The following is a 57,671-nucleotide window of genomic DNA, read 5'->3' on the forward strand; positions in this document are numbered from 1 at the left end:
ATCACTCTGAATTAATAAACCGATAATAAAAAAGGAACGCCGATGCGTTCCTTTTTTTGTAACTGAAATTGGTTGACTGATTTATTCACCCAACCAAATTGTTTTATTAAATCACTTGCGAGATAAGCAGGAAGCAACCAAACAACAATGAGAAAAGCATCATCGGCTTGCCACCTTCCGCGCTGTATCTATCTTCTGCTACTTTCATAAAGCGTTGCTTGTGAACCATCACCAGAGGAACGAACACAGCTAAGAACACTAAGATGATACCTGCGTAGTTCAACACTTGTAGGAACTTGTCTGCAGCAAGCAATGAACCTGCCAACGGTAAGATAAAGCTAATACAGTACGTTACTGCCGTATTTTGGTTGAACATGTCTTTGTTCTGGTTGAACAACGCCATCGCCACACCAAAGAAAGAGGTCAACAACGCCAACCCAGTGAAGGTAGACAGAACGTTACCCACCCAAGAAGATTGAGCCTCAAACGCCGCCATCAAATCGGATACGTTCTTAAAGCTTCTGAATTGCTCTTCACTCAAGTTACCCACTACCGCAAACAACCAGCACAAGTAACACACTAATGGGATCAGAGAACCGACGATCACCATGTTACGCAGCTGTTTGTCTGTCGCTTCGTGGTTGTAAGAAACTAAAGTTGGAATCACAACCATAAAGCCAAAGCTTGTAAACAGGATTGCACTGGTTTTGATTAAATCAACGTGGTCATGGCTGGTTACCTGCATCAAGTTTTCTTGAGTCATGCTCGGTGCCAAGAACGCCATGGTTGCAAATAAACTTGCAAGCATCACGAAGAACAATGCGCGGTTGAGTTTATCAATCACACCAGTACCACTTGCGACTACAGCGCCAGCAAGCAAGGTAAACACGATTTGGCTGGTAGTAGCGGTAATTTCGACGCCAAAGTTAGACAGTAACTTACTCAGCAAGTCACCTGCGCCCAGAATGTAAGCCATTAATAGACAAATCAATAACGCGTATAGCAAACCGTTGGTAAGCAACTGACCTTGTTTACCCAAGGTTTTTCGGGCAATAGAGTTTAATCCTAGACCACCACCCGCTTTGATGGTCGCTTCTAGAAGTAATAATGCTGCGTAAGTAGTACCGAAGCAGATCAGTACCATCAGCAGTGTGCCATAAAGCAATCCAAATTGAGCTAATACCATTGGGATCGCGAGCATACCGGCACCGAGAGCGGTACCAGCGATAATTAGGGAGCTACCCATCATTTTAATATTCATTATTTTTAACTTATTTGTTTAGTTTTTATAGGTGTGAGTCTTCGTGCATCAAGTGGATGACAAAGGAATTCAGATAGAAATAAAGTTATAAAACGAATAACAATAGGAGCGATAAGCGGTAAAGAAGCGTGCAGAGACGTTGTCGAACAGGGCGTTCAAAGGGGAGCTTGTCTTAAGAGAGGTAAAACGAGAAGCGTGAGTAAGCGTTAACTGATGTGGTGAACCTTCCGTAGGTTCAATAATCGGCGATGTAATCTTGAATTTCATGTATGTGTCCAATAATTGATTCACATTCCATAGTATTTGAAGCAGCGTATCCGTTGCTGCCCTACCTCTAGCATTAGAGATCTTCTCATCTTATCGAATGAGACTCGAAACACAACGCTATAACCACACTTTTTGCTATTAAATTGAACAAAATAGCCATCTGGATATAAGTTGACCACCAAACCTTCTAATACAATAACTTTCATTGATAAAAGACAAGCTGATAAATACATCTAGCCCATGGAACCCGAGACTCTCTCCTCTAACTAGAATCAAATTCACAACTCAACGTTATATTTTGACATAAGACATAACACAAACTTGCTACATCACAGAAACATAACCACAACCGGAGTATGGTCACACAATTCGCCATACCCCATAGGTGGTAGTGACTCTTACACGTACAGTATGCGCGTCATTAAAAAATAAAAAATTAATACCTTATGCGCTCAACTATAACCTTCAAAATTCTAGTGGCCCTCGCTATTGTGTTCACTTTTTTGCTAGCAATATCGACCTACTTTCAATATTCGCAACAAAAACAACTTGTTAACTCTGTATTGAGTGAACAGCTTCATGATAAGGCAAGTAACTATTTCGATAGCCTTAATATGATGATGCTGACTGGCACAATGACGCAAAAAGAGACCCTGCGTCAAAAAGCGTTAGCACAAGAAGGCATTGAAGACGTTCGTGTTTTGCGCGCTGACGCTGTAAGCAAGTTATACGGTCCCGGTAATGACAATCAAATACCTGTTGATGATATCGACAAGCGAGCGCTAGCAGGTGAAACGGTTATCGAACCCTTTTCTGCCGATTGGGGTAAAGGCTTGGTTATTGCTCTACCCATGAAGTCGAGTGAAGATTACCGGGGTACCAATTGCGTCGCCTGTCATATGGCACCAGAAGGCGAAGTATTGGGGGCAATTCGCCTTGAATACAACCTTAGTCATGTCAACTCGCTGATCAACACTCAAACCATGACCGCTATTGGCATTATGACGGTGATCTCGTTTGCCGGATTTGTTCTTACGATGGGATTAATTCGCAAGATTATCGTGCGCCCTCTTCAACAGACTTCTCGCTTCATGACCCAAGTCAGCAGCGATAAAAACCTGTCCACTCGCCTGCCTGAACAAAGTAAGGATGAGATTGGCACGCTGGCTAACTCCATCAACTCGTTCATGGGCACCGTATCTGACAGCTTAGAAAAGGTACAGAATACTTCGCATAAACTGAATGCGTCTGCCAACCAACTGACTAGCGTCGCGCAAATTACCGAGCAAGCCGCCAGCGACCAGCAAAGCGAAACCGCAGAAGTGCAACACAATGTCGAAGGGATACAGGCGCAACAAGTCAATGTAGAACAAGCCACTTTAACCGCTTCAGAACTCATCAATCACACCGCCGATGTAGCGTGTAAGAGTGCCAACCAAGCACACGACGCAAGCAGTGAGATAAAGAACCTAGTCAGCAGTATAGAAGAAGTGAAGCACAAGATACTGACACTCAATGAGCAAACCGGTGAGGTCTCTTCAATCTTGAGTGTTATTCGTGGCATTGCCGACCAAACCAACCTTCTTGCATTAAATGCAGCGATTGAAGCGGCTCGCGCCGGAGAACAAGGTCGAGGATTTGCAGTAGTTGCTGATGAAGTTCGTCACCTAGCATCAAGAACCGCCGAAGCAACAGGCAGCATTGAGTCAATCATTCATCAATTCCAGCAAGGCAGTGAAGAGTCTCTGACTTCGACCGATCGCGTTTGCGAACAAGCCCATCAAAGCTCCACCGATATCGACGCACTTTCAATAGAAATGAATGGGGTGGTTGAAGAGATGAAACAGGTGCTAGCTCACGCACAGAATATTCAGCAGCAAACGCAATCCACCACACAAGCGACTCAAGATGTTCAACAAAAGGTTGAAACCATCACCTCTCACGCCGACAACACATCGCAATCTGCTGCTGAAACTCGCGACATCAGCAATGACTTAGAAGAGCTGTCTGATCACCTTGAGTCACTGATTAATCAGTTTACTTTGTCGAGTACAAAGAAGAACCCATAGGTCTTCTACAACAAAAAAGCGCTCAACAATGAGCGCTTTATCTTCCTAACAATGTCTAGTTCAGGCTTTCAAACAACCTTAGACAATGATTAATGCGTAATGGAAACCGCGGTTAAGTCTTTATGCTTGTGGTACATCGCGTGTTTGAATATCAGATTCGCACTCACGCTATCCATTCCAGAAACCTCCACATAAGCCCCCTTTTTGCGGAACTTGAACACAACCTTATCAAGCGCCTCAACCGAAGTATTATCTAGGAACGAAGCATCCGATATATCGATCGTCACTAAAGAGGTCGCGTTGTCATAATCAAATAGATCGACAAACGCATCAGACGAAGCAAAGAAGACATGCCCTTTTACTCGGTGAATGGTGTGCATTTCGTTGGTCACCACTTCATCAGATATAAACACCATCGACTTGCTAGCATGTGCATAAAACAGAGCCGATAACACCACGCCAACCGCCACCCCAATCGCTAAGTTATGAGTAAACACCACCGCCACCACGGTCGCTAACATGGTTACATTAGTTGGAAGTGTGTGGTCTTTAAGCTCAACAATAGAACGCCACGAGAATGTGCCGATAGAAACCATGATCATCACAGACACTAAAGCTGCCATCGGTATCAGCTTCAACCAATCAGAAACAAACACCACCATTAATAACAAAACAACCCCGGCAATCATGCTGGATAATCGGGTTAAGCCACCTGATTTGATGTTAATGATCGACTGACCGATCATCGCACAACCCGCCATGCCACCAAAAAGGGAAGCCACGATGTTCGCAACGCCCTGCCCTTTACACTCATTGTTTTTATTGCTTTCAGTATCGGTCAGGTCATCCACTATTGTCGCTGTCATCAAGGATTCCAACAAGCCAACCAGAGATAGAGCAATCGAATATGGCAGGATGGTTGCAAGCGTCTCAAACGTTAATGGAATATTGGGAATTAAAAAGACAGGCAGTGAATCAGGAAGCTTACCCATATCGCCAATCGTTCTCACATCTAATCCGAACAACAAACTAATGACTGTCAGGGCAACAATCGCGACTAATGGAGAAGGTATTGCACGACCAAACTTGGGGAAATAAGGAAGCAGATAAATGATCGCCAAACCCAAAGCGACGAATACATAAACGCTCGAAGGGACGCTGACCAATTCAGGGAGCTGGGCCATGAAGATTAGGATGGCGAGCGCGTTAACAAATCCAGTAATCACCGATTTGGAAACAAAGTTCATCAGGTTACCGAGCTTGAGATATCCCGCCGCGATTTGAATAACGCCTGCAAGAAATGAAGCAGCAAGCAAGTACTCCAATCCGTGCTCTCTCACTAAGGTGACCATTAACAACGCCATTGCGCCTGTTGCTCCGGAAATCATTCCTGGGCGACTGCCAACCAAAGCGGTTACGACACAAATACAGAACGAAGCATATAGCCCTACTTTAGGGTCAACGCCTGCAATAATTGAAAATGCGATGGCTTCAGGGATCAATGCGAGTGCAACCACAACCCCAGATAATGAATCTCCTTTAACGTTTGATAACCAGTGTTTTTTTAAATAATTAAGCATGTAATTCTCTTTTACTTGTACAGCCAGTCCTGCCTTGTTGAGACATAATCTGATCGACTGTTTTTCTTGAATGAGCGAGCGCTCGAAAAGTGCGGGTGTAGAGAGAATGCAGGGGTTAAGGCGGCGTAATTAACACGTAGATATTAAACTCCTCTTGTTACTTTAGTGGGAAATTAAGAAGGTGATCAAGTCCAATATGACTGAATCCGCGCCAATATAGAGCGAGTTTCAACACAATCACACTCCAATTATTGAAAACAAAGGTTTCGATTACGCCTTGCTCGTTCAACAGCTCACATAGGGTGACAGGTAAGGCTGACGCTAAGATCGAACAAAAAACACACCCTCAAACCTATTTATCGTCAGTAGACACAATATTTCTTTCACCAAGCAAGAATAAAGGTTGAAGCTGTCGGTATGACAGGTAATATGTTCAATCGATTTAAAAAGTTTATACAACTTAATGTTTCGGCTAATTATTGTGCAAATGTATGTTTATTTGCAGCAATGCCAGAGACTTTGAGTTGAATTTGTCCCTCAATGGAGAATGAAATCAACATGACTTACGCGCCTGTAACAGACGTACTTGGCGGCAAGCTAGCGGTAGACAGTGAAGTAACTGTTCGCGGCTGGATCCGTTCACGTCGTGATTCCAAAGCTGGAATCTCTTTCCTTGCCATTTATGACGGCTCTTGTTTCGACCCGATTCAGGCCGTGGTTCCTAATAATCTTAATAATTACGAAAACGAAGTATTAAAGCTAACAACTGGCTGCTCTGTTGAAGTAACAGGTAAGATTGTTGAGTCTCCTGCGAAAGGTCAAGACTTCGAACTAGCAGCAACTGACGTTAAAGTTGTGGGTTGGGTTGAAGATGCTGACACTTACCCAATGGCTAAGACACGTCACTCTATCGAATACCTTCGTGAAGTTGCTCACCTACGTCCACGTACAAACGTGATTGGCGCAGTAGCACGTGTACGTAACTGTCTATCTCAAGCGATTCACCGTTTCTACCACGAGCAAGGCTTCTTCTGGACTTCTGCTCCGCTTATCACTGCATCTGATGCAGAAGGCGCTGGTGAAATGTTCCGCGTTTCTACGCTTGACATGGAAAACCTACCACGCACTGAAAAAGGCGACGTAGACTTCAACGAAGATTTCTTCGGTAAAGAGACGTTCCTAACAGTATCTGGCCAACTTAATGCTGAAGCTTATGCTTGTGCACTAAGCAAGGTTTACACGTTCGGTCCTACGTTCCGTGCTGAAAACTCAAACACAAGCCGCCACCTAGCTGAGTTCTGGATGGTTGAGCCTGAAGTTGCGTTTGCAGACCTTAACGATGTAGCGAAACTGGCTGAAGACATGCTTAAGTACGTTTTCGCTGCTGTTCTTGAAGAGCGCCGCGACGACCTTGAGTTCTTCGCTTCTCGCATCGACAAGCAAGCAATTACTCGTCTAGAGCAATTCGTTGACGCTGACTTCGCACAAGTTGACTACACTGACGCAATCCAAATCCTACTAGATTCTGGTAAGAAATTTGAATTCGACGTTGAGTGGGGCATCGACATGTCTTCTGAGCATGAGCGTTACCTAGCTGAAGAGCACTTCAAAGCGCCTGTTATCGTTAAGAACTACCCGAAAGACATCAAAGCTTTCTACATGCGCTTAAACGACGACGGCAAAACAGTTGCAGCAATGGACGTACTTGCACCAGGCATCGGTGAAATCATCGGTGGTGCACAACGTGAAGAGCGTCTAGACATTCTAGACGAGCGTATGATTGCTATGGGTATCGACCCTGAGCACATGAGCTGGTACCGCGACCTACGTAAATACGGTACAGTGCCGCACGCTGGCTTTGGTCTTGGTTTCGAGCGTCTAGTATCTTACGTAACAGGTATGGGCAACGTTCGTGACGTGATTCCATTCCCACGTACGCCACGCTCTGCAAACTTCTAATTCGAAAATCTATTCGATTTATAAGTTAAGAACAAATAAAACCTCCGCAATTGCGGAGGTTTTTTTATGTTCTGAATAAAACAAGGCGACGGCTGCTTCTGCTTCTGCTTCTGCTTCTGCTTATCACCATCAGAGACTAGTTATTCAAAAACTAATCAACATCTTGGTCTATAGCGTATTTTATTGCGAGACCGCAGATTGCCATCATAACGAACGGGATAGCCGCAGTGGTGTATTCCGCCCATGCCATATCAGCGAACGCTTTTGCTAGCAGTACGTGGCCGAGAATAAGCAGAAGCGCACACACAATCGCGACGATAATCAACTTAACTTCATTTCCCATAGTCATTTTCAACATAACGGTATCTCCAATATTTGGTCTACCGTTATTGAACCATAACTCTCTGGTCAATTAGGCGTACAGTTACGCCACAAACAACCCGTACAGTTGGAATGATTGTCTTTTTTATGAGGGACTTAAGGTTTTACGAGTTCGTGAGTTGATGTGCAAGTTTACCAAGCAAGATAAGCGCTTGTTCTTTCTCTTCTGTCAATTCATAAGAGAAGTTCAATCGTATCGCGTTATCCACTCTGCCCTGCTCACTGAACAGATCGCCAGATGCGACGCTAATACCTTGCTCAATAGCCAGTTGATGAAATTGTTGGCTGTCGAATTTTTCAGAGAAACGAATCCATATAAAGTAGCCACCAGCTGGTTCTTCAATCTCGATTGAATGCGGGAAGTACTGCTTAATGACGTCTATAAATCGCTCTTTCCTGACTAACAGGTTTTTACGTAGTTTACGAAGGTGATTGTCGTAGCTTTCATGCGTTAAGAAATGGGCGACACCAAGTTGAACGGGAGCGCTACTCGATAACGTAGAAAGAAGCTGCAATTTTTGAATCGCATCGTTAAAACGCGTGTTCACAACCCAACCTACTCGATAGCCCGGACATAAGCTTTTTGAATACGACCCACACAGCAAAACAGAATCTGTCTTATCGAAAGCCTTTAGTGGTTTCGGTTTATGACCTTCGTAATAAAGGTCGCCATACACGTCATCTTCAATAACGTAGGTTTCGTGTTGTTCTGCAATCTCTACCACACGGCGCTTCGCCTGTTCCGACAAACTGGTTCCCGTCGGGTTCTGAAAAGTCGTCATCAGCCAACACGCTTTGACATTGTGGTTTTGTAGTGCGTTTTCAAACTGCTCTATATTCAACCCATTAATTGGGCAAACATCCACTTCGATAGGGTTAAGCCCTAGCCTTTCGACGGCCTGCAGAGCACCATAGAATGCGGGAGATTCTATCACTACGTTATCACCCGGCTTAGTGACCGTTTGCAGGCTCAAGTTGAGCGCTTCCATTGCACCTGACGTAATCACGATGTCTTGATGATTAACTGTAATGCCTTGCTGCAGATAACGCTGTGCGATTTGCCTTCTTAAAGACTCACTTCCAGGAGGCAGATTGTTAATCACACTGGCACCCGTCATCTTCCTGCCGGCACTGGCTAGATTTCGAGTCAAGGTAGGTAATGGGAAAAGGTCAGGATCGGGGAATGCTGAGCCAAAAGGAATCACACCCTCTGCTGAACTCGATTTCAAAAAGTCGAATAAGCGATCATTAATGGCTTTCTTTTTGTGTACTAACGGCAGTTCATAATCAACGCCGTCCACACGTGGTGCAACAAAATAGCCCGACTGAGGCTTAGCGATGATCCACCCTTCGCTTTCTAACAATTGGTAGGCTTGTAAGACAGTACTATTGCTGACGTTGTAATTTCGACAACTCATGCGTACCGAAGGGATCTTCTCTCCGGATCGCCAAGTGTTATTAGCGATCTGAGTTCGAATATCCTTTGCAAGCTCTTCATAACGCGCCATCTAATTGTACTACCTAGATAAATTCTAATAAGCCAGGGATTTTATCACTAACGTTAACAACTATTGCTGCTATCCATATGATTGGACCTAATTTCTATAATAGTGTGAATTGGTTCACAGATAACTTTGTATGCTTTGCTAAGTTTGTAACCAAGGCGGGAGCCAAGTTCGTTCTACGCCTCTATAATTTGATGTAACCCAAAAAACATGCGAGATAACAATGAAAAAAATAGAAGCAGACCAGTTAAGTTATAAAGGAGAGTCAAACGGTGTTCATAGTTGGACAACACCGAGTGGCCAGCCATATTACTGGCACCCAGATTGGCTACATATCGCTTTGGATGCAACAGGCTCACATCCAAAGCAGAAGATCGACGTCGATCAAGACCAAGCACCAACAGAGAAACACGCGGTGTCTGCTATTCTGAAACACCTTAACCAATGGGCATCAGACAAACTAGCGTCTCACCCTGAGATTGAAACAGGTTCTATCGAAGCTGAAATCAACCTGAAAAAGTAATTGTTTTGAAGTAGATAGCGAACTCAATCACTCGCGATTCCACTCAAGTATACCGACTGAATAGCCTCTAATCTCAACGAGGCTATTCAATTATCTTCATAGTAATGCTGCAATAACCCCCACCTAGCTAACAAATCACTAACACAAACCAGTTTCTTGTATCATTCAACGAAAGCTATCGATAGAATTTCCGGTCTTATTCACGTCAGCTATGCTAACCATGCAAATCTCCAACGTCGTGAATTAATGTGAAAATCGTAAATCAATGTGAAAATCGCGTATTCGTAAACTTAGGATCAGTTACGAAACCCTAAGATGAAAATCAATAAAGGCTTATCGATGGATACTTCAAATTACAATCAATCGCTAACGACTAAATTATATGTCATCGCTGGCGTGCTGTTTGGCACCTACGGCAGTCGGGTGTGCCCAATGCTCGAAAGCTTAACGACGTTAGAGATTTTCACACAAGTCAGTATTGTGTTTGTCTTATTATGGCTCGCGCGTCGTTACTTATTAGCGCAACACACCTTAGTCAAACAAGGTCGCTTCGCGCAGCTCGATACCCTGCTATTTTTTGCTGCAAGTGTGCCTTTCGCGTTCTACTACAACTTAAGCTATGAATTCACCATAGATAGCAATTTGAAGGTGTTGTTTGGCATGAGCCTATTCGGCTTCTTTACCGGTACCATTCTTCAATTGAGCGCCCAACTCAGCCAAATGGATAAAATAGAGGCGACTGGGCAATTTGACTTCCAACTGATTGGCGAAAGGAGTTCGCTGGTTAAGCAAATGATTGGTTTGGTTATCGTGCTTCTGGTAACACTAACCACCATGCTAACTATGATCGCCGTCAAAGACATCTTTTGGCTAGAACATAACCCTGACCGCTTATTAGATGGCACCGGCAAGATCAGCGTGATCAAAGAGTTTATTTATCTGGCTGTGGTACTGGGTGGCTACGCGATTACCATTATGACGCTTTGGAGCAAGCTAATTAAGCGCATTCTCCTAAGCCAAGAGCACGCATTAAACAAAGTCACCAATGGCGAGCAAGGCGTTCGCTTACCTATTTTCGGCTACAACGAGCTTGGCTCAATGGCATCTATGACCAATACCATGCTTGATAGTCTCGAAACGGCACAAAACGAAGTCAAAACCACACGTGACGTTGCGATTGTAAGCTTGTCTGCGTTGGCAGAATCTCGAGACAATGAAACCGGTGCTCACATTCTGAGAACCCAAGAATACGTAAAGGTACTCGCACAAGAGCTCAGTAAGTCGGAAATCCACGCAAACTTGTTAACACCAAACTACATAGAGCTGCTTTACAAATCTGCCCCACTTCATGACGTAGGCAAAGTAGGCGTTCCTGATAACGTGTTATTAAAGCCGGGCAAATTAACTGACGAAGAGTTTGAGATAATGAAAGGTCACCCCGCAATTGGTGCTGAAGCGTTATCTATTGCAGAAAAGCAGTTGGGAAGTAGCTCTTTCTTAAGAGTTGCAAAGGAGATATCTCTGACTCACCACGAGAAATGGAATGGCAGTGGTTATCCCAATCAGTTGTCTGGTGAAGATATCCCGTTATCTGGCCGTTTAATGGCATTGGCCGATGTTTATGATGCTCTCATTTCGAAGCGAGTCTATAAACCAGCCTTTACTCATGAGCAAGCTAAACAGATCATTTTAGAAGGCAATGGGACGCATTTTGATCCGCAAGTTGTCGACGCATTTCTAGCGGTTGAACAAGCGTTTATTTCGATCGCAGCAACCTACAAAGATGGCAAAAATATCGCTAGTGAACTCGAATGCGAAAGCCTTGTAGCTCAGCCCGCATAATCTATTCAAAAACCACTAACTTCTTGCACCCTATAGGTTAATCCGTAGGGTGTTTTGTTATCAAATACCCTCTTTAGTCAATAAATCTGATTGAAATGGATTTTTTTTAGCCTTTCTGTTCACTTCGTATTGTCTTAAAAATTCCATACAGGTATAACTACCCATAGATACTATCCCCTCTCAATTGACATGGATGAAGATTATGTTTGAAAAAGTGTTAGCTGCTCCCGCCGATCCTATCCTCGGCCTTACTGAAGAGTTTAAAAAAGACTCTCGTGCAGAGAAAATCAACCTTGGTGTTGGCATCTACAAAAATGAAGATGGTCAAACGCCTGTACTTAAAACAGTAAAGAAAGCAGAAGCTGCACTTCTTGAAAACGAAAAAACCAAATCTTACCTAACGATTGAAGGTACCGCTGAATACGGTCTAGCGGTTCAAAAACTGCTTTTCGGTTCAGACGCAGAGATCGTAACGTCTCAACGTGCTAAAACAGCACAAGCGCCAGGTGGTACAGGTGCACTTCGCGTAGCGGGTGAATTCATCAAGCGCCAACTGGGTGACGTAAAAATCTGGATAAGTAACCCAACTTGGGCTAACCACAACGGCGTTTTCGCTGCTGCGGGTATCGAGACGGCTCAATACAGCTACTACAACGCTGAAACAAAAGATAAAGACTTCGCAGGCATGTTTGCTGACCTAGAGAAAGCTTCTGCAGGCGACATCGTACTTCTTCACGGCTGCTGTCATAACCCAACAGGTATCGACCCAACGGCTGAAGAGTGGGAAGTACTGGCTAAGCTGGTTGCTGAAAAGAAACTACTTCCTCTATTCGACTTTGCTTACCAAGGTTTTGCGAAAGGCGTTGAAGAAGATGCTGCTGGCCTACGTGTTTTTGCTAAATACAACAAAGAAATCCTTGTTGCTAGCTCATTCTCTAAGAACTTCGGCTTGTACAACGAGCGTGTTGGTGCATTCACACTGGTTGCGGAATCTGCAGACGTAGCAACAACAGCGTTCTCTCAAGTTAAGAGCATTATCCGCTCTATCTACTCTAACCCACCAGCGCACGGTAGCGCTGTCGTTACTCACATCCTTGGTGATGCTGATCTACGTGCTGAATGGGAAGCAGAAGTAGCAGAAATGCGTGACCGTATCCAAGAGATGCGCGAGCTATTCGTAACAACACTAAAATCAGAAGGTGTTGATGCAGACTTCACATTCATCGAACGTCAAAACGGCATGTTCTCTTTCTCTGGTCTAAGCAAAGAGCAAGTAACTCGCCTAAAAGACGAATTCGCAATCTACATTGTTGGTTCTGGCCGTATCAGTGTTGCTGGTATGACTAAGTCAAACATGGGTCCTCTATGTAAAGGTATCGCTGCGGTTCTTTAATCGTAAAGTGAAACCTGTATTTGCAGACCAGAAACCTGCACTTACAGACCGATAGATATGCAAAAGCCAGCGATTAAGCTGGCTTTTTTGTATCTCGACTTTCAGTTTTAGATACTTTGTAAGTTAATACTCTAAGAAAAACTCCACGCCCAGCTCATTGGTTCGTTCGCTACGAATCTTACCTTCACCATCTCGATGTTGGTATGAGCCACCAATCGCAAACTTGTTGGTCACGAGATAACGTAAACCTAAGTGATAAATCTCTTCATCAAACAGATCACTTCGATTCACTTGCACACTACCGTTGGCAATCCAACGTTTCGCAAAACCATAGTTAAGCTCAGCTTTTACCCCTTGGATGACCTCAGTATCTGAAGATTCAGTTCGGTTGGTGTCATTATCTTCAACCTTACCTTTAGTGATACCAAGCAGGTAGTAAGCCACTATATCTAAATCTTTCTTGATGCTGTAACGGTAACCAACACCCGGCATAAGTGTATCAATTCGAGTCGTGGTGTCGTCAGGGTGAATGAAGCGTGCACTGTAGTCGCCCAGCAACAACCAATCATCCGTCATCGCGTAACTGACGCCTAATCCATACGACGAGGCATTGTTATTACTGCCTGCATCTTCATTTAAACTGCCCGAATGCGCTGTGGCATAAACGTGGTCATAATCAAGAATATCCACCGCGTTAGTGTCCGCCCACAAACTTGGAGAAAACGCTAAAACCGCAGAGACAAAACTAAGCTTCCACTTCGACATTCCTATCATCCTTAAACTGTCACTCCATTAATTGAAAGGTTAGTCTATCCATAAGACTTTAAAAAGGTTTTAGCTCACAGATTGATTTGTGACGGCAAAATATTATCAAATGTTGTACCATGAAATCATACAAACCAATGGATGATCATTATGGATGCTGAGTTATTAGAGATTCAAAACTTTCTGGCACAATACCCCCCTTTCACAGAACTCCCTGAAGAGATGTTGGCGAAAGTGACCAGTAGCGTGGAAATTTCTTATTACCGCCAAGATACCCCTATCATTCACTTTGGTGACCAAATTCATGATCTTTATATGGTTCGAAGCGGCGAAGTCGAAGTCTATCGTCGTAAAGGTGAACTGTATAACCGCCTTGATGAAGGCCATCTTTTTGGTCAAATGGGCCTACTGACCAACAACAAGGTGCGTTTCCCAGTCAAAGCGACTGAAGACACCCTGCTCTACTGCATTCCTGAACCTATCTTCCAAGAGCTTTACGACAACTACGATTCATTCGCCGACTTTGTCGAAGTAGAAGATAATGCGCGACTGCGCCAAGCCAATTCAGACAGCAACGACGCTAACGACCTGACCACATCAAAGGTAAAAACGCTGCTCACCAGCGAAGCGCCAATGATCGAAAAAACGCGCACCATTCAACAAGCCGCGACCATGATGGCAGAAGACAACGTCTCGTCCCTACTGATTATCGATCCAGATATCGTTGAAGATGATGAAGATGACTCAACACCCGTGATCGGCATCATCACCGACCGAGATTTATGTACGCGTGTTCTCGCCGAAGGTCTCGATCCATCGGATGAAGTGTCCAGCGTGATGACACCCGAGGTTATCTCACTCGATCACAACGCCTATGTATATGAAGCCATGATGACCATGCTTCGCTACAACGTGCACCACTTACCTGTGCTTAAAGATAAGAAGCCTATCGGTATTATCGAAGCGACTGATATTGTCCGTTACGAATCTCAAAACTCGCTGTTGCTTGTAAGTAGTATCTTCCAGCAACAAAGCATTGAAGATCTAAAGGTGCTTTCTGAGCAAGTAAAAGACAGCTTTGTACGCTTAGTTAACGAAGACGCCAACGCCCACATGGTGGGTACTGCAATGTCGGTAATTGGCCGTAGCTTTAAGCAACGTATTATCGAACTGGGTGAAGAGAAATTGGGTAAGGCGCCTATTCCTTACTGTTTCCTCGCACTTGGCTCGATGGGGCGTGATGAGCAGCTGCTCGTTACTGACCAAGATAACGCCATTATTCTTGATGATACTTACGACGAGAAAAAACACGGTAAATACTTTGAAGAGCTATCGACCTTCATTTGTGATGGCTTAGACCAATGTGGCTATGTGTACTGTACTGGCGACATCATGGCGACTAACCCAACGTGGCGTATGACTCGTCGCCAGTGGGAAGAGTGCTTTGCCGATTGGATTGATGATCCAAACCCGAAAGCACTGTTGAATGCTTCAATCTTCTTCGACTTAGATGGCGTTTATGGTCGTCTGAAATGGGCTGAGCAATTGAACAGCTTTATTGTTCGACGCGCACGCAAGAACAACCGCTTCTTGGCGTGTCTTGCACGTAACGCACTCAACCGCACACCGCCGCTCGGTTTCTTCAAAGATTTCGTGATGGAGAAAGATGGCCGTCACAACAACTCAATCAACCTTAAGCGTCGTGGTACTGCGCCTCTGGCCGATTTGATTCGTGTTCACTCGTTGGCGGTTGGCTCTCGCTCTAAGAACTCATTCGAACGTTTGGATGACATTATCGACGCAGGTATTCTGCCAAAAGGCCGAGCTCAAGATTTGAAAGATGCGATGGAGTTTATCTCTCTAGTTCGTATTCGCCACCAAGCACACGATGTCGACAACAACATCGAGCCTGATAACAACATCGAGCCTGAGAACCTGTCTGACTTCGAGCGACGTAACCTAAAGGATGCATTCCAAATATTAAGTAATGCGCAAAACTTCCTTAAGTTCCGTTATCAAGCCAGCAACAAGTTTAAGTAGGGCCTATGAACAAACTATTCAGATCACCTGCGGTCGATTGGCCATTTAAGTTTGCTCAGAAGCTAGAACGAGCGAAAGACGAGCGCTTAAAGCACTTTTATACCCAGCCTCTTCCAGCGCCTGATACGCCACTTTCAGAAGTGATGTTCTTGGCTGTCGACTTTGAGACAACGGGATTAAACCCAAACAAAGACGGCATTATTACTATTGGTTTAGTGCCATTTACGCTCAATCGCATCTACTTGCGACAAGCCAAACACTGGACTCTAAGACCAAAACAGAAGCTCGAAGAAGAGTCTGTCGTGATTCATGGTATCACTCACAATGACATCATTGATGCGCCAGACCTTAGCGAAGTGTTGGGTGAGATCTTAGAATCAATGGCAGGGCATATCCCAGTGGTTCACTATCGTCGAATCGAGCGTGACTTCTTGGACAATGCATTGAAGGTGCGACTCGGAGAAGGCATTGAGTTCCCAGTTCTCGATACGCTCGAGATTGAATCCCAGATCCAGAACAAACTGGCCGGTGGCCTATGGAATAAGCTAAAAGGCAAAAAACCAGCATCAGTGAGGCTTGGTCAGAGCCGTCGTCGATACCACCTACCCGACTACACGCCGCATCATGCATTAACTGACGCGATTGCGACCGCTGAGCTTCTCCAAGCGCAGATTGCTCATCACTTTGACGCAGAGATGCCTTTGAAGAATTTCTGGCTCTAATTGAGTTTCGTAAGCTAAACATAAACACAAAGCCCACTAACTTCCATTAGTGGGCTTTGCTATTTTTTATCATCTAAGCTTATGCTGCTGTTGGCCCAACCAATCTCATTTCCCAATCTTCAACTTCACCCGTTTCTAGGCGTCGTTCAACCAACTTGCCCCAAGACTCTACGAGTGGCAGTTCAGCCATCTGACTCAGTTCTTCTCGATCCAGGCTTCCCGTAAAAACGGCACTCATAATACGAGCGAGCGACCAATCTGGGTATGGTCTTTCACAAAGAACAATCTCGTCACCTTCACCAATGTCGCCTTCCTCTAATACACGGAAGTACCAACCCGTTCGAAGCGTGTCTTGCAACCTTCTCGCCATGTCATTTTGGTCGAATCGTACGTTAAGCTTCCAACAAGGCATGCGCCCTTGTGAGACTTCCAACAATGTTGAGCCGATACGAATCTTATCTTTCAAGCAAATCGATTCTTCGGTTATGCCCATTGAGCTAATGTTCTCACCAAAGGCGCCTGCAGATTGGAAGATCGCTTTGTCGCCCAGTTCTTGTTTCCAAATTGGGTAGTGCTCACTTGGATAGATATGAAGCGCTTTTTGAATGCCACCATGAAAGCGAGGGTCGCCTTGTTCATCATTTGTGAAACCTAGCTCTGTGGCGTGCTGACGCTCTGAGAAAACCTGCTTATCAATGGCACTTTTTGCTCCATGTGCAAAAGCTACGGTCTTACCTGCCAAGACACTGTTTACTACGCCTAACTTCTTCATATCCCTTCCTTCTTACCTGAAACTTATTTGGTGTGTTATACAAGCTAAAGCCAACTTATTGCTCGCCTAGTGATTCAAATACCGGAATCGCCGCCAGTACTTCCATGGTGTGTTCTGTGCTTTTTAAGTAACGTGTTTCGCTGTCGGAAACCAATACATGACGCTGATAACCTTCAGTTTTCGGAAACTTAGTTAACACGGTTTCGAGCGATGTTTCGCACTTGCTTTGGTTAATGCCTTCAATATCAACTTTGAATAGTAGTTGGTTTTCTTTTGATATTTCAACTTGATATCGCATACGTGCCCCCTAATTACTTCATTCACTCTGCTGGGCATGATAGCCTAGTCCCGAAACGTCAGAATAGGGGCATAAAGACACTTAACCATGCTAACCCGCCAAATAGATTCTCACTCCGGAATCATCACCTCAAATGAGATGATGGTCGCTAATCCTAATTCACCAGCGTTAGTGAAGACCATCGATATGCCCAAGGGCTACGTCGATACAATGCACAAACATACGTGGCATCAAGTGATCTTCCCACTCAAAGGCCTATTGCAAACGAAAACCGAGCACTACCAGCATCTTGTGCCCCATACTTCTGCTTTGTTTGTGCCTGCAGGGATTCAACATGAATCTATCGCATTGAGCCATACGACGTTTGTCGGTATTTACCTTAATCCAGCCTTTGGTATTAAGTATGAGCCTCATGTGCGAACCATTACCCTGACGCCGTTTTTGAATGAGTTATTGCAGGAAATTCGCAGACAATGCGAAGGATTAGTGAGTGATGAAGAGGTATCGCGATTGCTCTCGGTATTGCACGATCAGATCATGAAAGACAACGTTCAGACCTATCAATTGTTGCTACCCGAAGACCGACGTTTGAAGCTTATATTTGAAGCGCTGACAGAGGCACCAACGTTGGACTTTTCGTTGAAGGAATGGGGAGAGAAAGTCGGTGCATCAGAGCGAACCTTATCGCGCTTATTCTCAAAAGAGTTCAACACGTCATTTCAGTTATGGCGACAACAAATCCGCCTGATTTACTCGTTGTCTTTGTTGGATGAAGAGTTCTCAATCCAAAGTATTGCTGACCAAGTCGGTTATCAAAACGACTCGTCTTACATTAAAGCCTTCAAGGCGTCTTTTGATGTAACGCCACAACAGTTTCGTTTTAATGGCCGAAGAAGGTAATTAGGTCTCTATATTTTCACCTTCTATGGGAAACAAAAAGAGGAGCCTAAGCTCCTCTTTTCATTGGTAAACATCGAACTCGCTTATTAAGCGTATTTCTCTTCGAAGTCTTTCATAAAGCTAACCAGTGCTTGAACGCCTTCCAAAGACATTGCGTTGTAAAGTGAAGCTCTCATTCCACCTACTGCTCTATGGCCTTTTAGTGATTTCAGACCTGCAGCATCAGCCAACTCTAAAAACTTACCATCTAACTCAGGTTTCACCAGTTGGAACGGCACGTTCATTCTAGAACGGTTTGCAGTGTGAACATCGTTTTTGTAGAAAGCTGAACTATCGATGGCGCCGTAAAGCAACGCTGCTTTCTCTTTATTCACCAATTCCATCGCTTCAACGCCACCTTGAGCTTTCAGCCACTTGAACACAAGGCCTGATAGGTACCAAGCGTACGTTGGCGGTGTGTTGAACATTGAGTCTTTTTCAGCAAGTACTTTGTAGTTGAGAATACTCGGCAACACATCGTTTGCGAGTTCAAGTAGGTCATCGCGCACGATGGCAATACAGATACCAGCCGGGCCGATATTCTTTTGCGCACCCGCATAGATAACACCGTACTGAGACACATCAATCTTACGAGACAGAATGTTAGATGACATATCCGCTACGATTGGCTTATCTGTTTGAGGAAGCTCGCTGATTTCAATGCCATCGATGGTTTCGTTTGGACAGAAATGTACATACGCTGCTTCTGGGTCAATTTTCCAATCTTTAGCCGGAACAACAGCCGCTTTGCCATCAACTGACGTCTTCGCGTTGAATACATCAATTTCGCAATATTTGCTCGCTTCAGTCACTGCGCTTTCTGCCCAGTAACCCGCATCGATGTAAGTCGCTTTTGTTGCGTCACCTAAAAGGTTTAGAGGAACAGCTGCGAATTGAGCACGAGCGCCCCCCTGACAAAAAAGAACTTTGTAGTTGTCTGGGATGTTCAGAAGATCACGTAAGTCCTGTTCGGACTCGTCAGCAACTTGAATAAATTCCTTACTGCGATGGCTGATTTCCATCACGGAAGTCCCTAAACCATTCCAATCAATGAAGTCCGCTTGAGCTTGTTTCATTACTGGTTTAGGCAGCGCAGCTGGGCCTGCACTGAAGTTGAATACGTTATCTAATGTAAGTTCCATGGGGATGATTGCTCCTGCTAAATAATAACTATGCAAGTAATACCATGTTTTACCCAACATAAAAACAACAAAAGAGGTCTTAAGACCTCTTTTGTTTTGTACCGTATAAAATGTTTAAGCTTAACCTGCTAAATCACCCTATCAGTATTCAAGCTTGCTCTGTTTATTGAACAAAAACCGGCATAAGTAGAGCGATTAATGGAATTTCTTGTCCATTTTCGAACACTAGGTTTCCATTTTCTAAGTCAGCGCTGATTTCATAACCACTTTCTGTTTCCTTGATCATTTCCATCACAAGCAATTCATCGATTCCTTCACGGATGAATGGGTACTCTTCAACAAGCTCATTTGAGAAGCTAGAGTGAACGTTGCCCGTTAATGCAGGCATGATCATCGAAGGGTTGCTGCTGATATTTTCTGTCCCTTCCGGTACGCTCACCAACCACTTAGATTCGAATTGGCCCTTACCCAGTTCTAGCGACATGTTGTTCATTGAAAGGTCAAAGCCTTTAGCAAACAGGATATCGATAAATGGAATGATCTCTGCGACGTCTTCTTGCGTCAACACTGGATTAGTTTGGTAAATCTCAAAGACTTTCTCGAACGATTCGCTATCGAGTTTCGATATTTCAAAATCAACGTTTAAGTTGTTCAACTGACCTTCATTAGTCTCGATATTTGCGATATCCAATTTGAGATTGCTGCGCAGACGCTTAGTCGCTTCATCTAGGTGCGATTCAAAATCGTACTTAGAGTTTTCAATGGTCATGAAAGGCTGCATTGCAGAATCTGAAACCAAGAAGCTATCGATAGTAAAATTCTGGGTTCCTAACCAGTAGCCTTTCGCTTGTTGGCCTGAACCTACACCTTTCAAGTTAGACAGCGTTACCTCTTCACCGGTTTCGAAATCAATTTGAACAGAAGGAATAGAAAGCTCGTAATCAACCTGCCCTAAAACAGTAGCATGGCCAGAAAGATTCGATTTAGTGATAGATACCGAAGTACCATTCTCATCAGAGCCTTGATGATTGAACTGGCTTAACTCGAAGTTGAAATCCGTGTTGCCGTTCAGCTCAGTGCTAGTCGTCAGAGTTAGAGGCAGAATATCGGTATTTTCAAACGTCGACAGAGCATTTAGGCTCACCAAGCCATGGCTAACCGCACTATTAATAACAAACTCACTCGGCAGCCCATCAATCGCAAGTTGCTCTTTCAGGTTTTCATCCGTCACAGTTACACGAGTGGTTACGTTGGAAGAGAGGTAACCTCTATCGTATTCCACGATCTCAGCTTGAATGCTTGAATTGTTAAGCTTTGCAACGCCATCAGTAATCGCATTTTGTCCAATCTGCCCTACCGCTAACGGCCAACAAAGCGCCAATGAGATTGCTCCGCCAATTGCACCAATTTTTCTTAACTGTTCCATGAGTTCTCTTTCTACACGAGTCTATTTTTTTTAGTCTAACCCATCAGTAGCAAACAAGAAACATTGAGTTAAATCAGTCTATTGCTCGATACTTCGATTGCCTCAACAAATTAACGGTTAGCTCTCATCCTTATTCAGCGGTTCTTGCTAGGCTAGAAGCGTCGCTACTATTAAGGTTAAGCTGTGAATCAATACGCTGTTATCTGTTTGGACAATAATCCGGTTAGCATTGAAAGAATACGTTCGGAGCTGGCTCCGTTGGCTTCTGTATTCGATATTTATACTGCCGAGAACATAGAAGACGCACATCACGCATTAGAAGATATCCATGATCACCACCAAACTGTTGCCTTGGTGATCACTCATCATCATTCTCAATTTAATGGTGTGCAATTTCTAATTGAACTTGAACAGCTGCCCCATAGTAATACCGCAAGAACGATATTAGTCAGCGCTTCGTCAGACATTCAATCCATTCTAACCGCAGTGAATGAAGGTCGACTCAATCACTGCCTAACCAAACCAGTTCAAGATCAGGTTCTATTCAAGTCAGCGCAAAAAGAGCTAACGTCTTTTGTCATTCAATACGACTCAGAAAACCTACTCTCTTACAGTGATGCATTGGATCAACAGCGCTTACTCAGAGCACACATCGAGCAAAAGATTCATTCGTTCCAGTCTGGTTTCATTCATGATTACCATCAGCTTTCTGATAATGCTCTTGCCGAGCGTGTCGTCAATGCATTGCAGGAGGTATTCTCTAAAGATGACAAATCCAAGGCCATTCGAGATTACTCGCCAGAACACTTACTAACGGTTGAAGGTGAAGACAATCGCTTCCTATGGTTAATCATTGAAGGTGAAGTGGCACTCTACAAAAAGGATGAATTGGGGCAACAAAGAGAGGTAGTGCGTCACTCTAAAGGAAACATTGTTGGTGGGATGTCATTCGTAACAGGCGAGCCTTCATTCTCTACTGGTATCACTCTTACCCAAACGCGAGTGATTAAGCTGGATAAGGACAGTTTTGCGCAGGTAATGCATTCCAACAATACCTTGCTGCCGCTATTCACCAATCTACTGCTCCGTCATTTCAATCGACGTTTGCAACGTAGCATCACCAATAAGATCAAACTTCAGCAAACACTCGAGTCACTGGAATCAGCCCACCAGCAATTGATCGAAAAAGAAAAGATGGCGATGTTAGGTCAGCTGGTAGCTGGCGTTGCTCACGAACTGAATAATCCGATTGCAGCTATATTGCGTAGTATTGAAACTCTATCTGAACACCTAGACCAGATACTTGAGAACTCGTCACTCCCTGAATCAAACAAAGGGACTGACGTATTAGCGCATTCAAAACTAGCGAAGCCGCTATCCACGGCACAAGAAAGACAGCTGGTAAAACACCTTACATCGACCATCGATGATCGTGCTCTGGCCAAAAAAGCGGTGAGGCTCAACCTAAGCCAAGACGCTGCGGTTTTAGATACCTTAAAAGACTCCCCTGTCGCAGGCAAAGAGCTGCTCAATGACTTAGAGCATTACCATTATGTGGGGAACTCTATCCGCTCAATTCAAGTGTGCAGCAAGCGTATTGCCGATATGGTCAAAAGCCTAAAAAGCTATGCCCGAGAAGATGAAGAAGTTCGCCACTACACAGATATCCACGAAGGGCTTGAAGATACTTTAGTGATCTTTGAAAACAGACTCAAACATCACCAACTCGAGAAGCATTACGACACCAACTTACCGCCTTTATTGTGCCAGTCACTCTCTCTGCAACAAGTGTGGACCAATCTTCTTTCCAATGCGCTCGATGCCCTTTCTGAACGAGGCAAAGTGTCCATTACTACCTCTCAACATACAAAAGGTGACGACACGTTTCTTGTGGTGCAAATCTCCGATACTGGCCACGGCATTGCCAAAGAAGACATCAACACCATTTTCAACCCAAATTTCACGACCAAAAAAGAAGGTAACTTTGGTTTAGGGATTGGGCTATCCATTTCTCAACAAATCGTTTCGGCTCATCAAGGATTTATTTTGGTGGAGTCAGAGGTAGGCAGTCATACAAACATGCAAGTGTGGCTTCCATTCAAACAAGAAGGAGCACCTCATGAATAAGTACCTAATTTTATGTGTCGATGATGAACCTGAAGTTCTCAATAGTGTCCTTCAGGACTTGGCGATATTTGAAGAGAACTTTCTGGTTGAAGGTGCTGAATCGGTCGATGAAGCCATGCAAGTAATCAAAGAAATGGGACAAGATGGTATTAAGCTCGCGTTAATCTTGTGCGACCACATCATGCCAGAAAAAACCGGCATCGATTTTCTGATCGAACTCAACCAACACGACGCGACCAAGCCAACGCGTAAACTGCTACTCACAGGGCAAGCTGGGCTTGAAGATACCGTCACGGCCATTAACAACGCTGCACTTGATTTCTATATTTCAAAACCTTGGCAAGGCGACCAACTGAGAGACACGATTACTCAACAATTGACTGACTATGTCATTGCCAACGACAAACAATTGCTTAACTGGACTTCCATCTTAGATACCGAGCGTATACTGACTTCCATGGCGGATAAACGCACCAGTTTTGGTGAATAACACTAATTGCTGAATAGATACTGAGAAAAGCGGCATCCGATATAAGAACCGTCCGAAAACATACAAATTTTGGATAATTCGTTCATCTATTTTTCTCATTCGCTCTAAAACATGAGATCTCCGTTACAGACTGATCCTTAATTTGCTTGTTTTTTAACTAAATGAGTAAGGTTTTACATTTTAAAGGATTACTTTTCCGTGAGTTAGATTAAACTGTCTCAATGTTTATGGTTTGCCGATTTGTCTCAAACCAAAGGAATTAACACTAATATAGGTTTACGGTCGTTATGCGCAAAATTCTACTTACTACCGCTATGCTATTGGCTTCTGGTCAAGCACTAGCTGTTGATGAACAACCACAGGTAATGAGCAACTTTAACTATGATTACTTTGAAGCACGCATCGGTGCTAGCCCAGTAACATTTGGTGGTGCGTTCAGTAAGTCAATTCACCCGAACGCTCATGCTGTAGCACGTATCGATTCAGAATTTGAAGGCGATTACGACTCAGCTGTAGGTCTTGGTTTCCACGCTCCACTAAACAACTGGGCAGACCTAACAGGTGAAATGCTAGCTCGTATCGTTCAGCCAGAGAACTCAAGCTCTACTGATATCGGTATGGAAATCAACGTTGGTGTTCGCCAATGGCTTGGTCCACAACTAGAAGTTGGTGGTAAAGGTGGTTACGTTTCTATCGATGACAACGATGATTGGACAGGTTCTGTTTACGCGCGTTTCCACTCTACAGAGCTTTTCTCTCTAGGTGCTGAAGCTCGTATTAACGACTTCTACGGTGACCAACTTATGTTCACTGCTCGTTTCAAGTACTAGTACTTAACGTTAAAGCCCGAACAGATAAGCTCTTAGCCTCTCAAACTTGCTAAGACAAAAACAAAAAAACCGAGGACATTCCTCGGTTTTTATTTATTAACAGTAATCTTAAGCATATAAGGCAAACTTCTTTAGTGGCAGCTCTTTAGTAATTGCTGCTTGCGTGGCTCTTGTAATAGTTTCCAGTGAATACCATCAATTGCACCCGCAAATTTCCAAAGTAGTTTTAGGTCAACATCGTTTCCGTACGCTTCGCGAACCTTATTAAACACTTCAGGCGCGCCCAACTGCATAAACATTGAAACATCATCCACACCCGCCTTTTTAACCATGCGTTCTAACGTAAGTTGCATGTTTGGTAGATCTCTTAATCTGCGGCTAGCTGATGATTTCTTGAAGCTACGTTGCTGAATTGAGTTATCGATTGAAGTACGAATAATACTATCCAATTCAGGATGTTCACATGTAAACAGATCCGTAATATCGTAGTAATTTACGGTAGCTGTTGTCTGTTTTTTTACATGACGATACTTTTCACAATCAAGATCGGTCAGTTTTTTATCTAATGATTTTCCACCTCTAATGAATAAACAACCTTCACTCAATAAAGCGAACATAGCGTCATTTTGAAAGAGGCCAATACCTCCGAACATAGAACGTTTTTGATGCTCACCAAATTGATTCACGTAATTAATAAATGCTGTCTCGGTCATATCCGTTGATCCTTAATCAAATTACCCCGATTAGGTTGATCACCAGACAAGCAGCTTGTTATGCGAAAAATTTTAAATCTATTTTGTTATTCTATAGGTGAATATTATGGTTTTGTTTTCCACCTTTAAATAAATCATACTTCGAAAAGAAAAATAAGTCTGGACATAGTTCACATCAATCAATTGAGTATTCTGGTTTTTCATGATTGACGTCACAGTAAACTATCAAACCATGCTTGAATTTGGACACCTAGTGATACACCGGTTCAAATTATTAAAGGTTATGTGGACGGATGAGTATTGCCTCGCAGCATCGTGGCTTGTAAAATGGCAGGACATACATGTTTTTACTTTTTATATGAATCATTTATCGTTTTTCTGGCTACCACAAAATAAGACTCTTCTCTTAAAGGGTCTAGAATCAGAGTTTGCCCAACTTGTTGGCCATTCTATCTCAGCGGGAAAAATAACACTTCCTCCTATCCCTAACGTTGTACTGAAAATTCAAAAGCTCTGTACCCTTGAGTCAACCGGGATTGCCGAAGTTGCCGAGTGCCTACTCGAAGATCCAGGCCTCACTGCTATCGTCATTCGTGTGGCTAACTCTGTCGTCTTTAACCGACGTAATATTACTTGTGTTGATATCATGACAGCCGTGTCCCGCCTTGGCATATTAAGAGTTCGTGACATCGTGACAGCTCAAGCCATAGAGCAACTCAAACATTCAGTGAACCTAAGCAGAGAATGTAATGAGTTATTGATTAATAGCGCTTCTGTATCCAAAGAGCTGGGCGCCACCATGGTATTGGTTACCAACGGCTTCAAAGAGCTCTCTCCTATTGAATACCGCTACCTTGAACATGAAAAATCACTGCTTGTTGGATTGCTGGCTGATATTGGCTTGTTCTGTTTGGTTAGCGAATACCACCTCTACCTCGAAAATGGCAATTACCTAGACCACGACATTGCTCTACAAATCTTCCAAGGCCAATGTTCTGCTACCAGTAAATTGGTGCTTAATCGTTGGGGCTTCGACAGCGACTTTATTGATGTGTGCAGCAATACCATCAATAACCTCGAACAACGTGAAGTGTCTTACTTAGATATCGCTCGAATCGCTAACCACCTACTGATGTTCAGAAACAAGGATGAGAATATCGATGAACACGAAGTTGAACTTAATGTGACAGGTGCAGAGGTGCTCTATAAATTAAGCAACTTGAGCAAACATGATTTTAATGCAAAGCTAAGCGACGTGATCAATACTAGCGGCTTCTAAGTCACTGTTAAGTGACAAGTAAATGTAATATGAAGTAAATGCAATGGGGAAAGCATGTTTACAGGGATGATCTTTATATTTGCGCCACTCGTCGTGGGGTATCTTTTTTCTATTTCGAACGCTCAGACGCTAGAATTCATCAACCGCTCGACATCGCGGTTGATCTACGTGATTCTGGCGTTAATGGGACTCAGCTTAGCCGCTCTCGATAACTTAGGCAGTAATCTACAGACAATTCTTCTTTACACCGCCACTTTCTTCGTCTGTTTAAGCGTTTGTAACCTGATGGCGCTGCCCGCTATTGATAAGTTACTGCCACTCAAGACTGACAGCAGTAACAAGAAGCTTCCCCTTTCTTCTATGGCAATGGAATCTGCCAAGCTGATCCTAGTGGTGGGTTCAGGCCTTATCGCTGGCTTAGCACTGCCTATTGGCCTCGATTGGGTTGATACCGCAAGCGAATGGATTCTGTTTGTTCTTCTCTTCTTTATCGGTATTCAACTGCGTAATAGCGGGCTGACACTTCGTCAGATCCTGCTCAACAAACACGGCATGGTTATCGCAATCACGATCATCACGACCTCAATGTTAGGCGGTGTGATCGCTGCTTACATCCTTGATATCCCTCTTTTCAAAGCCCTAGCTATGTCTTCTGGATTTGGCTGGTACTCGCTGGCAGGTATCTTGATGGGTGACGCCTTTGGCCCTGTCTATGGCGGCGCATCGTTCATGCTTGAGCTATTAAGAGAGTTGGTTGCTTTGGTACTGATTCCAGTGCTGATCCGCAGCTATCCATGTACCTCTATTGGTTATGCTGGTGCTACTGCGATGGACTTCACCTTACCGGTTATTCAAACAACAGGCGGCGTTCGATGTGTGCCTATCGCTATCGTCAGTGGCTTTATCCTAAGCTTGCTTGTTCCGATATTGATGTTGTTCTTTGTATCTCTTGCTAACTAGATCGCAGGAATAGCGTTTGTTTTAGATTAGAATGCAACTCGAATACCAATGCCCAAGACACCGATACAGTTACCGAAATAAAAAGACACTAAGTGTCATTGCTCAACAAATAATGATCACGGTAATCTGTAACGACAAAGTTATAAAAAGAATAAACTTACAAAAGGAACCACTATGAAACGCCTTTGCGTCGCATTACTGCTAGCTTCAACTTCTACCTTCTCTTTTGCAGCAGATTCAATGTCTGAGACAAACCAATGCCAAGCAAAAAAATATGATGCGTACATTGATGCATCTTTGAATTGGTATGCCGACCTTGCTGCATTAACCTCTGAACAATATCCAGAGCTAACAGAAGTCAGTGAGTGGTTCCTAGAAGGCCGTAAACACCACTTTGAGCTTAACCGTGCAGCGGTAAACTACTACCTTGTGAACGATTCAAGTAAAGTAGCAACTGAACAACCGGTGGAAGCTTGGCTGCAACTTGAGCAACACGACATTAAAACGTTATCAACACGTGATGATGAGCTTGGCAAAATCGCGAAAACAACGTTCGACGACCGCCAATCAACGCCTCATGCTCAAAACTACGAGCTACGTTCTGCGTTTGCAGAGCTGCTTAGCCACCCTAAGCAAATCGACACAGCGCTGCAGCGTTACAACCAGTCGATTAGTAAACTTGAAGCGATTAAGTGTAAATAACCCTTGGTTTAATGCGCTTTTATGAGAAGTTGGATTTCATAATTAAGACGGGACATTGTTCCCGTTTTCGTTTAGATTGTCCCGCTCGCGTCAATATAAAAAAAAATAACTCGCTTGCTATGGTTACGGAACAAAAAACAGCAGATGTTAGCTTCGACAGTCTTTTACGTATCTTCACGGTACCGGAAGGCCCAGATTCAACACTCACTCAAATTGAAGACAAACTTTCACGAAACCTGAATCAATTCTTACGTGAACACATTGTGGCTGAAGAAAAGCCACTGCGTGAAATTGAGAAAGATTTTTCAAATGCTCATATCCCAGAGCAGCCTGAGTTTGTTTCTGAACATACTGAGCATCTCCTCGATTCTCTCGTGTCTCATTCGGTTCATACGTCTTCGCCAAGTTTTATTGGTCACATGACGTCTGCCCTGCCGTACTTTCTGATGCCGCTTTCTAAGATCATGATTGCGTTGAATCAGAATCTAGTAAAAATCGAGACTTCCAAAGCTTTCACTCCCTTAGAACGTCAAGTTCTGGGCATGTTACATCGCCTGATTTATCAAGATAGCGACCAGTTTTATTCTCGTTGGATGCACAGTGCAAACCACTCATTAGGTGCGTTTTGTTCTGGTGGTACCATTGCGAACATTACCGCGCTGTGGGTTGCACGCAACAATGCCCTAAAAGCCCAAGGTTCGTTCAAAGGTGTAGAAAAAGAGGGCTTGTTTAAAGCCATGAAGCACTACGACTACGAAGGCCTAGCCATCTTAGTCTCTGAACGTGGTCACTACTCTTTGAAAAAAGCCGCAGATGTCCTTGGCATTGGTCAAGAAGGTCTAGTGTCTGTTAAAACGGATAACGACAACCGCATTTGCACTGACGATCTAAGACTCAAAATCGAGCAGCTTAAGCAGAACAAGATTAAGCCTTTCGCCGTGATCGGTGTGGCTGGTACAACCGAAACCGGTAATATCGACCCGTTAAGGGACATTGCAAAGGTGTGTGCCGAAACAGATTGTCATTTCCACGTTGATGCAGCTTGGGGCGGTGCGACCTTGATGTCTAACAATCACCGTCACCTACTTGATGGTATTGAGCTAGCCGATTCAGTCACCATTGACGCACACAAACAGCTTTATATCCCTATGGGTGCGGGCATGGTTCTGTTTAAGAAGCCAGATGCGATGACAGCGATTGAACATCACGCTCAATACATACTTCGTAAAGGCTCAAAAGATTTAGGCAGTCATACGCTTGAAGGCTCTCGTTCAGGCATGGCAATGCTGGTTTACGCCGCAATGCACATCATTAGCCGTCCAGGCTATGAACTACTGATCGATCAGAGCATCAACAAAGCGCGCTACTTCGCCGACCTAATTAAAGATCAGAGCGACTTCGAACTGGTTTCTGAACCTGAGCTTTGCCTACTGACCTATCGCTACGTTCCTGAAGCTGTAAAGGCAGCATTGCTTAAGGCTGATCCTGAACAACGCGTAGAGCTAAATGAACTTCTTAACGAACTCACTAAGTTTATTCAGAAAAAACAGCGTGAAACGGGTAAGTCGTTCGTATCTCGTACTCGCTTAAACCCTGAAGCGTGGGCACATCAGCCAATCATCGTTTTCCGCGTGGTGTTAGCAAACCCACTAACGGGCAATGATATTCTCTCTTCAGTGCTTGAAGAACAGCGTGAGATCTCTAAACTAGCACCTAACTTGATGGGCAAAATCACCAAACTGGTTACGCAAATCAACGCATAGTCATTCAATTTTAGTTGCATCAAATTGAAAATTTCTTTCTTTTTGATGTAACTAAGCTGTCAGTTCATACTCAATTTGCATTCTTTTTGCTCAAACCCTCTTCCAGTTCTGTAGTTTTCTAAAATTTTGTTGAGGTTTGTCATATTCTTAAGCATTCATGCCGTGTTTTTGTATTAGTAAATAGTATGTTGGGTTTATACTGACTCTATGGTGCTAGTTAGCTTGATATCTATTTGATGCAGCAGTATTTACGATACCCAATCTAAGTTTGGTTTTGTACTTATTGATATTTGTTTCAGCCATACCCCCTGGTAAAAGATATTAACTAGCAAGTTGTTCTCTATACCCTTGTGAACACTATGAATACATTAGAAAAAATACAAAAAAACCTGGAAAATTTCAGCAAGTCTGAGCGTAAGGTAGCCGAAGTAATCATGGCTTCCCCTCAAACTGCAATTCATTCTAGCATTGCTACCTTAGCTAAAATGGCTGACGTGAGTGAGCCTACAGTTAACCGCTTCTGTCGTCGTTTAGACACAAAGGGCTTTCCTGACTTCAAACTTCACCTAGCTCAAAGCTTGGCGAACGGTACACCTTACGTGAACCGTAATGTTGAAGAAGATGATGGTCCGGATGCTTATACGCATAAGATTTTCGAATCAACTATGGCATGTCTAGACGTTGCAAAAAACAGTCTAGATGCGATGCAAGTGAACCGAGCGGTTGACTTGCTGACTCAAGCAAAACGCATTTCATTCTTCGGACTGGGTGCCTCTTCTGCTGTCGCCAAAGACGCTCAAAACAAGTTTATTCGTTTTAATATCCCAATCACGTGTTTCGAAGACATCGTGATGCAACGAATGAGCTGCATTAACTGCAGTGATAATGACGTTATTGTTCTTATCTCTCACACTGGTCGCACTAAGAGCCAAGTAGAGATTGCAAACCTAGCGCGTGAAAACGGCGCAACGGTTATCGCTATCACAGCAAAAGACTCTCCATTAGATAAAGCAAGTTCGCTTTCTATCTCATTGGATGTACCGGAAGACACAGACGTTTATATGCCAATGGCAAGCCGAGTTGTTCAAATGACGGTGATTGATGTGTTAGCGACAGGCTTTACACTGCGTCGTGGTTCTGGTTTCAGAGAGAACCTAAAGCGTGTTAAAGAGTCTCTTCGTGATTCACGTTACGAGAAATACTCTCAGTTCTAACCTTCTAGGGTTCGAACAAAGAGCCCTTAGGATACGAACCAAAATATAGCTATTAAAAAACGGAGCCTAGTGCTCCGTTTTTGTTTGTCTGTTTTAAATGCTTTATGCAGCGAACAGGTCGAAGGCCGTTAAATAGTCCAACTGTTGCCTTTCTCTACCACGCTGTTCTCGGACGCATAAGAGTTAATAATGGTAAAGCTAGACTCTACTGCAGATTCTTCAAATTGGTTCATTGAAGCCGCCTCATGCTCCCCTTCTCCACAACTGCACTCCTCGCAAACCTGTTTCAGAATATGCACTAGCCTCTCTTGGTTTAACGGCAAAGGGTTTCCTTTGATAGCCACTGACTTGAGCGCATCGGCAGAAACCTCATCAAACTGAGCTTCACAGACGCCAAATTCCTGCAAATTGGGTAACTTAAGCGTATCCAGCACTTCAGATAACCAAGAAATCGCCTCTTCTTCTTTTGCTTCGGAGTTACCTATCACTATCTGAGCGATTTGCTGATAACGCGCTAAGATGTCTAATCTTTTCTCTTCTCTCGCAACCGCAATATTTTCCAGCATCACGAACGGGGCTAAGCGCGCGGTAATCACACTGTGAGGCGCTGAAATCTTGCCTCCTAATGCAGAAGCCAAACCATGGGCAGCACCAAGCTTGGCGTTTGTTATCGCCATACCACCAAGCATAGAAGCAAAAGCAAGATCAGAACGTGCTTGAGGCTCGTCATAAACACACGCCCGAACCACAGAACTACTCAACTTGCGCAGCCCTTCTTCACAGATCATATCGGTTAACGGGTTGGGTTCACCACACACGTAGGCTTCCATTAGATGAGTAAATGCATCCATCGCACCTCGTCCAGATAGATACAGATTAGTTCCATGAGTTAGGGTTGGGTCGACAATCGCAACGTCAGCCAGCATGTCTGGGTTTCTAAGGCTTACTTTCACTTGGTCTTGCCCTGATTTCAGCACCGCGTTTTTAGTGACCTCCGCGCCGCTGCTCGCAGTGGTTGGAATAGCAATAAATGGCAGAGGTTTAGTTTTAAGAGGTACATTACGCCCGACGACTTCAACATAGTCGTATAAATTGCCTTGATTAGGTAAAACCGCAGCTAACGCTTTTCCCATATCGATGGCACTGCCTCCACCCATCGCGACTACCATATCTGGCTTAAATCGACGGGCAGAAATAGCGGCCTCTTCGACCATTTTAATATTAGGTTCTCCGGAAACGGCAATGTGTTGATAACGCATACTCTGCGCATCGAGATAGTCAGTAACAACTGAAGTGCGCTCTAATGTATTGCCTGTAACCAATAGCACGCTATAGCCGTATTGATTAAAGAGAGACAATGAAGCGGAAAGTGCTCCATCACCAAAGATGATCTTTGTAGATGTCATAAATTGAAACATGGTGCCTCCTGCGCCTATGACTGAACAAAACTGCGAACTCTTGGTTGTTGGAATTTAGTCTTTGTATCGTGCATCAGTATTAAGATGCCTCGTTCTGTATGAGCTTTTTTTGACGAGGTGCAACTTGTCGCATTAAAGATGGATTAAAGTCGTATTCTTAGGGGTAATTCACACTCTTAAATTAAGGGTAATCAATCTAGATACCTATCAGAAATCAACATGGATCCTTTTTGTGACCATTATTTGCTCTGATAGACAAAACCTATTGTATTAAGAGGTAATTCCATCTTTATTTCCCCATGGCATTGAGGCATAGTTGGTTTTAAGAAATTTTGAGTGGCATTCACTAAAGAATAGTTAACATAATCGAGTTAACGAGCCTCATCCCGTATTTAGGAGAAATTAAATGTTTGTAGTTATTTTTGGTCGCCCTGCTTGCCCATTCTGTGTTCGTGCAAAAGAGCATGCTGAAACTCTTAAAGCTAAACGCGATGACTTCAACTACCGTTACGTTGACATCCACGCTGAAGGCATCAGCAAAGCTGACCTAGAAAAGACTGTTGGTAAGCCTGTAGACACAGTGCCACAAATCTTCATCGACCAAGACCACATCGGCGGCTGCACAGAATTTGAAGCATACGCAAAAGAAAACCTAGGTCTTTTCGACTAAGCTAAGATTTCTCACAAGAGAATCGAGGCTAAGACCTTAAACAACTGACCAATTTATGCGTTGGACTGTACGATTTATAGAAAGCCCGCTCATTGTAGCGGGCTTTTTTTATGACCAGTTTTCATACGGAATAAGAATAAGGTCAAAATCAAGTAAATTAGCAAAATATCGCTTATAATTTATTTATATTTAGATACAATTCACCTCTCAAACTTACCCTGTGTTTCACGCCAATTATTGAGCGACCACTGTGAATATCGACGTTGTTTTTCTGTTAGAACAAAACCCCATTCTCCTCATCTTTGTTGTTTTATCGATTGGATTAGCCATTGGTAAAATTCGTTTCGGTAGTCTCCAACTCGGCAATTCAATCGGTGTTCTGATGACTTCCCTCATTATGGGACATCTTGGCTTCTCTTTTAATGCAGATGCACTCACCATTGGCTTCATGCTGTTTATTTACTGTGTTGGCATTGAAGCGGGTCCAAACTTCTTCGGTATCTTCTTCAGAGACGGTAAGCACTACCTCATTCTGAGCCTTGTGGTACTTTCTACAGCGATTGCCCTAACCTATTTCAGTAGTCATTACCTTGGTTTAGGCTTTGGCTTGTCTGCCGGCATGATGGCGGGTGCGCTTACAGCAACACCAATTTTGGTAGGCGCACAAGACGCGCTCAACTCAGGCTTAGCAGAAGTACCAAGAAACATGGATTTGAGCCTGATTATCGAAAACCTATCGGTGGGTTACGCGATGGCTTACTTGGTTGGCTTAATCAGCATGATCATGTTCGCTCGCCTGATTCCAAAGCTGCAAAAAGTAAACCTGCACGACTCAGCTGAACAGATTGCTCAAGAACGCGGTTTAGGTGCTTCTGGTCAACGTAAGGTTTACCTTCCTATCATTCGTGCTTATCGTGTGGGACCAGAGCTTATCTCTTGGACTGACGGTAAGAACCTGCGTGAATTGGGTATCTATCGCCAAACAGGTTGTTACATCGAGCGTATTCGTCGTAATGGTATTCTTGCCCACCCAGATGGTGATGCTATTCTGCAAGAAGGCGATGAGATCGCATTGGTTGGTTTCCCAGATAGCCACGCTCGTCTAGACCCAAGCTTCCGTAACGGGAAAGAGGTTTTCGACCGTAACTTACTCGATCTACGCATAGTGGAAGAAGAGATTGTCGTTAAAAGTGACAGTATCGCAGGTAAACGCCTTTCAGACTTAAACCTGTCTGAGTACGGCTGTTTTCTTAACCGCGTAGTACGTGCTCAGATTGAAATGCCGATGGATTTAAACATTGTGCTTTCTAAAGGTGATGTACTGCAAGTGAGTGGCGAAAAGAGCCGTGTCCACGGCCTAGCAGAGAAAATTGGTTTCATCTCAATTCACAGTCAAATGGCAGATTTGATGGCCTTCTGTAGCTTCTTCATTCTGGGTATTTTGTTTGGTTTGATCACCATGACATTCGGTCAGGTTTCATTTGGACTAGGTAACGCAGTTGGCCTGCTTCTATCGGGTATCATGCTGGGCTTCTTACGAGCAAACCACCCTACTTTCGGTTATGTACCTCAGGGTGCGTTGAATATGGTCAAAGACCTCGGCTTGATGTTCTTTATGGTCGGTATCGGATTAAGCGCCGGTGGTAAGATATTCGAGCACTTAACCCAAGTCGGCCCTCAGGTCATTGGTATTGCTCTCGTAGTGAGTGTGCTGCCTGTATTCTTCGCTTACTTGGTTGGTGCTTATGTTTTGAAGATGAACCGAGCGCTGCTGTTTGGTGCAATCATTGGTGCGCGAACCTGTGCTCCAGCAATGGACATCGTAAACGACCACGCTCGCTCAACCATTCCAGCACTAGGTTATGCGGGTACTTACGCGATAGCCAATATATTGATGACCCTAGCAGGTACTTTCATCATCATAATTAGCTAGCGCCTACTGCATTAAAAGCAGCCAAGCTTAGATATTTCGAATGCACTAATTCATCTTTGGATTAGTGCATTTTTTGTTAGTTCTTCTCTTCCGCTTGCTCTTAAATCTCTTCGAATACCGATACTCGCTTCTCGTATCCCGTATCCGCTCTTCAAACTCTTCGAATACCGCCACTCATATCCTGCATCTGCTCTTAATTTCTTCACTCAAATAACAGACAAAAAAATAGGCGCTCAATGAGCGCCTATTTCGTTTTGATTCGATTGTTTGAATTAGATGTCAGCTACATCAAATTCAACAGCTGGGTTAACGTCAGCTTCGTAATCAACGCCTTCAACACCGAAACCGAACAGCTTCAAGAACTCTTCTTTGTACTCTACGTAGTCAGTCAGTTCTTTTAGGTTCTCAGTTGTGATTTGAGGCCATAGGTTACGACAATGCTCTTGAATGTCGTCACGAAGTTCTAGGTCGTCTAGACGTAGACGGTTCACTTCATCGACTTCTGCTGCGCTGCCATCTTCTTTGTATAGACGTTGGCTGAACATACGGAAGATCTGTTCCATACAACCTTCATGAATACCTTCTTCACGCATCTTCTTGAACACCATAGCGATGTAAAGAGGCATAACAGGGATTGCAGAGCTTGCTTGAGTCACAACAGACTTAAGAACAGCAACGTTTGCAGTACCGCCAGTTTGACCTAGTTTCTCGTTAAGCGCTGACGCTGCACGGTCTAGATCCATCTTAGCTTTACCTAACGCGCCATCCCAGTAGATTGGCCACGTTAGCTCTGTACCGATGTAGCTGTAAGCAACTGTCTTACAACCATCAGCTAGAACACCGGCTTCAGATAGAGCGTTGATCCAAAGTTCCCAATCTTCACCGCCCATTACAGTAACAGTGTCTTTGATCTCTTCTTCAGATGCAGGCTCAACACTTGCTTCGATGATCATGTCTTTGTTTGTATCAACAGCTGTTGATGTGTACGTTTCACCGATAGGTTTCAGAGCTGAACGAATAACTTCGCCAGTCTCTGGCATTTTACGCACTGGAGACGCCAGTGAGTACACAACCATATCGATTTGACCTAGATCTTCTTTGATCAGGTCAATCGTTTTCTGTTTCGCTTCGTTAGAGAAAGCATCGCCGTTCAGGCTTTTTGAATACAGGCCTTCTTCTTTAGCTAGCTTGTCGAACGCTGCTGAGTTGTAAAAACCAGCTGTGCCCGGCTTTTTCTCAGTACCGGCTTTCTCGAAGAAAACACCGATAGTTGAAGCGCCGCCACCAAATGCAGCCGCAATACGTGAAGACAAGCCGTAGCCACTTGAAGAGCCAACAACTAGTACACGTTTAGGTGCGTTTGCGATTGGGCCTTGAGCTTTTGTGTAAGCAATTTGTTCTTTTACATTAGCTTCACAACCGACTGGATGTGTTGTAGTACAGATGAATCCGCGAATTCGAGGTTTGATGATCATATTCAACTTCCTTAAAAAATCAGGTTAAGGATAAAAGTTTCGTACGCAAATGGCATCTAATTTCTGTAAAAATGTGGTGAAAATGCAAGTGGTTGGAGCACTCAGCGAATATTTGCTGACTAAGTCACCATTTGTTAACGCGTCTATTGCGACTTCTACGACAAAAACAAAAAAAGGCACCTTATTAGGTGCCTTTTGTCATTTCTTTATCTAAGCAACGCTATTTAGCTTAGGTTTTAACTCTTTTCGCGTCAAAGTTTCGCTGAAGTCATGACTGAAGTGATCAACTTGAATCGCTGCGTAGCGTAGTTTGTCTGCTGCAATGATTTGGTCAACTTCGTCTTGAGTAAGAACGTCTGCCGCCAGAGCTTGGGCAAGTTTATCTTGCAGTAAGCCTTTACGAGCTACTTTGCCCTCTTTCACTGCTTTGAAGATCTTACGCTCAAGAGGCTTAATGCTGTACATCGCATTGAACGCATTCTCCATTAGGCCAACGCTATCCTCTTCTTCTTTACCGATGTAGCAAAGGTGAGTCAGACGTTCACGGTGTGCACCCGGAGTCATCAAGCTTTCCGCCAGTTGTACCGTTAGGTTGTCACTTGGTTTTTCAAAGTGGTTACCTACAGGGAACACTAGACCTTTAAGTACTTTACCAACCATCTTGTTCGGGAAGTTTCTGTACGCTTCTTGTAGCGATTTCGCCGCGTTATGGAAACAGTGTTGAACCGCGTAGTGTACGTAGTCTAGGTCAGCTTGTTGACGACCTTCGTCTTCATACTTTTTAAGTGCAGCAGAAGCCATGTAAAGGTAACTTAGACCATCACCTAAACGTGCAGAGATAAGCTCTTTACGTTTCAGCTCGCCACCTAGCGTCAGCATTGCGAAATCCGCACTTACTGCAAGCGCACGGCTCAAGCGAGTCAGGTCTTGGTAGTACGGCTTTGTTGGACCACTCATATCCGCTTTAATGAACTTAGAGCCTGTTAATGCCGCGCCAAACGCGCCGAACGTGTTCTTAGTCGCGTGACCAATATGCTTGAACAACAAATTATCGAAGTCCTTCGCACCTTGCTTCTCATCTGGGTTTGCAGCCGCTTCCATCTCGCTTAGTACGTATGGGTGACAACGTGTCGCACCTTGACCGAAGATCATCAGGTTACGAGTTAAGATGTTCGCACCTTCTACTGTGATAGCTACTGGAATACCTAGGTAAGGCGCAGCCAAGTAGTTCATTGGACCATCTTGAATTGCACGACCTGAGTGGATATCCATTGAGTCATTCAGAATAGTACGCGCCATCTCTGTCATATGATATTTCGCGATAGCCGTTACGATACCCGGCTTCTCCTTCATATCAAGTGAAGTAGTTGTCAGTGTACGAGTTGCTTCTAGTAGATATGTTAAGCCACCAATACGGCCTAAACTCTCTGCAACACCTTCAAATTTACCAATCGACATGCCGAACTGCTTACGAACATAAGCATACGCGCCAGTTGTTTTCGCCGTTAGGTGACCCATCGCTGTACCTAGGGCTGGTAGTGAAATACCACGACCTGCAGACAGACACTCCACCAGCATACGCCAGCCTTTACCTGCGTAATCTGCACCGCCAATTAGCCATTCCATAGGGATGAATACATCATGACCGCGTGTCGGACCATTCATAAACGCAAGGCCAAGTGGATCATGACGCTCACCAATCACAACACCTTCGTGGTCAGCAGGGATTAGCGCACAAGTGATACCGATGTCTTCTTTGTCGCCAAGTAGTTTCTCAGGATCGTGTAGTTTGAAAGCCAAACCAAGTACCGTCGCCACTGGCGCTAGCGTGATATAACGCTTGTTCCAGTTCAGCTTAATACCTAGCGTCTCTTTACCTTCGTGCATTCCCATACACACAGTTCCGACATCAGGGATACCACCCGCATCAGAACCCGCTTCTGGGCCTGTTAGTGCGAAACACGGAATATCGGTACCGTCAGCAAGACGAGGCAGCCAGTAGTCTTTTTGATCTTGAGTTCCGTAGTGAGAAAGCAGCTCACCAGGACCAAGAGAGTTTGGAACCATTACTGAAACCGCAGTACTGATACTACGCGTGGCAATCTTAGTTACGATAGTTGAGTTAGCGTGTGCTGAGAATTCACGACCGCCGTACTCTTTCGCAATAATAAGAGAAAAGAAACGCTCTTTACGTAAGAAGTTCCACACTTCTTCAGGAAGGTCTCGGTCTTCTTTTACAATTTGGTGGTCATCAAGCATAGCCAGCAAAGTTTCAAGCTCATTATCCATGAACGATTGCTCTTCTGCTGTCAGCTGAGGTTTAGGATATTGGTGCAGCTTAGTGAAATCTGGTTTGCCAGAAAACAGCTCTCCGTCCCACCACACGCTACCTGCTTCCATCGCTTCTTTCTCGGTGCTAGATAGTGGTGGTAGTACTTTTTTAAAGAGTTTAAAAGCTGGGTCACTTACCCATTTTTGTCTTAGAGAGCTCATAGTTCAGATCCTTTTGTTCACTATATTGGTTGTGAATGTTTCGCTTTTTATTGTTTTATTCTTCTGCTGACATGCCAGCGGCTAAATATGGAATAAGAATATCGACCACTGCCTTAGCATCTATCTTTCTGTCATAGTCATTCTCTGCAATTTCTACCAGAGCCTGACTTGATGCCATGGTGAATACACAAGTCCCTAGGGTGAAGTGTAATCGCCAAAATAACTGTTCTTGAGTGAGGTTCGGATTCGCCTTCATTACTGACGTTGTAAACAAAGAAAGTACTTCGCTATAACGGGTAGTAATGAACCAACGCAAGTGTCCTTGCACATCCGTATAGCCTCTGCCGATAAGTAACATGAACCGGCTTGTACCATTTGGCCTAACATCATTAAGTGCTCTTAGTGGCTGTCTCAAAGACTCAAACACGTCACTCATAGAATACGTTTCGTTCAAGTTTAAGTTCACTAATGCATCTTGCAGTGCTGGCATAAATGCTTCTAAGTAACGATTGAGTACCGCACGAACCAGAGTCTTCTTATCGCCAAAGTGATAGTTCACTGAAGCTAAGTTGACATTCGCTTTACTCGTAATCGTGCGTAAAGAGGTGTCATTAAAACCGTGCTCAGCAAATAAGCCTTCAGCCACATCTAAGATTTTGTCTTTGGTTGTACTTCTTGGTGCCATTTCAATCACTCGTATTAAACAACTGTTTGAAATATACGCTTAGTACATTTATTTAACAAGCAAGCAACATCACATTTTCACAAATTGGTCGTACCAGTTAGTAAAACTCAGCACTAACCGATTGAATCGCTGTGTGTTTACAAAAAAAGAAAAAAATAATGAATTTTCTTGGAACTGAAATGGAAATGGAGGGTCATAAATTAGGTAGAAAACAGCGTATTTAGAAGTTTAACAGGCCGTCAAACTTGTTCTTCTCACTGCTTTCTTAATTACTGCATTTCCTTATTAACTCCTATACTTGTATCCGCCCAAACCACGTTGGTTTGGGCTTTTTTTTGTGTGTTATTCCGATACCTTTTCTTTGGCTGGTATTCGATACAAAAAAAGCCCCCGAAAAATCGAGGGCTTTGCTTACATTGAGTGCTAGAACCTTTCACTTTATCTAATTAAGCTGCGTCATTTTTTATCAGCTCTCCCAGCACTGCTAGGTCATTACCTAGGTCAACCGAACCACCCAGTTCAGTCGCAATCCCCTCAACAACGATAGTTTGAACATCATCCCCTCCATTGATTGGAATGGACAACGCGATATCTTCTCCGTCGACAGAGACCTCTATCGCATCAAGTAACTCTGCCATTTGAGTCTCGTCTTGAGGATCTTCGACCAAATCATTGAGATCAATCAGGTCCCCAGAACCAGCAGTATAAAGCTCGAAATCTTTAATAATATCAGTACCGTTGTCGAGCGCGGAGTCTAGCCAAGTGAAGATATTATCTCCGCTATCTCCAATCAGCAGATCGTTACCTGACTGTGTATACAAGGGTTCATTACTCGCCGCACTAACAACGTTATATTGCTGCGGATCTTCGATATCTATCGTGACCGTCTCTACCGTGCTTTCTGCACCATTAGAATCGACTGCGACGTAATCAAACTGCGGGTCTTCGGTTACTGCCTCGTTACCTTGGACATAGCGTAACTCCCAACTGCCCCCTGTCGATGACAGCTCCATCCCAACAATCGGATTGTCTGGTGAAGAATAACTAAAATCATACAGAATTTGGCTATTCCCCGTATCCCCTGGATCTTTTTGATATTGCTCCGTCTGAGTCGTGCCATCAGCAAAGGTATAGAGCACTTCAACATAAACATTACTATCAGTGTTAAATGAACCACCCAAACCATCTAAACCAAAATCAACAACCTCTAATGGATTATTAGTAAAGTCGAGGACCAAGGTCTCCTGGCTGTTCATACCTCTACCATCAGTATCACCAATACCAAAACCAACATGAGATTGTTCGCCTTGATACTGTTTCAACGGTTTATCATTGTTATCTTCGATCGTTACTGTAATCGTATTACCGTTATCTAGCGTAATAAGTCTCTCTGTTGGTGAAACTTCTTCCCCCCAATTATAGAAACCATCAACAAGATCTGGCATATCCTCAGGATCACCACTGAAGCCCATTTCAAACATCTCTCCAGGTCCAGCAACAAAACTGATATTGTTCGGAACAAACAACACACCGTTATCAACATCAGACTGAACGATTTCTCTCGTGACGCCATTTTCGTCGGTATACAAAAGGCTGCCGTTGGTTGGCAAGCTTTCTATCCTAATATTAAGTGGAATGTCATCATGGTCATCTTCTATATCTGAGATGTAATCAGACATACCACCATCTTCAGAATCGAAAAGGATTGGTATGACTGCGTCCTCATCATTGACGACCGTAAAGCTCGTCGCTTCAGGTGCATCATTGACACCATTGATTGTTATCTCGATAACATGTTCAACACCATCGATAGCGGTTACGACATATCGCTCTATAACTACGTCATCATCGTTCAAGTATTGAACCGCATCGTTATCAACGACATAACTCCATGCCCCCTCAGGAGTAATCGTTAACATACCCAGAGCAAGAGCATAAGTAGACCCAATCGGGGTAAACACACCATTAGGTTTAAAGGCTGGCATGTCACTCGTGTCGACATCAGTAATCGTTAAAGTACCTGACGCTGAAAGTTCGTTAGTATCAGGATCAACATCGACATCTTCCGTCACCTCACCCATATCAGAGTCACCTTCACCAACGGTGATCTCAGACGGATCATCGGCACCGTTAATGGTGATGGTCACTTCACTGGTGGTTCCGTCTATCGCAGTAACCGTGTAAACCTCGGTAACGAACTCATCGTCATCAAGATATTGCACATCATCGTTGTCTACGACATACGTCCATGCTCCATCATCGGTTATGGTCAACATACCCAATGCGGTCTCATTGGTTGAGCCTTCTGGATTAAACGTACCATTGGGTTGAAAAGCAGCGACATCGTTATCGTCGACATCGGTGATGGTCAGTGTCCCGGAAGTTATTAAGTTGTTGCTCTCTAGGTCAACATCCACATCCTCAGTCACTTCACCTGTGTCTGAATCACCTTCGCCAACGGTTATATCAGATGGATCATCTGCACCGTTAATAGTAATGGTCACTTCGCTCGTGGTACCGTCACTTGCTGTCACGGTATAAACCTCGGTTACGAACTCATCGTCATCCAAGTACTGAACATCATCGTTGTTAACTACGTAAGTCCACGCACCGTCGGGGTCGATGCTCAATATGCCTAGCTGTGAGTCGTTTGTTGAACCTACGAGGTTAAACTCACCATCAGCTGAAAAGGTGGGAGTGTCGCTGTCTACATCTGTAATCACGATCTGACCAGACGTCACCAATTGATTGGTGATGTCATCTACATCGATGTCCTCGGTCACACTGCCTGAGTCATCAGTGGCTACAGCCGCATCATCAGTACCGATTATCGTTACAGTGATGACTTGTTCGCCTCCATCGGAGGTTTGTACTGTTGTCGTGTCTTGAATTTGTTCGCCATCGGCAAGCTCATCATAAGGACTGTTGGCCACGAAAGTCCAAGTACCATCTTCGTTTACAACAAAGGTACCGAGATCATTATCTCCAACAACCTCTTTGCCAATAAAGGTAACGTCCGGATCATCGCTGATTAAGGCGCCGCCTGTCTCAATTGGTTCATCCTGCTCAAACTCAATAGCGTTAGTGTCACCTGAAATAAGCGCAAAAGCGATGATATCAAAAAGAGCAATACTTTGAGTTTCTGACAATCCTTGAGACTCAAACCCTTCAGTTTCAAAATTCGTGGCGGCTTGAGTTTCAGCTCCAGTACGTTCAATCCTACCGCTGTTGGTCAAACTCGAGCCTTCTTCACCAGCAGCAGTATCAAACTCATCTCCTAGTTCTGTTGGATCAAACCCTTCTTCAATAGCACGCTGAACTTGAGCGATCGCATCATCAGTGTCTAGCACATTTTGTTGGCCCTGGTTATCTACAAAACGTGCAGAAACACTTGGCACACTCTCTTCACTAGTATCAAAACTGATAATTACGTCGCTAGCGGATGGTTGTTCGCCCGGAGACAAACGTCTAACTTGACCTTGAGCGTCGAGCACTACACTCCCGCTAACAAGGCCTAGTATATTTAGGTTGATGTTTCCCATATCCATATTCCCACTTCTACCCAGAACACACCAAACGCGGATTCAATCCCACTCTGCGCTGTGGCTATTTCCTACAATAAATTTAGTAGTGGCACTATTGATAATCAACTCACCAAAGTGATTCAGATAAAGCACTTTGAAAATTAGTCAATAGCAATAGCGACTTACATTCAAAAAAAAACCAACAAACTTCGCATTTTTTTGCAAATGTCCTAAGCTTCGTTTAATACCCTTCTCTCAATTCAGCGGTAAACGTAGGTTGGGAAACGGATGAGACATTGAAAGTAGAAGGAGAGCTACTTTGAAATTGTTTAAATTATCCATCATGTGCTGCTTAGTTACTGCAACACCGCTCACCGCTCAAACTCTGGAACAGTCTGTAGCTATTACTTTGGCAACGAATCCAGAGATAAAAAGCATCTTTAATGAATATGTGAGCGTGAAAAAACGTAATGATGCCTCTGGAGGCGCATACAAGCCCAGCATCGATCTTGATGCTGGTATTGGATACGAAGGTATAAACCCTGCACCAAATAACGGCCCCGATACCGATCTAACAAGAAAGGAAGCGACGATTTCCCTCACTCAATTGCTGTGGGATGGTTCCGCGACACTGTACGACATTGATCGTACTGCCGCAGAAGCCGAGTCGGTACGTTTGCAATTGATCGCGGATGCCGAAGACAAAGCGCTTGAGGTAACACAAATTTATCTAGACGCAGTAAAAGCCACTGAAGTGCTGGCACTGTCAGAAAGTAACCTTTCAATACACAAGAAAATCTATAAAGATATAAAGAAACGAGCGAATTCAGGCATAGGTTCAACAGCGGATGTATCTCAGGTAGAAGCTAGGATTGCAAAAGCTCATGGTAACTTGTTGGCCGCACAGAATAATTTGATCGATACCCACACCCAGTTTAGACGAGTAGTTGGTCAAGAACCCCTAGGCTTAATCTACCCAAGAGCCGATATTTCTAGAATTCCTTTGTCATTAACCGACGCCATTGTTGATGCATTAGACCAGCACCCTGTAATCAAAGTCGCAAACGCAGATGTCGATTCAGCCCACTTCCAATACAAACAATCAAAGGGCGTGAACTACCCTACCTTCTCCATAGAGGCTTCTCAGTCGTGGCGTGATGATGCAGGTGGCGATGAAGGCTCAAGTCAAGAGACCCTCGCGATGCTACGCATGCGATATAACTTGTACAACGGCGGAACAGACAGTGCTAATTCAGAAGCTGCGGCATACCAATTGAACAAAGCAAAAGATCTGAGAGATCGCGCTTATCGACAAGTGGAAGAAGGTCTTCGCCTCTCATGGAGTGCATTGGATCTAACATTACAACAAAAGAACTTTCTATCCGACCATGTTGATTCAGCTTCGGAAACTGTTATCGCATATGAAAAACAATACCGAATAGGCAAACGTACTCTGCTTGACTTACTCAACACTGAGAACGAACTATTTGAAGCCCGTAAAGATTACCTAGATGCACACTATTCAGAGCAGTACGCTAAGTACCGTGTGATGAACGCTACAGGTTCTTTATTGAATGCTCTACTGGTCGACATTCCAGAAGAGTGGACTACGCCCGTGGAGTATTAATGATGAAAATACCTTACTTATTACTTCCCGTGTTAACGATGACTTTATTTGCCTGTTCGAGCCAGCAGGAAGAGGCCTATATCGAGACACCTGAAGCTGAGCAGATTGCAGACCTGCAAGACGATGATAAAGATGGTGTGGTAAACGCTCGCGATATCTGCCCTGGCACGCCTGAAACGTCACAAGTCGACAATGATGGTTGTGGAGAAACGATTCGTGCGGAAGAAGTCAGACAGCTAAAAATACTCTTTGCTCATGACTCATTTGAAGTGAACCCAATTTTCTCAGACCAGATCAGCACGATGGCAGAGTTTCTTGCAACCTACAAAAGTGCATCGATTGAAATACAAGGCTATGCGAGTAAAGTGGGTTCTAACGAGTACAACTTAGACCTGTCAAAAAAACGAGCAAACAACGTTCAAGACGAGTTACTGTCGAATGGTATCGAACCAGAGCGCGTGAGAATTGTCGGCTATGGTGAAGAACGATTAGAAAACGATGGTGATGACCCTACTTCACACGCACTGAACCGTAAGGTAACAGCGACAGTAGTAGGGTTAAGTGAGCAGATCGTAGAAGAATGGACCATTTTTACCACGCTGGAAAAATAGCGTGACATTGTCACTGAAGGTGTAACATGGGGTACCTTACAAAGACTGCTTAGCGACAAGATCAATAAAGCCGTGATAGGGTTGCCCATCACGGCTTTTTGTTCTTTGTAACCACTGAGTCTCGGGAATAACTCAGTGGCTCTTCTTGCTACTCAGGAATCGGCTCGATCGTTAACCGAACCAATTACCGGTTAAAGTTTTACTTCTTGGTGCTTAGTTTTCGGCAGAGAAATACTTAGCAGGAAGTAACCTAAGATAGCTGCTGTCGTAGATCCCATCAGGATGCCTAATCGAGCTAGCGTATCAAAATCTGCGTTCGTTGGACCAAATGCCAATGAAGAGATGAAGATAGACATCGTAAAGCCAATACCACACAGCACAGACACTGCGAAGATGTTCATGAAGTTCACACCTTCAGGAAGCTTAGCTACGCCCGTTTTCACAGCACCCCAGCTGAATAGGAAGATACCCAGTGGCTTACCAACCAATAGACCCATAGCAATGCCAAGCGGTAGCATGCCTGTAAGGTTTGAAATTGAGATGCCTTCCAGTGAGATACCTGCGTTTGCAAATGCGAAGATTGGCAAAATTGCAAAAGCTACATATGGGTGCAAAGCATGCTCTAGGTGTTTCAGCGGAGAATGTTCTCCCTTATTACCTTTTAATGGGATAGCAAAACCAATTACTACACCTGCTAGTGTTGCGTGAACACCAGATTTCAATACAGCGAACCACAGGATCGCACCAACAATTAAGTATACACTCAGCTTAGTTACATGCTTGTTATTTAGCATGAACAACACACCAGTCGCGATGAAGCCAACCGTCAGTGCAAGCGTTGATAGGTCACCTGAGTAGAACAATGCAATGATAACAACAACACCTAGGTCATCGATAATTGCTAGAGCCAGCAGGAATACCTTCAAGCTTACAGGTACACGGTTACCAAGAAGAGCCATGATACCCAGTGCGAATGCGATATCTGTTGCAGCCGGGATAGCCCAACCTTGAAGCGCTTCAGGGTTACTTGAGTTAAATAGCACGTAAATAAGTGCAGGAGCTAACATACCACCCACAGCTGCGATAGCTGGGAAGATTGCTGTCTCTTTAGACTTTAATGCGCCTTCCAAAAGTTCGCGCTTAACTTCTAAGCCGATTAGAAGGAAGAAGACAGCCATTAAGCCATCGTTAATCCAGTGAGACACAGACATACCAAGAACGTAACTGTGAAGTACACCTTGGTACATTTCGTTCAGTGGTGAGTTTGCTACAAACATTGCGATCGCCGCAGCGATTACTAGGATGATGCCGCCAGCAGATTCCATTTTAAAGAAGTCACGGATGACGTCGGTCATGATTTCGCCCTTATATTTATTATTTAAATAAACGAATAACAAAGAATAACCACGAGTTTATATCCAAGTCTAATTGATAGATAATCACTTCTTCGGATGTTTAACTTCGGTTTTTCCTACAAATACTAAACAATACGTCGTATATTCCATAATGTTGTTCTGCGCCATGAATTAAGTATAGATGAGATCATCGAACCTGTATGCACAATTCATTGGGGTTGGATAAAAGTCTCAGACATAAAAAAAGGCTATCAAATGATAGCCTTAGGTATTTTTTAGTAGCCGGTTAATTGCATAAAGCCTGTCGCTTCATGACTCCCGCTCGCCTTAATCGGCCCTTCCCAATATGGTATGACAAAAGGAAGCCACATATCCCTGCGTATAATACGCGTCGTGAGGTTGATATCATGCTTAGGGACATTAATGATCCACTGCAGAGGCATCCGCCTTCCATTCATCAACGTTGTATTTTGCAAAGGTTGAATTGAAATGTCGGATTCCGTCAATTGGTAAACTTTGCCAGAGCGCGTTGCTAATGTACCAAATACGTAAGGCAACTGTTGGTTATGACGATAACGGTTAATACTCAACGCAGTGCCGTCATCGAGATTAAACACAAACCAATCCCAACCTTGTTGACCCACTCCAAGTAAGCCACTACCCCACTCTTTATGTACCCACGCAGTTCCCTCCACTTCCTTGGTAACGCCATCTAAGTTCAACACACCACTCAAAGATAAAAATGGAGCGCTGAAGTTATAAGACGCGACAGGTAATAAGTCGTGTTTTTTCTGATAGCCATTATCGCCGTTGAGTACATATGGCCCTTTTGCAATAGTGTCGAGCTCAAGTCCAAAAGTGTCAGTTTGCACTTGAAGACGGCCTGGAAATGGTGTGTTGCCGAGTGCACGCCAGTTCCAGTTATCAATCCAAAGTCTGAATGGACGGTTAGTCATCCCCGCTTGGCCAATGCCGCCACGAGCCATGCGCTGTTCTTTCCATACTTTGGACTTAGAAGAGACCACTACATTTGAGATATAGACTTGAGGGCTTTGCCACCCAGGAGTTTCACGTTCGTCCGTTGCAATACGGAAAAAGCTCCACTGTACCGAATAGTCTTTGCCATCATCGCCTTTTAAAGACGCAAAATAATGCCACCACTCATGTTGAAACTCTGGGTGGAACTTAAAATCTTGTGGTAGCGAAACATTGCGGTCTGGTAACACTGGCTCAAACACATTGAAATGTTCACTAACCAATACCGAGTTAACTTCATTCTCGCCCTTTTCACCAGGATCGATGAAATAGGAGTAATAGCCCCAAACACTTAAAAAGATACTGAAGAAACTGATTAATAGAAGAGAAGACAGGATTCGATGTCTTAACTTAGTTGAGCTATTCCGTAAAAACATACTAAAGCGCATCCCTCAGTGACTTCATCGGAGTGTTCCGAATCATTCTCATCACTGGTAAAGCACCAGCGAGCATCAATGCTGCCATGGCCCACGCAAATGTCTGCAAATAATCCCAAGGAATCACTTGTAACTCGAGTGACCACCCAAAAGACTGCTTTATCACGATATCAACAATTAAGCTCGCTAGCGCCAAGCCAAGCGGAATCGCAATCAAGGAGGAAATAAGCCCAAATACAAACAGCTGTAAGCTGCCTGTCAGAATCAACTCTTTCGCCGAGACACCCAAACAGCGCTGCAAGGATATATGTCTTTGTCGAGAAACTTCACCCGCTACGGTAGCAAAGAAGATACCGAAGACTGCAATAACCAAGGTGATGTTGCCTAATGTATCTGCAATCGCGAACGTTCTATCGAACACACGCATCGCTTGACTGTGAATATTGTTGTTATCGAATACACGCTCAGAGCCAAGCCTGAATACGCTTTCTAATCGGCTGCGAAGGCCTACCGAATTAACATCATCTTTGAGTATTACGCCAAGGCCTACATTACCCCGCCCTGCAAACCCATACAGCCAGTTTCGATGTGACATCATGACTTGATGGTAAGGGTTACCATAATCGTAATAAACTCCAACAACCTGCCAACCAGAGCCGAGGCTATCATAGAGGTCAATGTAGTCACCAGGGCGAATCCCCAACTTGAGAGACATCGATTCGCTGATCAACACACCTTTAGAGTGGTGTAAGTGGTACCAGTAATTCGGAATACCTAATTTGATTGTCAGCGCTTCTAGTTCGCCTTCAGAAGGACCCGTACTGACAACCTGAATACTGCCGACTGGAGAAGCAACATCTTTCTCCCAACGCCACCAAACCGAATCTACTTCAGGTTGATCTGACAGCCAGTTACTCATACGAGCAGCTGCATTGTTGGTTGGGTAGATATAAAGATCGGCAGCCAGGCGCTGTGTTAACCATTTATCAGTAGTATCTCTAAAGCTACCCACCATGGTTTCTACACCAATATTGGCTGTTAAGGCCAACATAAAGGCCATCGTCGCCACGCCACGGTAGCTCATACTTGAAGCGGCATCAGCAAAGAACCAACGAGCACGAACCCAACGCAATGAATAAGATAAGCTGTTAAATAACTTCCACATCAAGAACGGTGTAAACAAAGCCACACTAATTAGCATCAGTGCGATAATCGCAAAACCCGTTTCTTGAGTCTGAGGGGCTTGATACACAGCGACAGCTGCAACCAAGAAGCCACAGCCAATCAAAGCTTGCCAAGTAAACTCAGTACCCGCAAAACGCATCAAAGACAATCGAGAGGTCAAACGAATCGGTTGTGATCTAAGCAAACGTACCAATGGCCAAGCGCAGGCTAAGAACGCACCAAGTAACGCCATCAATAAGCTGTAGCCGCTCCAGCGCCAATTCCAGTCAATCGTTAAACCAACGTTGGCATCGTATAAATCACCTAAGCTTGAAGATACCGCAGGTAACAATTGATTGGCTAACATGACACCAAAAATATTACCGCAGATCCAGCTCAGTCCGACCAATAGCAGTAGCTCTAAGCAAAGTGCTTTAGCCAGTTGCCAGCCCGACACACCTGTTTGTCTTAAGATACCGACTAACGGTTGACGCTGAATAAACGACAGCGACATCGCTTGATAGAAAATGAATAAACCAACCACAAACGACAGCATACCCATCGCTTTAAGATTTAAGTGAAAAGCGCTAGTCAGTGACTCTAATTCCGCTTTAGAGCTGCGAGAGATTGTCAAACCATTGGGTAGCATGTTTTTAAGACGCTCAAACTTCTCAGGCGACATGTCTGAGCATGCAATCACCGAGAGGCCAGCGCTGCGTTTCAGCATTCTCAGTAACGAGATATCAGCAATCAGCCTTGTACCATCAATAATGTTGTTTTGATCAACCATTAATGGGCCAAGCTCAGAGCCATCCATCAGAGGAATGTAATCATCGTTGTTCCACTCCATGTGTTCAGCGAGATCATCACTTACAAGGATTGGATATGGCGGTTTCATGAGGTTTAAAGTGGTGAGATCTTTTAACGCAATACCCGGCTGCAACTGAAGCATAGAAACAGGGTCTATGCCGATAAGCATGAAGTTCGCGCCGTTTTCATCAGTGATACGATGGTGGTCAAAAGGAGAGCACTGTTGAAAGCCTTCACGGCGAAGCTGGATATAAAAACCTTGTGGGATCTTATTAGCGTTGTGTTTTGGTCGAATACGGTAAGGAAGAGGATTCGAAAAGAGTTTTTCGCCATGTGCATAGCTTTGCTTGGCGTGTTGGTTAATGGCAGTAACACCAACCAAAAGTGATACGCCTAGGGTTAAACCAAGCCATACCAAGATAATCTGAAGTGGGTAACGTCGATAATGACCGAGTAGTGCCTTAACTACGGGCCATAACATGCAGTTGCCCTCCTTGTAGGCGGATCCTGCCATCCATATGCAGCGCTACTTTCTCACTGTGTGTTACCAACAGTAATGTACATTCTAATTGGCGAGCCAAAGAGGTCAGCAAACGCATTACCGCTTCAGCGTTGCGCTCATCTAAGCTACCTGTCGGCTCATCGGCCAGTAAGATTTTTGGTTCCATATACAGCGCACGAGCAATTGCCGCACGTTGTTGCTGACCACCAGACGCCTCTTCAGGATAACGACCAAGCAAAGGCATCAGATCTAAAGCAGAAAGGATCTGTCGCCAGAGCCCCTTGTCTTCGGGTAAGCCTTTTAATTGGCGGCAAAAACGAATGTTATCGGCAATGTTCAATGTCGGCAGTAAGTTGAACTGCTGAAAGATATGGCCGATGTTGTTTCTGCGATAAGCGGTGCGGTCACGCTCGGTAGAGTCGTGCATATTGAAGTGAGGGAAAGCAATTTCACCTGAATCAGCTAGGTCTAACCCCGCAATAAGGTTCAGTAAAGTACTTTTACCTGAACCACTTTCTCCCATTAATGCTAGCTGGTCACCTTGGTTTAATGTTAATTCAGCACCTTGCAAAACAGGGTGAAACTCCCCCCCATCGACGTAGCCTTTACATAGGTCTGACAGCTTTAACATTAAACAGCTCACATTAGTTAGAATTTGGAAGGAGAATCTACACTAATTCCCTGTTAGGAGGAAGTATTTTGAAAGATAGATCACACACCAACGATAAAGTGATGTGATTGGTGCGTCCTACTTCAACTTCCTATCAAGTTTTTAATCCATTTTCTTGTCTTCATGCGATAGAGCGACCCGCCCCACTTAATCACTTCTTCAGTAAGGAACAGTAGGTAAACCCACTCAGGTGGAAGCTTAAAGTAAATAGCGGCGATGGCTGCCAAAGGAATACCTATCACCCACTGAGCAATCAAGTCTTGATAGAGACAAAACTTCACGTCACCACCCGCTCTGAGTACACCAACTATCACTGTCATTGGAATAGAGCGGATGACAATACCCACACTCAGAATCAAAATAAACTTCTCTGAAAGCGCTCGGGTTTCTTCTGTCAAAGCACTAAAGGCATTCAATATTGGCGTTTGTATAAAGTAGAGGAAAATTGCCACCACAATACTGGTAAAGAAGCACAAAATCGTTAAGCCGAGAGCTTGGTAGTAAACCGCTTCATTGTTCTTCGCACCGAGTTGGTTGCCCACCAAAACCGCGGCAGCATTCGACATGCCAATCAATAAACTCAACGAGATAGACTCAACTGGCGTCATCACCGAAAGCGCAGCTAAACCTTGAACGCCTGATTGCCCCATAATGGCATGATAAGCGAATAAGCCACCCGCCCAAGCCAAGAAGTTAAACGTGGTCGGCAAAGACAACTTCAAGAAGCGAACGACTTTCTCCACAGTTGCCGCAGCTTTGATATCACAAAGTTTGAAGGCTAATAAATGTTTAGATAAATAGAGATAGCCAAACAAGGTCGCCACTTCAATTGCGCCACTCAGTACGGTCGCAATCGCCGCACCTTTGATGCCAAGAGCCGGAAATCCTAAGTTCCCGAAAATCAGCACCCAGTTTAAGAACACGTTAGACAGGATACCAATACCACTGAAGAAGGTACTCAATCCAGGTTTGTGCATCGCTCTTAGGCCAACGGCCATACTGCTGACACACGATACGGCTAACATGCTAAATGAGGTGATAACGATGTATTCAACGCCCAAGCTGATGACTTCTTGAGAGTCAGTCGTCACGCCCATGATTTGTGCCGGGAAAGAGACAAAGAACACGATGGTCAACAGCGCAAACAACGTCGAAACCAGCCAGGTTAGTGCAGTGCTTTCTCTCACGCCTTGTCTATTGCCTGCTCCCCAATATTGAGCAGTAAGAAGAGCGCCGCCGGTGGTGACACCCACCAGCATAATGGTCGTCACGAACATCGCACGACTCGCCACACCCACAGCCGCAATGTCTGCTTCTCCAAGCTGACCTAGCATCAACACATCCACTAAGCCTCGACTCGAAAACATGATGCTCTGCAAGGTGATTGGCAAAGCTATGGCAATCAGCCTGCGAACAAAATCACCGCGTGTGTGATGAATAATTGAAGAGAGCAACATAGAGATACCTAAACGGAACGTATTGATGAATAAAGATAAATATCGCGCTATTATATCAATGTTCGGTTTTTAACCACAGATATAAATGGAGTAGTAATGAAGAAAGTACTGGTTTTAGGCGCTTCTGGATACGTAGGCTCACAACTCCTCCCTCTCCTGCTTGAGCAAGGCTATCAAGTCACGGCAGCAGCAAGGCATATCGACTATTTAAAGGCACGGACCGAGCCTCACGAAAACTTATCACTTGAGTATCTTGATTTGGCCGATCAAGCTGCGACACAAGCCTTAGTCCCCGATTTTGATCTTATCTTCTTCCTTGTCCATGGAATGGCAGAAGGCCACGACTTTATTGATTACGAGTTAAACCTAGCTCGCAACTTTGTCTCTGCACTTGGCCCTAAAAACCAGCACGTTATCTATCTAAGCTCGTTGCAGCCTCAAACTGGTGACTCAGAGCACCTTCAAGCGAGAAAGAAAACCGGTGAACTACTTCGTAAAGGGCCGGTACCGATAACCGAACTTCAAGCAGGCGTGATCATAGGCCCAGGCTCTGCGGCATTCGAGATCATGCGAGACTTTGTGTACAACTTGCCGATTATGATTGCGCCAAAGTGGGTCGATTCTAAAGCAAACCCTATCGCATTGCAGAACCTAAACCACTACCTGCTGAAACTTGCACAAGAAACGCCTAGCGAAAGCCAAACCTTCGAGGTTGGCGGGCCGGATATTGTCTCTTATCGAAATCAATTTGCTCACATAGCCAAAACAGCCGATCGTCCACTCAGGCTTTGGGCGACATCGCTACTAACGCCGTCAATCGCTTCATATTGGCTGGGCGTGGTAACCTCTGTACCCTCTAACATAGGCAGAGCGCTTCTCGCAGGCTTAAAACACGATTTTATCGCCAGTTCGACCACCATTAGAGAAAAGTACCCTCAGAAGCTTATCTCGTTCGAGAATATGGTTGAGCAAGCTATTCATTCTGAAGGCAACTTCGTAAAGAGTAATGTGTGGGGTTTTGACAAAACCGCCTTCAAACGCTGGCAAGCTGGGTATGGCTATTACCCGAAGAAAACAGGCGCAAGTATCACCTCAAGTGCACCACTAGAATCGCTTTGGCATGTTGCTCAGCAAATCGGAAGCCCGAAGCAAGGTTACTTCTTCGCTAACACTTTATGGCGCACACGCGAATGGTTGGATGTTCTTTTCGGTGGCGGGGTGCCTGTTCGTCAAATGCCAGAAGGCCCCAACCTAAAAGTCGGTGACAAAATCGATTCATGGAAGGTCATTCGCTGTGAAGAGAATCAGTTTTTATCTCTGCTTTTCGGTATGAAAGGCCCCGGTTTAGGACGACTCGAAATTACCGTCTCTGACCACGGAGACTCTCGCGAGCTGAACATTTCAGCGTGGTGGCACCCTAAAGGCTTTCTTGGATTACTGTATTGGTTCGCAATGATGCCAGCTCACCTATTTATCTTTAAAGGCATGGTGAAGGCGATTGAGAAGCAAGCAAAAGAGCAGATGCGAGATTCGAGTGTCGAGATGCGAAAAGACTAAAAGCAGATACGGGATTCGAGTGTCGAGACGCGAATAGATTAAAACGGATGCGAGATTCGTGTAACGGGATGCGAAAAGACTAAAAGCAGATGCGGGATTCGAGTGTCGAGATGCGAATAGATTAAAACGGATACGAGATTCGGGTAACGGGATACGAAAAGACTTAACAGCAAATTAGCGACACGCGCTATGAGAGGCAAAAAAAGAGCGGATAATTCCGCTCTTCGTATCTCTCATCTCGTATCCCGAATCCGCTACTAGCCAATAACGCTAATTGGGATCTCAGCCAATTGGTTGCCTTGATTAGCAGGGTAAACGATGTATTCACCGTGATACTTCACTGCAGACTTATAGTCCGTTACTTTGTGAAGCATGAACCCCGCTTCCATCGCCGCTTGGATGAACTCAGCGTGGTTACCACGAACAAACCAGTTCATAGGCTTAACCATCAACTCACCGTCAAAAGAGTCGTCGCACTGTTTGCCACACAAGGCAAAAGAGTGCTCACCATCGGTGAAGAATTGGATCTTGCCGCCAGTCGTTAGCTCGTCTTCACTCGATACGCTCCACCCCATCTCGTACATTTTGTCCATGAACGCTTCAACATCACTGTCTTTTAGTGCTTTAGGCTCTTCGCCTTCAGGGAAAAAACGTCCGTAAAACGCAGAAATACGTTTAAAGGTAAAAGTTAAATCAGAGTTGTTGCCTTTTGAGCGCCCCTGTTTCTGCCAGCGAACCAAGTCTGGCACAATCACACGATCATACGCTTGAGACTTAATCGCTTTTGTTACCCAGCGAACAAGGTAAAGGTTGTTCGCGATAGGCGCATCGATCGCTTTACCTGACTTATGTAGAGCATACAGTTCGCCTAACGCATCGTTCACTAACTTCTGAATTTCAATATAGTATTTTGACATTATGCCTTCTTTCCTAATGTCCAATATAGTAATGCTGACAGTATTGCACAAACTGCCATCACCATAGCCATTGGCCCTGCAGTGTCACTTGGTAGCATTGCAACAATTGCCCCTACCACAGAACCAGTACCAAATCTTAATGTGCCCGCAAGCGAAGACGCTGTGCCGGCCATATTCGGGTATCCGCTTAAAAGCAGTGCCATTGAGTTACTACCAATAGTAGACAGTGTGCCGATAAACAGCATCACAAACGGCACAATACCCCACAAACCGATATCCAGCATCCAACCGACGAGTAGGCCTAAGCCTGCAAATAGTTGAATGGTTAAGCCCACTCTAAGCATGGCATGAGAGCCCACTTTCTTAACGATTCGACCATTGATGCTCGTCATCAAGATCATCGCAACAATGTTCAGACCGAACAGGTAGCCAAACAGATCAGGGCGAACACCATAGATATCAATGTAAACGAATGAGCCAGCCGTTAAGAACGCAAACATGCCTGAAAAAGAGAATGCACCAGAGAAAATCAAACCCATCGCCGTTGGGTTCTTACACAAACGCGCGTAATTACGAATCGTTGTTTTAAAGCGCAGTGGCTGTCGCTTTTCTGCGGGGAGCGTTTCAGGGATCTTCATCGATACCGCTAGAATTACGATCACAGAGAAGATAGCCAGCACCCAGAAAATAGAGCGCCAACCGAACCACAACGCTAAGTAGCCGCCAATCATCGGAGCGACCAATGGCGCAACCGTCATCACTAAGGTAACGAAAGACATGGTTCTCGCGAAATCTTCACGATCGAACATGTCTCTTACCACCGCTTGGATAATAACCGCTGCGGCAGCACCAGCAAAACCTTGAGCAGTACGGATGTAAGTCAGCGCTTCAATGCCGTGTGTTGTCGCACTCACCATAGACGCGATAGCAAACAAGAACACACCAATGAGCAATACAGGTTTACGACCGTAGCTATCTGCCAACGGACCATGCAGCAACTGCCCCAGTGCGAAACCCGCGGTATACGCTGTTAGCGTAATTTGTACCTCACCCGCCGTCACACCAAGATCTTTGGCAATGGTAGGCATCGCAGGCAGATACATATCAATGGCGAGCGGAGTCAGTGCACCAATCGCACCTAGAATCAAAAACAGCACTAAGCCTAATTGAGGGGGTTCTGGTTGGGAGCTTGGGCTCTGTGGGGGCGATGTTTGCATAACTCTCCGGCTAAGTACTAGGTTTTATTTGTGCACGAGCATGCACGCAGCAATATACGAATACGCACAGTGATACACGAATATGCGCACACATACATGAACATATAGTAATAATGGCTGAAACTGTCCTAGTACCAGTCAAAATAATCAGCCGACGCTATCCTTGGTCGGCTACATCCACGATAGAAAGGATTACTTCCAGATAGAGTCGACTTCTTCTTGCGTTAGGTAGCGGTATTCACCTAGCTCTAAAGATTCGTCCATTTCAATTTCGCCAATACGTTCACGGTGCAGCGCTTCTACCTTATTACCAAGTGCAGCAAACATACGTTTAACTTGGTGGTATTTGCCTTCATGAATCGTTAGTAACACTTCGCGCTCTGCACGAACTTCTAGGTGTGCTGGAAGTGTTAGGCCATCTTCGCTCTTAAGCTGAATGCCTTCTTTGAATTTTTCAACGTAATCGTCTTCAACCGGTTCAACCAACCACACACGGTACGTCTTCTCGCACTTATGCTTTGGTGATGTGATACGGTGAGACCACTTACCATCATCAGTAATCAACACAAGACCCGTTGTATCAATATCTAGACGACCAGCGAAATGCAGCTTATCCATTTTGATTTCATCGAGTAATTCAAACGCGATACGATTTGCGCCATCTTCATGCGAACAAACAAAGCCTTCTGGCTTATAAAGCATGATGTAACGAGGGCCATGCACATTCAGTTCATTGCCTTGCCATTCGACAACACACTCTTCAGTTACCTTGAGTGAACCGCTTTTTTGAATGACATCATTAACTGTCACTGCCTTGGATTTTAATAAGTGTGTTGCTTCTCTTCGAGTGACGCCTAATGCATCGCACAGAAATTTATCTAAACGCATGAATACCTCAACTAATCTAAGTCGGGTATTATAGTCACCTTTGCTCAATTAGTTGAGCTATTTCACACTATTTGTTTTCCACCTTACAAGACGCGATATGTATACACTCCGCCCGTACCAAGCTGATTCCGTAAAATCAGTGATTCATTACTTCAGAAAACACCAAACTCCGGCTGTTCTTGTGCTTCCGACAGGTGCTGGAAAAAGCCTTGTAATTGCAGAACTGGCAAGGCTTGCGAAAGGTCGTGTACTGGTACTTGCTCACGTAAAAGAGCTGGTTGAGCAGAACCATGAAAAGTATGAAGGCTACGGGCTGAAGGGTTC

The 57,671-nt window shown here is 44.3% G+C and carries 47 protein-coding genes (2 of these 47 cut by a window edge); 23 read left to right on the forward strand and 24 right to left on the reverse strand.

Annotation, left to right across the window (positions count from 1 at the left end):
• Position 1, forward strand: partial view of an L-serine ammonia-lyase gene (locus ACED45_RS05665; RefSeq protein ID WP_017060420.1) — a 1-nt sliver only. Its footprint begins 1,361 nt before the window's first position; a 1-nt sliver of its 1,362-nt coding sequence is all that appears in the window; its start codon lies off the left edge, out of view; the stop codon is cut by the window's left edge — 1 of its three bases falls inside, at position 1.
• A 105-nt stretch (positions 2-106) separates the two neighbouring features.
• Here ACED45_RS05665 and ACED45_RS05670 read toward each other — a convergent pair whose 3' ends face one another.
• Positions 107-1,249 (reverse strand): amino acid permease, encoded by a 1,143-nt coding sequence (locus ACED45_RS05670; RefSeq protein WP_371713499.1) that lies wholly within the window; start codon positions 1,247-1,249, stop codon positions 107-109.
• Between the two features lie 81 nt (positions 1,250-1,330).
• A complete protein-coding gene (locus ACED45_RS05675) occupies positions 1,331-1,528 on the reverse strand; it encodes a hypothetical protein (RefSeq protein ID WP_123923953.1) in 198 nt (65 codons plus the stop codon).
• Between the two features lie 446 nt (positions 1,529-1,974).
• Here ACED45_RS05675 and ACED45_RS05680 point away from each other — a divergent pair, with 446 nt between their 5' ends.
• The gene (locus ACED45_RS05680; protein WP_048658416.1) at positions 1,975-3,597 is read left to right on the forward strand and encodes a methyl-accepting chemotaxis protein; all 1,623 of its coding nucleotides are present in this window, start codon (positions 1,975-1,977) and stop codon (positions 3,595-3,597) included.
• Between the two features lie 89 nt (positions 3,598-3,686).
• On the opposite strand, the gene ACED45_RS05685 is transcribed toward ACED45_RS05680, so the two are convergent.
• Complete coding sequence (locus tag ACED45_RS05685) at positions 3,687-5,177, reverse strand: SulP family inorganic anion transporter (protein WP_371713486.1); 1,491 nt, start codon at positions 5,175-5,177, stop codon at positions 3,687-3,689.
• A gap of 558 nt (positions 5,178-5,735) precedes the next feature.
• On the opposite strand from ACED45_RS05685, the gene asnS reads away from it, so the two are divergent.
• Complete coding sequence (gene asnS, locus ACED45_RS05690; protein ID WP_017060416.1) at positions 5,736-7,136, forward strand: asparagine--tRNA ligase; 1,401 nt, start codon at positions 5,736-5,738, stop codon at positions 7,134-7,136.
• Positions 7,137-7,287: 151 nt separating this feature from the next.
• On the opposite strand, the gene ACED45_RS05695 is transcribed toward asnS, so the two are convergent.
• A complete protein-coding gene (locus ACED45_RS05695) occupies positions 7,288-7,494 on the reverse strand; it encodes a hypothetical protein (protein ID WP_004734707.1) in 207 nt (68 codons plus the stop codon).
• 127 nt (positions 7,495-7,621) lie between these two features.
• Complete coding sequence (locus ACED45_RS05700) at positions 7,622-9,025, reverse strand: aminotransferase-like domain-containing protein (protein ID WP_371713487.1); 1,404 nt, start codon at positions 9,023-9,025, stop codon at positions 7,622-7,624.
• A 220-nt stretch (positions 9,026-9,245) separates the two neighbouring features.
• On the opposite strand from ACED45_RS05700, the gene ACED45_RS05705 reads away from it, so the two are divergent.
• The 3 genes from ACED45_RS05705 to ACED45_RS05715 all read left to right on the forward strand — a co-directional run bounded on the left by ACED45_RS05705 (position 9,246) and on the right by ACED45_RS05715 (position 12,780).
• Positions 9,246-9,545, forward strand: coding sequence for a hypothetical protein (locus ACED45_RS05705; RefSeq protein ID WP_371713488.1), 300 nt, complete (start codon positions 9,246-9,248; stop codon positions 9,543-9,545).
• A gap of 315 nt (positions 9,546-9,860) precedes the next feature.
• Positions 9,861-11,387 carry an HD-GYP domain-containing protein gene (locus ACED45_RS05710; protein ID WP_371713489.1) on the forward strand — a complete coding sequence of 509 codons (1,527 nt, stop codon included), beginning with the start codon at positions 9,861-9,863 and terminating at the stop codon, positions 11,385-11,387.
• 202 nt (positions 11,388-11,589) lie between these two features.
• On the forward strand, positions 11,590-12,780 hold the full coding sequence (locus ACED45_RS05715) for an amino acid aminotransferase (RefSeq protein WP_102478828.1): 1,191 nt from the start codon (positions 11,590-11,592) through the stop codon (positions 12,778-12,780).
• Positions 12,781-12,903: 123 nt separating this feature from the next.
• On the opposite strand, the gene ACED45_RS05720 is transcribed toward ACED45_RS05715, so the two are convergent.
• Positions 12,904-13,545, reverse strand: coding sequence for an outer membrane beta-barrel protein (locus ACED45_RS05720; RefSeq protein ID WP_102478827.1), 642 nt, complete (start codon positions 13,543-13,545; stop codon positions 12,904-12,906).
• A gap of 150 nt (positions 13,546-13,695) precedes the next feature.
• Here ACED45_RS05720 and ACED45_RS05725 point away from each other — a divergent pair, with 150 nt between their 5' ends.
• Positions 13,696-15,585 (forward strand): DUF294 nucleotidyltransferase-like domain-containing protein, encoded by a 1,890-nt coding sequence (locus tag ACED45_RS05725; RefSeq protein ID WP_048658410.1) that lies wholly within the window; start codon positions 13,696-13,698, stop codon positions 15,583-15,585.
• 5 nt (positions 15,586-15,590) lie between these two features.
• Positions 15,591-16,307: a 3'-5' exonuclease gene (locus ACED45_RS05730; protein ID WP_102479859.1), complete on the forward strand. Its 717-nt coding sequence runs from the start codon at positions 15,591-15,593 to the stop codon at positions 16,305-16,307.
• 79 nt (positions 16,308-16,386) lie between these two features.
• Here ACED45_RS05730 and ACED45_RS05735 read toward each other — a convergent pair whose 3' ends face one another.
• The gene (locus tag ACED45_RS05735) at positions 16,387-17,079 is read right to left on the reverse strand and encodes an MOSC domain-containing protein (protein ID WP_102478240.1); all 693 of its coding nucleotides are present in this window, start codon (positions 17,077-17,079) and stop codon (positions 16,387-16,389) included.
• 55 nt (positions 17,080-17,134) lie between these two features.
• Positions 17,135-17,377 carry a hypothetical protein gene (locus ACED45_RS05740; protein WP_055318574.1) on the reverse strand — a complete coding sequence of 81 codons (243 nt, stop codon included), beginning with the start codon at positions 17,375-17,377 and terminating at the stop codon, positions 17,135-17,137.
• Between the two features lie 87 nt (positions 17,378-17,464).
• Between ACED45_RS05740 and ACED45_RS05745 the strand changes: the two genes are divergently transcribed.
• Positions 17,465-18,277 carry an AraC family transcriptional regulator gene (locus tag ACED45_RS05745; RefSeq protein WP_055318573.1) on the forward strand — a complete coding sequence of 271 codons (813 nt, stop codon included), beginning with the start codon at positions 17,465-17,467 and terminating at the stop codon, positions 18,275-18,277.
• 86 nt (positions 18,278-18,363) lie between these two features.
• Here the strand turns inward: ACED45_RS05745 and serC are convergent, their stop codons facing one another.
• Together serC and ACED45_RS05755 are read right to left on the reverse strand one after the other, a co-directional pair.
• Positions 18,364-19,458, reverse strand: coding sequence for a 3-phosphoserine/phosphohydroxythreonine transaminase (serC, locus tag ACED45_RS05750; protein ID WP_102478241.1), 1,095 nt, complete (start codon positions 19,456-19,458; stop codon positions 18,364-18,366).
• A gap of 163 nt (positions 19,459-19,621) precedes the next feature.
• The gene (locus tag ACED45_RS05755) at positions 19,622-20,884 is read right to left on the reverse strand and encodes a DUF945 family protein (RefSeq protein WP_048658405.1); all 1,263 of its coding nucleotides are present in this window, start codon (positions 20,882-20,884) and stop codon (positions 19,622-19,624) included.
• Positions 20,885-21,067: 183 nt separating this feature from the next.
• Here ACED45_RS05755 and ACED45_RS05760 point away from each other — a divergent pair, with 183 nt between their 5' ends.
• From ACED45_RS05760 to ACED45_RS05770, 3 genes are all read left to right on the forward strand, one after another.
• Positions 21,068-23,011 (forward strand): ATP-binding protein, encoded by a 1,944-nt coding sequence (locus tag ACED45_RS05760; RefSeq protein ID WP_102530233.1) that lies wholly within the window; start codon positions 21,068-21,070, stop codon positions 23,009-23,011.
• Complete coding sequence (locus tag ACED45_RS05765; protein WP_048664795.1) at positions 23,004-23,501, forward strand: response regulator; 498 nt, start codon at positions 23,004-23,006, stop codon at positions 23,499-23,501. The genes ACED45_RS05760 and ACED45_RS05765 overlap by 8 nt, the downstream gene beginning before the upstream one ends.
• A gap of 287 nt (positions 23,502-23,788) precedes the next feature.
• On the forward strand, positions 23,789-24,331 hold the full coding sequence (locus tag ACED45_RS05770) for a hypothetical protein (RefSeq protein ID WP_019822601.1): 543 nt from the start codon (positions 23,789-23,791) through the stop codon (positions 24,329-24,331).
• 131 nt (positions 24,332-24,462) lie between these two features.
• Here ACED45_RS05770 and ACED45_RS05775 read toward each other — a convergent pair whose 3' ends face one another.
• Complete coding sequence (locus ACED45_RS05775; protein ID WP_017060401.1) at positions 24,463-25,044, reverse strand: TfoX/Sxy family DNA transformation protein; 582 nt, start codon at positions 25,042-25,044, stop codon at positions 24,463-24,465.
• 358 nt (positions 25,045-25,402) lie between these two features.
• Between ACED45_RS05775 and ACED45_RS05780 the strand changes: the two genes are divergently transcribed.
• The 5 genes from ACED45_RS05780 (at position 25,403) to ACED45_RS05800 (ending at position 30,962) form a co-directional block, all read left to right on the forward strand.
• Positions 25,403-26,323: an HDOD domain-containing protein gene (locus ACED45_RS05780; RefSeq protein WP_102480567.1), complete on the forward strand. Its 921-nt coding sequence runs from the start codon at positions 25,403-25,405 to the stop codon at positions 26,321-26,323.
• A 54-nt stretch (positions 26,324-26,377) separates the two neighbouring features.
• Complete coding sequence (locus ACED45_RS05785; protein WP_102480568.1) at positions 26,378-27,283, forward strand: lysine exporter LysO family protein; 906 nt, start codon at positions 26,378-26,380, stop codon at positions 27,281-27,283.
• A 174-nt stretch (positions 27,284-27,457) separates the two neighbouring features.
• On the forward strand, positions 27,458-27,985 hold the full coding sequence (locus tag ACED45_RS05790) for a hypothetical protein (protein ID WP_048658401.1): 528 nt from the start codon (positions 27,458-27,460) through the stop codon (positions 27,983-27,985).
• Positions 27,986-28,104: 119 nt separating this feature from the next.
• Positions 28,105-29,748 (forward strand): pyridoxal-dependent aspartate 1-decarboxylase PanP, encoded by a 1,644-nt coding sequence (gene panP / locus ACED45_RS05795; protein WP_102480569.1) that lies wholly within the window; start codon positions 28,105-28,107, stop codon positions 29,746-29,748.
• A 359-nt stretch (positions 29,749-30,107) separates the two neighbouring features.
• A complete protein-coding gene (locus ACED45_RS05800) occupies positions 30,108-30,962 on the forward strand; it encodes a MurR/RpiR family transcriptional regulator (protein ID WP_004734686.1) in 855 nt (284 codons plus the stop codon).
• Positions 30,963-31,090: 128 nt separating this feature from the next.
• Here ACED45_RS05800 and ACED45_RS05805 read toward each other — a convergent pair whose 3' ends face one another.
• Positions 31,091-32,380: an iron-containing alcohol dehydrogenase gene (locus tag ACED45_RS05805; protein WP_371713490.1), complete on the reverse strand. Its 1,290-nt coding sequence runs from the start codon at positions 32,378-32,380 to the stop codon at positions 31,091-31,093.
• 406 nt (positions 32,381-32,786) lie between these two features.
• Here ACED45_RS05805 and ACED45_RS05810 point away from each other — a divergent pair, with 406 nt between their 5' ends.
• Both ACED45_RS05810 and ACED45_RS05815 read left to right on the forward strand, forming a co-directional pair.
• On the forward strand, positions 32,787-33,050 hold the full coding sequence (locus tag ACED45_RS05810) for a GrxA family glutaredoxin (protein ID WP_009847069.1): 264 nt from the start codon (positions 32,787-32,789) through the stop codon (positions 33,048-33,050).
• A 250-nt stretch (positions 33,051-33,300) separates the two neighbouring features.
• Positions 33,301-34,983, forward strand: a complete 1,683-nt coding sequence (locus tag ACED45_RS05815) for an aspartate:alanine antiporter (RefSeq protein ID WP_371713491.1) — start codon at positions 33,301-33,303, stop codon at positions 34,981-34,983.
• A 272-nt stretch (positions 34,984-35,255) separates the two neighbouring features.
• Here ACED45_RS05815 and fabV read toward each other — a convergent pair whose 3' ends face one another.
• The 4 genes from fabV to ACED45_RS05835 form a co-directional block, all read right to left on the reverse strand.
• Complete coding sequence (fabV, locus tag ACED45_RS05820; RefSeq protein WP_102480572.1) at positions 35,256-36,458, reverse strand: enoyl-ACP reductase FabV; 1,203 nt, start codon at positions 36,456-36,458, stop codon at positions 35,256-35,258.
• Positions 36,459-36,668: 210 nt separating this feature from the next.
• A complete protein-coding gene (locus ACED45_RS05825) occupies positions 36,669-38,951 on the reverse strand; it encodes an acyl-CoA dehydrogenase (protein ID WP_048658398.1) in 2,283 nt (760 codons plus the stop codon).
• Positions 38,952-39,006: 55 nt separating this feature from the next.
• Complete coding sequence (locus ACED45_RS05830) at positions 39,007-39,636, reverse strand: TetR/AcrR family transcriptional regulator (RefSeq protein WP_017065403.1); 630 nt, start codon at positions 39,634-39,636, stop codon at positions 39,007-39,009.
• A gap of 446 nt (positions 39,637-40,082) precedes the next feature.
• The gene (locus tag ACED45_RS05835; protein WP_371713492.1) at positions 40,083-43,178 is read right to left on the reverse strand and encodes a VCBS domain-containing protein; all 3,096 of its coding nucleotides are present in this window, start codon (positions 43,176-43,178) and stop codon (positions 40,083-40,085) included.
• Between the two features lie 301 nt (positions 43,179-43,479).
• On the opposite strand from ACED45_RS05835, the gene ACED45_RS05840 reads away from it, so the two are divergent.
• Positions 43,480-44,787 (forward strand): TolC family outer membrane protein, encoded by a 1,308-nt coding sequence (locus ACED45_RS05840; RefSeq protein WP_048664786.1) that lies wholly within the window; start codon positions 43,480-43,482, stop codon positions 44,785-44,787.
• Positions 44,787-45,398, forward strand: coding sequence for an OmpA family protein (locus ACED45_RS05845; RefSeq protein WP_108083310.1), 612 nt, complete (start codon positions 44,787-44,789; stop codon positions 45,396-45,398). Before ACED45_RS05840 ends, ACED45_RS05845 begins: the two co-directional genes overlap by 1 nt.
• Before the next feature lie 191 nt (positions 45,399-45,589).
• Here ACED45_RS05845 and nhaA read toward each other — a convergent pair whose 3' ends face one another.
• From nhaA to ACED45_RS05870, 5 genes are all read right to left on the reverse strand, one after another.
• Positions 45,590-46,753 (reverse strand): Na+/H+ antiporter NhaA, encoded by a 1,164-nt coding sequence (nhaA, locus tag ACED45_RS05850; RefSeq protein ID WP_048664785.1) that lies wholly within the window; start codon positions 46,751-46,753, stop codon positions 45,590-45,592.
• 275 nt (positions 46,754-47,028) lie between these two features.
• Positions 47,029-48,177, reverse strand: coding sequence for a lipocalin-like domain-containing protein (locus ACED45_RS05855; RefSeq protein ID WP_048658393.1), 1,149 nt, complete (start codon positions 48,175-48,177; stop codon positions 47,029-47,031).
• On the reverse strand, positions 48,167-50,620 hold the full coding sequence (locus ACED45_RS05860; protein ID WP_371713493.1) for an ABC transporter permease: 2,454 nt from the start codon (positions 50,618-50,620) through the stop codon (positions 48,167-48,169). Before ACED45_RS05860 ends, ACED45_RS05855 begins: the two co-directional genes overlap by 11 nt.
• Positions 50,601-51,272: an ABC transporter ATP-binding protein gene (locus tag ACED45_RS05865; RefSeq protein ID WP_017060385.1), complete on the reverse strand. Its 672-nt coding sequence runs from the start codon at positions 51,270-51,272 to the stop codon at positions 50,601-50,603. Before ACED45_RS05865 ends, ACED45_RS05860 begins: the two co-directional genes overlap by 20 nt.
• Before the next feature lie 122 nt (positions 51,273-51,394).
• The gene (locus ACED45_RS05870) at positions 51,395-52,768 is read right to left on the reverse strand and encodes an MATE family efflux transporter (protein WP_371713494.1); all 1,374 of its coding nucleotides are present in this window, start codon (positions 52,766-52,768) and stop codon (positions 51,395-51,397) included.
• 96 nt (positions 52,769-52,864) lie between these two features.
• On the opposite strand from ACED45_RS05870, the gene ACED45_RS05875 reads away from it, so the two are divergent.
• Positions 52,865-54,325 (forward strand): DUF2867 domain-containing protein, encoded by a 1,461-nt coding sequence (locus ACED45_RS05875; RefSeq protein ID WP_371713495.1) that lies wholly within the window; start codon positions 52,865-52,867, stop codon positions 54,323-54,325.
• A gap of 257 nt (positions 54,326-54,582) precedes the next feature.
• Here the strand turns inward: ACED45_RS05875 and ACED45_RS05880 are convergent, their stop codons facing one another.
• The 3 genes from ACED45_RS05880 to rsuA all read right to left on the reverse strand — a co-directional run bounded on the left by ACED45_RS05880 (position 54,583) and on the right by rsuA (position 57,347).
• Positions 54,583-55,242 (reverse strand): DUF2913 family protein, encoded by a 660-nt coding sequence (locus ACED45_RS05880; RefSeq protein WP_010441495.1) that lies wholly within the window; start codon positions 55,240-55,242, stop codon positions 54,583-54,585.
• On the reverse strand, positions 55,242-56,459 hold the full coding sequence (locus tag ACED45_RS05885) for a Bcr/CflA family multidrug efflux MFS transporter (RefSeq protein ID WP_146491930.1): 1,218 nt from the start codon (positions 56,457-56,459) through the stop codon (positions 55,242-55,244). The genes ACED45_RS05880 and ACED45_RS05885 overlap by 1 nt, the downstream gene beginning before the upstream one ends.
• A 192-nt stretch (positions 56,460-56,651) precedes the next feature.
• On the reverse strand, positions 56,652-57,347 hold the full coding sequence (gene rsuA / locus ACED45_RS05890; protein WP_017060380.1) for a 16S rRNA pseudouridine(516) synthase RsuA: 696 nt from the start codon (positions 57,345-57,347) through the stop codon (positions 56,652-56,654).
• 97 nt (positions 57,348-57,444) lie between these two features.
• Between rsuA and ACED45_RS05895 the strand changes: the two genes are divergently transcribed.
• A protein-coding gene (locus ACED45_RS05895) for a DEAD/DEAH box helicase (protein ID WP_146491929.1) crosses the window boundary here: on the forward strand, positions 57,445-57,671 show its beginning. It continues 1,516 nt past the right edge of the window; 227 of the gene's 1,743 nt are visible here — the first part of the coding sequence; its start codon is at positions 57,445-57,447; its stop codon lies beyond the right edge, outside the window.

This window comes from Vibrio crassostreae (genome assembly GCF_041439375.1).
GTDB classification, from domain to species: Bacteria; Pseudomonadota; Gammaproteobacteria; order Enterobacterales; family Vibrionaceae; genus Vibrio; species Vibrio crassostreae_D.

Coding starts and splice junctions, on each gene's coding strand:
- rsuA (WP_017060380.1), bottom strand. CDS start 57,347: ATGCGTTTAGATAAATTTCTGTGCGATGCATTAGGCGTCACTCGAAGA.
- ACED45_RS05845 (WP_108083310.1), top strand. CDS start 44,787: ATGATGAAAATACCTTACTTATTACTTCCCGTGTTAACGATGACTTTA.
- ACED45_RS05740 (WP_055318574.1), bottom strand. CDS start 17,377: ATGCGATATCAAGTTGAAATATCAAAAGAAAACCAACTACTATTCAAA.
- ACED45_RS05810 (WP_009847069.1), top strand. CDS start 32,787: ATGTTTGTAGTTATTTTTGGTCGCCCTGCTTGCCCATTCTGTGTTCGT.
- ACED45_RS05885 (WP_146491930.1), bottom strand. CDS start 56,459: ATGCAAACATCGCCCCCACAGAGCCCAAGCTCCCAACCAGAACCCCCT.
- ACED45_RS05735 (WP_102478240.1), bottom strand. CDS start 17,079: ATGAAGAAGTTAGGCGTAGTAAACAGTGTCTTGGCAGGTAAGACCGTA.
- ACED45_RS05680 (WP_048658416.1), top strand. CDS start 1,975: ATGCGCTCAACTATAACCTTCAAAATTCTAGTGGCCCTCGCTATTGTG.
- ACED45_RS05805 (WP_371713490.1), bottom strand. CDS start 32,380: ATGTTTCAATTTATGACATCTACAAAGATCATCTTTGGTGATGGAGCA.
- ACED45_RS05715 (WP_102478828.1), top strand. CDS start 11,590: ATGTTTGAAAAAGTGTTAGCTGCTCCCGCCGATCCTATCCTCGGCCTT.
- ACED45_RS05790 (WP_048658401.1), top strand. CDS start 27,458: ATGAAACGCCTTTGCGTCGCATTACTGCTAGCTTCAACTTCTACCTTC.
- serC (WP_102478241.1), bottom strand. CDS start 19,458: ATGGAACTTACATTAGATAACGTATTCAACTTCAGTGCAGGCCCAGCT.
- ACED45_RS05860 (WP_371713493.1), bottom strand. CDS start 50,620: ATGTTATGGCCCGTAGTTAAGGCACTACTCGGTCATTATCGACGTTAC.
- ACED45_RS05775 (WP_017060401.1), bottom strand. CDS start 25,044: ATGACCGAGACAGCATTTATTAATTACGTGAATCAATTTGGTGAGCAT.
- fabV (WP_102480572.1), bottom strand. CDS start 36,458: ATGATCATCAAACCTCGAATTCGCGGATTCATCTGTACTACAACACAT.
- panP (WP_102480569.1), top strand. CDS start 28,105: ATGGTTACGGAACAAAAAACAGCAGATGTTAGCTTCGACAGTCTTTTA.
- ACED45_RS05700 (WP_371713487.1), bottom strand. CDS start 9,025: ATGGCGCGTTATGAAGAGCTTGCAAAGGATATTCGAACTCAGATCGCT.
- ACED45_RS05705 (WP_371713488.1), top strand. CDS start 9,246: ATGAAAAAAATAGAAGCAGACCAGTTAAGTTATAAAGGAGAGTCAAAC.
- nhaA (WP_048664785.1), bottom strand. CDS start 46,753: ATGACCGACGTCATCCGTGACTTCTTTAAAATGGAATCTGCTGGCGGC.
- ACED45_RS05870 (WP_371713494.1), bottom strand. CDS start 52,768: ATGTTGCTCTCTTCAATTATTCATCACACACGCGGTGATTTTGTTCGC.
- ACED45_RS05855 (WP_048658393.1), bottom strand. CDS start 48,177: ATGCGCTTTAGTATGTTTTTACGGAATAGCTCAACTAAGTTAAGACAT.
- ACED45_RS05720 (WP_102478827.1), bottom strand. CDS start 13,545: ATGTCGAAGTGGAAGCTTAGTTTTGTCTCTGCGGTTTTAGCGTTTTCT.
- ACED45_RS05825 (WP_048658398.1), bottom strand. CDS start 38,951: ATGAGCTCTCTAAGACAAAAATGGGTAAGTGACCCAGCTTTTAAACTC.
- ACED45_RS05745 (WP_055318573.1), top strand. CDS start 17,465: ATGCTAACCCGCCAAATAGATTCTCACTCCGGAATCATCACCTCAAAT.
- ACED45_RS05875 (WP_371713495.1), top strand. CDS start 52,865: ATGAAGAAAGTACTGGTTTTAGGCGCTTCTGGATACGTAGGCTCACAA.
- ACED45_RS05865 (WP_017060385.1), bottom strand. CDS start 51,272: ATGTTAAAGCTGTCAGACCTATGTAAAGGCTACGTCGATGGGGGGGAG.
- ACED45_RS05830 (WP_017065403.1), bottom strand. CDS start 39,636: ATGGCACCAAGAAGTACAACCAAAGACAAAATCTTAGATGTGGCTGAA.
- ACED45_RS05780 (WP_102480567.1), top strand. CDS start 25,403: ATGAATCATTTATCGTTTTTCTGGCTACCACAAAATAAGACTCTTCTC.
- ACED45_RS05835 (WP_371713492.1), bottom strand. CDS start 43,178: ATGGGAAACATCAACCTAAATATACTAGGCCTTGTTAGCGGGAGTGTA.
- ACED45_RS05755 (WP_048658405.1), bottom strand. CDS start 20,884: ATGGAACAGTTAAGAAAAATTGGTGCAATTGGCGGAGCAATCTCATTG.
- ACED45_RS05770 (WP_019822601.1), top strand. CDS start 23,789: ATGCGCAAAATTCTACTTACTACCGCTATGCTATTGGCTTCTGGTCAA.
- ACED45_RS05685 (WP_371713486.1), bottom strand. CDS start 5,177: ATGCTTAATTATTTAAAAAAACACTGGTTATCAAACGTTAAAGGAGAT.
- asnS (WP_017060416.1), top strand. CDS start 5,736: ATGACTTACGCGCCTGTAACAGACGTACTTGGCGGCAAGCTAGCGGTA.
- ACED45_RS05725 (WP_048658410.1), top strand. CDS start 13,696: ATGGATGCTGAGTTATTAGAGATTCAAAACTTTCTGGCACAATACCCC.
- ACED45_RS05670 (WP_371713499.1), bottom strand. CDS start 1,249: ATGATGGGTAGCTCCCTAATTATCGCTGGTACCGCTCTCGGTGCCGGT.
- ACED45_RS05695 (WP_004734707.1), bottom strand. CDS start 7,494: ATGTTGAAAATGACTATGGGAAATGAAGTTAAGTTGATTATCGTCGCG.
- ACED45_RS05785 (WP_102480568.1), top strand. CDS start 26,378: ATGTTTACAGGGATGATCTTTATATTTGCGCCACTCGTCGTGGGGTAT.
- ACED45_RS05730 (WP_102479859.1), top strand. CDS start 15,591: ATGAACAAACTATTCAGATCACCTGCGGTCGATTGGCCATTTAAGTTT.
- ACED45_RS05675 (WP_123923953.1), bottom strand. CDS start 1,528: ATGAAATTCAAGATTACATCGCCGATTATTGAACCTACGGAAGGTTCA.
- ACED45_RS05800 (WP_004734686.1), top strand. CDS start 30,108: ATGAATACATTAGAAAAAATACAAAAAAACCTGGAAAATTTCAGCAAG.
- ACED45_RS05710 (WP_371713489.1), top strand. CDS start 9,861: ATGAAAATCAATAAAGGCTTATCGATGGATACTTCAAATTACAATCAA.
- ACED45_RS05765 (WP_048664795.1), top strand. CDS start 23,004: ATGAATAAGTACCTAATTTTATGTGTCGATGATGAACCTGAAGTTCTC.
- ACED45_RS05880 (WP_010441495.1), bottom strand. CDS start 55,242: ATGTCAAAATACTATATTGAAATTCAGAAGTTAGTGAACGATGCGTTA.